The organism is Streptomyces melanosporofaciens (genome assembly GCF_900105695.1).
In the GTDB taxonomy this organism is placed as follows: Bacteria; Actinomycetota; Actinomycetes; order Streptomycetales; family Streptomycetaceae; genus Streptomyces; species Streptomyces antimycoticus.
The window spans coordinates 4,508,429-4,566,099 of the sequence record NZ_FNST01000002.1 but is presented as its reverse complement, the minus strand read 5'-3'; the positions used below and the strand labels follow the sequence as shown (position 1 = coordinate 4,566,099).

Here is a 57,671-nt window from a genome sequence, read left to right as displayed (position 1 = left end):
CTGTCGTCGGCGCCGCCGGCGTCGCGAGTGCGGCGGAGCCGGCCCAGCCGCAGTCCTCCAAGCTGGGGCTGTCCTCGTTGGATCCCGCCTCGGTCGGTGAGGTCGCCGACGTCGCCTCGCAGCAGGTCGGGAGCACGGCGGGTGACGTCAGCAGCAAGGCCGGCGGGACCGTCAAGGGGATCCTGCCGGCCAAGACCGCCCCGGCGACGGCGGCCCCGGCCAAGCCCGCGAAGCCCGCCAAGGGCGCGAAGACCACCAAGGCCGCCAAGGCCGGCCCGGCCAGGGCCGCCCACGCCAAGCCCGCCGGTAAGGGCGAGGGCAAGGGGAAGGGCAAGGGCGGCGCCCACGCCAAGGGCAAGGGCAAGGCCGCCAAGCCCGCTCGGGCCGCCGCCCCGCAGGCCGCCGCCCCGCAGGCCCCCGCGCCCGCCCCGCAGGGCCCGGACCTCCCGGTCAAGGACCTACCGATCAAGGGCCTGCCGCTGCTCGGCTGATCTCGCCGGACCAACACGGGGGCCCGGGGAGTCTCGTACTCCCCGGGCCCCTGCCGGACGTTCACCTGTTGAGCTGTTCAGCCCGCCAGCCGCCGCACCGCCGCCGCCACGCGCTCGTCGGTCGCCGTGAACGCGACCCGGACGTGCCGCTCCCCCGCCGCGCCGTAGAACTCGCCCGGGGCCACCAGGATGCCCAGCTCGGCGAGGGCGCCCACGGTGTCCCAGCACGGCTCGTCCCGCGTCGCCCACAGATACAGCGACGCCTCGCTGTGCTCGATGCGGAAGCCCCGGCCCTCCAGCGCCGACCGCAGCGCGGCCCGGCGCCGCTCATAGCGCTCGCGCTGCTCCGTCACGTGCTTCTCGTCGCCGAGCGCCGCGACCGTGGCCGCCTGCACCGGTGCGGGCACCATCATCCCGCCGTGCTTGCGGATCTTCAGCAGCTCGCCCAGCACCGCCTCGTCACCGGCGAGGAAGGCCGCCCGGTAGCCCGCCAGGTTGGACCGCTTGGACAGCGAGTGGACCGCCACCAGCCCCTCGAAGGACCCCCCGGAGATGTCCGGGTGGAGCACGGAGACCGGGTCGGCCTCCCAGCCCAGCTCCAGATAGCACTCGTCGCTGACCACCAGCACCCCGTGCTCGCGGGCCCAGGCGACCGCGGTGCGCAGCTCGTCCTCGGACAGCACCCGGCCGGTGGGGTTGGACGGGGAGTTGAGCCACAGCAGCTTCAGGCCCGCCGGGTCGAGATCGGTTGGCTCGTCGTATGGCACCGGCTCGGCGCCCGCCAGCCGCGCGCCCACCTCGTACGTCGGATAGGCGAGCCGCGGGAAGGCGACCCGGTCGCCGGGGCCGAGGCCAAGCTGCGCGGGCAGCGAGGCCACCAGTTCCTTCGAGCCGACCACCGGCAGCACCTGGGTGTGGGTCACCCCGGCCGCGCCCAGCCGCCGCTCCACCCAGCCGGTGAGCGCGTCGCGCAGCGCGGCCGTACCCCAGACGGTCGGATAGCCGGGGCTGTCCGAGGCGTCGGCGAGGGCCGCGCGGATCAGCTCGGGGACCGGGTCGACGGGGGTGCCCACCGAGAGGTCGACGATGCCGTCGCGGTGGGCCGCGGCGATCGCCTTGTACGGTTCGAGCCGGTCCCAGGGGAAGACCGGGAGGCGGGCGGATACGGGTGGCACGGGGTGGCTCACTTTCTTCGGAACTGCCCGGGTTCTTCGGAACGGCCCGGGCCGAGGGCCCGGGAACCCGGTGGATTCCGGCCGAACCGGTGGCCCCCGGGAGACCCGGGAGCCACCGGAACGCCGGGAGCGCCCGGGAAACAGCCCGGTCCCGCAGGCCACAGGCCATACGGGACCGCCGGCTGCTTCCGGGCGCTGACGCCGGGGGCAGGGTTACTCGTCGTGCTCCTGCGGCGGAAGCGCGGCGATGAAGGGGTGGTCCCGCTCGATCAGGCCGAGCTTGCTCGCGCCACCGGGCGAACCGAGCTCGTCGAAGAACTCGACGTTCGCCTTGTAGTAGTCCTTCCACTCCTCGGGAGTGTCGTCCTCGTAGAAGATCGCCTCGACCGGGCAAACCGGCTCACAGGCCCCGCAGTCGACGCATTCGTCCGGGTGGATGTACAAGGACCGCTGGCCCTCGTAGATACAGTCGACGGGGCACTCCTCGATGCACGCCTTGTCTTTCAGGTCGACACAAGGCTGCGCGATGACGTAGGTCACGCTGTCGTTCCTCCTCGTTAGGGCTGCTATCGCGCGGGAGCGCGGCGTCGTCGATGCCCGCACCTAGTATCTCCGTTCTTGGGCACCAGACGCACATGAGGGGCTGACTGAGCTGTGGATTTCACCACTGGCGGACGTCTTGAAGTCCGGATCACCCCGGATGACGTGGGAAAACGCGTCTCGGTCAGACTGATCACCGGGGAGCGTGAGCCCGCCCCCACCTTCACCGACGTGGTCGGCGTTCTCACATCGTGGACCGAGGGCTCGCTCTGCATCACGCGGCGCACCGGTGAGGCGGTACGGATCGCCGAGTCGTCCCTGGTGGCGGCGAAGGTGGTGCCCGCCGCTCCGGCCCGCCGCCGTGGCCCCGCCGCGACCGCGCCCGAGCTGGACCGGGTCTCCGCCCGGGCCTGGCCGCCCCTGGTCAGCGAGCCGCTGGGCGAGTGGACCCTGCGCGCCTCCGGCGGATTCACCCGGCGCGCCAATTCGGTGCTGCCCCTCGGCGACCCCGGGATGGCCCTCGACGAGGCGCTGCGCCGGGTGACCGACTGGTACGCGGCGCGGGAGCTGCCCGCGTACATCCAGGTCAGCACGGGCGCCGAGGGCACCCAGGAGCTGCTCGCGGCGGAGCTGGAGACCCGCGGCTGGACGCGGGAGGTCTCGGCGCGGATACGCATCGCGGCGCTCGCCCCGATCGGGGACCTGGACGCCGACACCTCGGCGGTGACGCTCTCCCGTCGGCTCGACGACGCCTGGCTGGCCCGCTACCAGCGGTCCTCCGGCGAGCCCTCCCCCGAGGCGCGCACGGTGCTGTCGGGCGGCCCTTCAGTGTGGTTCGCCACCGTGCCGGGGCGGGAGGGAGACGCCCCGGCCGCGATCGGGCGCTGTGTGGTGGACGGCCGCTGGGCCGGCTTCACCGCCGTGGAGGTCGCCCCGGAGCGGCGGCGCCAGGGCCTGGCCAAGGCCGTGATGACGGCGCTGGCCCGCAAGGCGCTCGACGAGGGCGCCTCGGCCGCGTATCTCCAGGTGGAGACGGACAATGACGGTGCGCACGCCCTCTACGAGGGTATGGGCTTCACGGTCCATCACACCTACCATCACTGGCGCGCATCTGGACACGATGTGCGCTGAGCAGGGTACGAGTCGGCTATGCCACGGATGAACGACACGTCCCGCCGCCGGCGGTTCGCCGACGCGGCCCGCGAAGAGCGCCCCGATCTGGCGCTGCTGTGCCTGCTGGTCGGCATGGAGGCCGATTCCGGACTGGACGAGACCGGAATCGACGAAGCACAGATCGAGCTCGACCGGCTGGCCGGTCAGCTCCCCTTCTCCCCCGGCGGCCCCGAGGACTGGGCCGCCGCGCTGGCCCGCCTGCTCGGCGAGCGCCATGGCTTCCGGGGCGGCCCGGCCGACTACCAGCGGCTGGGGTCCTCGCTCCTCCACACCGTGCTGCGGCGCCGCCGCGGACTGCCGATCCTGCTGTCCGTGGTGTGGATGGAGGTGGCGCGGCGGGCGGGCGCGCCGGTGTACGGGGTGGCGCTGCCGGGCCACTTCGTGGTCGGCTTCGGCGATCCTTACGGCAGCCACGTGCTGGCCGATCCGTTCGACGGCGGGCGGCCGCTGTCCGGTGAGGACGCGGCGACGCTGGTGTCGGGGGCCACGGGCGCCCCGCTCTCCGCGTCGATGCTGAGCCCGGCGGGGTCGCTGGACATCGTGCTGCGGATCCTCAACAACATCCGCGCCTGGGCGTCCGCCCGCCCCGAGCGCACCGATGTCCGGCTGTGGGCGGTCGAGCTGTCCCTGCTGCTGCCCAGCCACCCGGCCGAGCTGCGCTACGAACGGGCGCAACTCCTGGTGGAGCGCGGCGACTTCGTGACCGGGGCCAAGGAGCTGGAGGAGTACGCGGAGGTGATGGAGGCGGTGCGGCCCGACGCCGCCGAAACCGTACGCCACGAGGCCCGCGCCGCCCGCGCGATGCTGAACTAGCGGCTGCCGCTGCTTGGTAGGTCTTCGCGCATGTGGCCTCGGCGGCCGCTCGGCCCCGGGGCCCGCGGCGTCCGGTGCGGGGGGCATTGCACTCCCGGTGGTGGCCGGGGGCACAGTGGCGGGCGCTGGGGCGCCGTGCCGGGCGTCGTCGGCTCGGGGCGTCCGGTGCAGGGGGCACCTCCCGGTGGCCGGAGGCCGTGTGGGTGCCGGGGCCCGGGAAGAGCCACCGGGCAGGGCCTGGCGGCTGTCCGGTGGTGGCCAGGGGGCCAGTGGCGGACGCCGGGGGGCGTCGTACGGGCGTCGTGGGCCCGGGGGACATCCCGCCGGGCAGGACCTGGCGCCTCCGGCGGGCCGGCCGTCGCGGGGCGGCGGCCCGGCCTTCCAGCCCCTCCGGCGTTTGAGGAGCGGGGCCCGGGGGGCGGAGCCCCGGCGGGGCCCGGGGGCGGAGCCCCGGCGGGGTCCGGGGCCGGGCCCCGGTTGTGGGAAGGGGCGGGGAGGGGAAAGCCCCGCGCCGCCACGGCCGGCCCGCGCCGCTACAGCCAACCCTTTTCGCGGGCGATACGGACGGCCTCGGCCCGGTTCCGGGCGGCGGTCTTCTGGATGGCCGTGGAGAGGTAGTTGCGGACCGTGCCCGGCGACAAGTGCAGGGCGCGGGCCAGCTCGGCGTTGGTCGAGCCGTCCGCCGAGGCGTGCAGCACCTCGCGCTCCCGCGCGGTCAGCGGGCTGGCCCCGTCCACGAGCGCGGCGGCGGCCAGCGTGGGGTCGATCACCCGCTCCCCGCGCAGCACCCGCCGTATGGCGTCGGCGAGCTGGGCCGCCGGAGCGTCCTTGACCAGGAAGGCATCGGCGCCGGACTCCATGGCGCGGCGCAGATAGCCGGGGCGGCCGAAGGTGGTCAGGATCACGATCCGGATCCCGGGCGCGGCCCGGTGCAGCGCGGCGGCGGCCTCGATCCCGCTCAGTCCTGGCATCTCGATGTCCAGCAGCGCCACATCGGGGCGATGGGTCCGGGCGGCGTCCACGACCTCGTCGCCGCGGGCCACCTGCGCGATGACCTCGATCTCGTCCTCGAGCCCGAGGAGCGCGGCCAGCGCCTCCCGCACCATGGACTGGTCCTCGGCCAGCAGTACCCGGATCACGCCCCGCAGCGTATCCGCTCTTCGTAGGCCGCTCTTCGTAGACCGCTCTTCGTAGGCCGCTCTTCGTAGGCCGCTCTTCGTAGGCCGCTCTTCCGCACGCTCCCTTCTTCCGCACCCCCGTCTTCCGCGCGCTCCCTCCGTGCGCTCCTTACGGGGCGGCCCGCGCTATGGGGCGGCCGGTGAGGGCGCTTCGACGCGGACACCGCGAGAGAGCGGGACCAAGGCGCGGAGGGTGAAGCCACCGCGCTCACCGGGGCCGGTCTCCAGGCGGCCGTCGGCAAGCTGGAGCCGCTCGGCCAGCCCGGTGAGCCCGTTGCCGTGCGGACCGGTCCCGCCGCGGCCGTCGTCGGTGACGGTCAGGCACAGCTCGTCGCCGGTCTCGTCGAGCGTGACCGCGCAGCGGCGCGCCCCGCTGTGCCGCACCACATTGGTGACCGCCTCGCGCAGCGCCCAGGCCAGCGCCCCCTCCTGGTCGGGCGGAAGATCGGGGTGGTGGGTGGCGACCCGGCTCAGGTCGGCGGCGACGCCCGCGGCGGCGAGGGCGGTACGGGCCCCGGCGACCTCGGCCTCCAGGGTGGGGCGGCGGAAGCCGCTGACCGCCTCCCGGACGTCCACCAGCGCTTGCCTGCTGACCCGTTCGATATCGGCGACCTGCCGCGCCGCCTGCTCGGGCTTGTCGGGCAGCATCCGGCCCGCCAGCTCGCTCTTGAGCGTGATCAGCGAGAGCGAGTGCCCCAGCAGATCGTGCAGATCGCGGGCGAGCCGAAGCCGCTCCTCGTTGGCGGCGAGCTGGGCCACGGTGGCCCGGGCGGCGCGCAGCGCCCGGGTGGTACGGACCATCTGCCGCACCCCGCTCATCGCGAACCCGCCGAGCAGCGAGGGGATCACCAGGGCGGACATCAGCCCGTGCGAACCGCGCACCAGCACCCCGACGGCCACCATGAACGCGGTGTTCAGCGGAATCGCCCACCGCGCGAGCCGCAGCGGCAGCACCGCCCCGTAGGCGACGGACACATAGACGCACAGCACCAGCCAGGCGTCGCCCATGGTGAGCGTGAGCACGGCGGCGAGCACGCAGGACGTGCCCAGCGCCCCGAAGACCGCGGCCCGGCTCAGTGCCCGGCCGGTGTGCCGGAAGACCAGCACCAGATAGATGGCGACGAAGGCCAGCAGGCCGAGCGCACCGCACACCGTGGCGGGGACGGTGTGGTGCCCGTCGGCGAGATCGCTCACCGGCGCGCCCATGTAGGCCATCCAGATCCCGATCCACATCAGCTTGATCAGGGCCTGCCGGCCGTTCTCGGGGCTCTGGCCGATGGCGGCCGGCCGGTCGTTCTCGTCGTCGTACGCCATCGCGTCGGCCCACCAGGTCAGGCGGCGGAGCACGCCGGGGCGGCGCTCCGGATCGCCGTCGGTCCACTCGGCCCGGTCAGCCATGGTTCTTCTCTCCTCGGATCACGCCTCGGGTCACGCCCCCGGTCCTGCCTTACGGCTGTCCTTCATGCCTTACGGGTGTCCTTGCGGTACAGCCACGCCGCGCCCCCCGCGAAGAGCGCGAGATAGCCGATGAGCAGCGCGACGTCCTTGGCGTGCGGGGCGCCGCCCAGCTCGATCGCCTGGCCGAGGGCGGTGTAGGCGTGGGTGGGCAGATAGTCGCCGATGTTCCGCAGCCACTGCGGATACGACGTGGTCGGCATCCACAGCCCGCCGAGGATCGACAGACCGAAGTAGATGATCATGGTCAGCGGACGTACCGCGTCCCCGGTCGCCAGATAGCCGATGGCCACCCCCAGCGCGGCGAAGACCAGGGAGCCCGCCCAGATGGCGCCGGTCAGCGCCGCCCACTCCCAGGCTGCGTCCAGCCGCACGTTCTTGAGGGCGGCGGCCACCACGAAGACGATCACGATCGACGGCAGGGTGGCCACCGCACCCACCGCGATCTTGGCCGCCACATAGCCGCGCCCGGGCAGCCGGGTGAGCCGCAGTTGCCGGGTCCAGCCGCCCTCGCGCTCCTTGGCGATCCGCTCGCCGTTGCCCATCAGCCCGGCGGTCAGCGCCCCGAAGGAGGCCATCGCGACCATGTAGTAGAGCGGCATCGACAGCCGGGTGCCGGGCACCCGGTCGTCGGCGTCGGTGCTGCCCGCGATCAGCAGGAAGAGCACGGACGGATAGATGATCGTGAAGAACATGAACTTGCGATTGCGCAGGGTCCGCGCGATCTCCAGCTTGACCAGCGCCTTCATCGGGCGGACTCCTCAACTGTCGGCACGGCGCCGGTGGCCGTGTCGGTGGCGGCATCAGTGATGGCCAGGAACGCCTGCTCCAGGCCGAGCCCGGTGACCTCCAGGCCGCGCGGATAGAGCCCGAGCCCGTAGACCGCGTGCACGGTCGCGTCCGCGTCGGTGGACCGGATCCGTACGGTACGCCCCGAGATGTCGATCCCGGTCAGCGCGGGCATGGCGCGCAGCGCCGTCTCGTCGATCGGACCGTCCAGCTCGAAGGAGATCCGCCGGGCCCCGGCCATCGCCTTGATCTCGGCGGACGAGCCGTCGGCGAGCACCCGGCCACCGTGCAGCACGATCACCCGGTCGGCGATGGCGTCGGCCTCTTCGAGGTAGTGGGTGGCGAACAGGATGGTGCGGCCCTGCTTCGTCTGCTCCCGCATCGCGCCCCAGAAGGTCTGCCGGGACGCCACGTCCATACCGGTCGTGGGCTCGTCCAGCACGATCAGATCGGAGGCGCCGGCGGTGGCGAACGCGAAGCGCACCCGCTGCTCCTGACCGCCGGAGAGCTTGTTCACCTTGCGGGAGGCGATCTCGGCGATCCCCGCCCGCTCCAGCACCTCGTCCACCGGATGGCCCTTGGGGTGCAGATCGCAGGCCAGCCCCACCAGTTCGCGGACCGTCACGTCCTCCATCAGAGCGCCGCTCTGCAGCATCGCGCCGACCCGGCCGCGGACGATGGCCTGGCGCGGGGTGGTGCCGAAAACCTCCACCCGCCCGGAGTCCGGGTGGCGCAGGCCGAGCAGCAGATCGAGGCTGGAGGACTTGCCGGCGCCGTTGGGGCCCAGCAGGGCGACGGTCTCCCCCGGGTACAGCGCGAGATCCAGGTCGGCCACGGCACGCACGCTGCCGTAGCTCTTGTTCACCTGCTCGAAGCGGACCACGGGCGGGGCGCCCGTGGTGGCGACCCCGGTGCCGGGGGCGGAAACAGCGGTCGTTGCGGTCATGGCCACCAGCCTGGCCGAGGGCGGGCGGCGCCCGGCAGTGTCAGCGGTCGTGACCTGGGGATGACAGATGTCATGGGTCGGGGTATGACGTGGCAGGGCATGGGTCGGGGCATGACGTGCCGGGGAGACGTGCCGCGGCCCGGGAGACACGAGGCGGCCAGGAGAGACGACGCGGCCCGGGAGACATGACGCGGCCCCCGCCCGGTGCCGGGCGGGGGCCGCGTGGTGAACGAGCGGGCCCGCTCAGTTGTCCTTGCCGATGACGCCGATGCGCTCGCTGGGCGTCTTGCCGAGCAGCGCCTGCCGCAGCGCGGACTCCACGTCCTCCGGGGTGACGGGCTTCTTGCTGCCGTCGCCCCGTTCGAGCAGAACGCCGTCGAAGGTGCTGCCGTACAGCTGCTTCAGGACCGACAGGTCGTAGTGCTCCACCAGCTTGCCGTCGATCACCTTCATGGAAAGGATCTTCGGCAGCGACTTGTCCGGACCGAACGGAATCGAGTGCTGGGGGTCCGTCTGCACCGTGACCAGACCCGACATCGCGGGCTTGGCGAAGCTCTTCATCTTCCGGTCGACCTCGGCGTCGCTGACCGTGGGGCGGCGCGCGGCGACCGGCAGGGTGATGGCCTTGTTCCGGCCGGTCTCGGCGCGCAGGCGGAACCCGTCCGAGACGGCCTTGACCGCCTTGTCCACGTCCAGCCCCCTGCCCTCCTTGCCGTACACCGCGACGGGCTTGCCGGAGGTGAAGTCGATGCCGCCCTCGCGGGCCGTGCCGGAGTCGCCCGCGAGCCGCTCCAGGGCGTCCCGCAGCTTCTCCTCGTCGACCGTGACGGCGGGGTCGGCCTCATGGGTGCCGCCGAAGAGCGAGCCGATCACGGTGACCGGGTTGTAGTCCCGGCCCGCGACGTCCCGGACCGTGGCCTCGGTGTCGAGCGCCAGGCCCGCCACGGAGGGCTTGATCTCCTTCTGCTGGCCGTCGACCGACACCGTCAGCGGGGCGGTGGTGCGCTTGCCCAGGGCGGTGTCCAGCTTGTCGACGGCGACCTCCTTGGAGCTGCCGCCGATGTCGACGCCGAGGACGGTGGTGCCGTTCGGCACATCGGCGTGGTTCATGACCAGACCGGCGGCGTAGGCCCCGCCCGCGATCACGAACAGCAGGCCCGCGACCATGACGACCTTGGAGCGGCCCTTCTTCTTGGGCTTGCCGGCCTTCGGGGCGGACGGCGCCGGGGCGCTGTCGCCGCCGGGCGCCGGGGTCCCGAGGCCGCCCGGGGCGGGCGGCGCCGGCGGCCTGGACCGGCCCTCGCCCGACGGCACCACGGGCACCCCGCTGACCAGCGTGTCGCTGGAGATCTGGTCCGGCGGCACCCCGCCGCCCGGCGTGGGCTCGGGGTCGCGGAACAGCGAGGGGGACGGATCGCTCCCGAGGTCGCCCCTGAACCCCTCTCCGGGACCGTTCAGCGGGCCCGCGCCGGTGGTGGCGCCGAGGCTGCCGGACATCGGCGAGCCGCCCGGCGGGGTCGGCGGCTGGGCGGCGGGGCCGCCGGCCAGCGGCCCCACACCGCCCGGAGGCGCCTGCGGGTCGCCGCCGTACGGACCGCCGGCGGGGCCCGGTCCGGGCGGGGCCGACAACTCGCTGTCGTGCGGGCCCGCACCGGGGCCGGACGGCGGCATGAACATGTCGCCGGTCATCGGGCCGGTGGTGGGCCCGGTCGGCTCGGGGTGACCGGACGGGGCCTGGGCGTCGGTGAAGTACGGCAGATCGGCGACGGGGCCGCCGCCCTGCTGCGGGGCCGGGAACCCCTGGGTGGTGTCCGGCGCCGGGAATCCCTGAGTCGCCTCCGGGGAGGGGAATCCCTGCGTGGTGTCCGGAGCGGGGAACCCCTGCGTGGTGTCCGGTGCCGGGGGCATCGGCGGCGTCGGCGTGCTGCCGGTGGCCGACGAACCGCCCCTGGGCTTACGGGGCGAGAACCAGTCGCTGGTCCGCTGCTCGCCCTCGCCCTTCTTCTCGCGGTTCTCGGAAGGCTCGTTGGACCCGCCGGGCTCGGCCGGCACACCGCGCTCCGGCGTCGGCGTGTAGTCGACCCGGGGCAGCGCGCCGGTGGGCTCGGGGGCGCCGTCGTCCCCGCCGGAGCGCTGCGCGGGTACGCCGTCCTCCGCGACGGGCGTGCGCATGACCACCGGCGGGATGGGCCGCGACCCCGGAATGTTGATCTTGATCCGGGTCGTCAGCGTGGTTTCGGTCTTCGGCTCCTCCGGCTTGGCCGCGGCCCGCGCCTGCCCGTCGTCGGCGAACTCCTGCGGAGCCTCCTGCGTGGGGTTCGGCGAGGGGTACTGGCGGGATCCGTACGGCGGGGTGCCCGACGGGTAGGCGGCACCGCCGCTTCCCTCCCGGGGCCCGGAGGACGAACTGTCAGATTCACGGCTCAAAGCAGGTTCTCCCAGTTAGCTCCGCCGCCCGTCAGACCTCGCGCGGGCGGCTCGGCGGCGGCACCACCATACTGGGCGGTGCGGACGCGCACTTGACGGCCGCCGGATCACCGCATCCGGTACGCCCGAGGCGCACCCTTCGCCGCATGTCCGAAGGGCCTCCAAGTGCCGGGGACGTCGTGCCGAAAACGTCACGTCACTTACCAAGTCGGACCGGCGGGCCAGGAGGTTGCGGCACCAAAGGCAACGTGGCGCACATCACACCGATGAACATTCCGCCGAGGAGGAAAGCGTACGACCCCAGCCCGGCGCCGAAAAGGAAATCCCCTTCGGAGCGGGAGGAAGTGAGCAGCAACACGGCCACCGTCCAGGCCCCCGCGGGCACTCCGCCGCCCATCCGGGCACCCGCGGCCTTGACCCCGCCGTAGCACAGGCCCGCGATCGCGAGCAGCGCGAGCAGCAAACCGCCGGGGAACCACGCCGCTTGGACCAGCGCGCCCGCGGCGCCGACCAGCAGCCCGGCCACGGCGAGCAGGGCGTATCCGCCCAGGCGCAGAGCCGTCATGCCGCCACCCCCGCGAACAGGTCGTCCTCGCGGTCCGCCCCGGCCTCGCCCTTGACGAGCCGGTAGTGCTCATGGACGAACATGGGCTGGCCCAGGTCGTTGGAGAGCGCGAAGAAGGGGCCGTCCACCGCGATCTGGGTGGCGTGGGCGCGCATCGCCGCCGCCTTCGCCCCGGCGTGGGCGGTGCCGTCGACGAACGCGGTGACGTCCGAGTCCGGCACCACTCCGGGGATGTCGTCGACCGTGGCGACACCGGGGAAGAGGGAGTCGCGGCCCGCGGCCCGCAGCCGGGCGAAGCCCTCCTCGACGGCCGAGCGCGGCACGCAGTTCCAGTAGACCTTCGCGATGTCGTGCGGCTCGCCGAGCTCCGGGCGGAAGTCCGCGTCGGCGGCCAGCTCCACGGCGCGCATCGCCACGCGGTGCGCCTGGATGTGATCGGGGTGGCCGTACCCCCCATGGGTGTCGTACGCCACGAGAACCTGTGGCCGGATCTCGCGGACGACGGCCACCAGGTGCCCCGCGGCCTCGTCCAGGTCGGCCTGCCAGAAGCAGTCCGGCCGGTCGTTCTGCGGGGCGCCCATCATCCCGGAGTCGCGATAGCGGCCCGGACCACCCAGGAAGCGGTGGTCCTCGACCCCCAAGGCGGCCATGGCCGCGGCGAGTTCGCCGATCCGGTGCGGACCGAGCGCGTCGTCGCGGTCGGCGGCGAGATGCGCGAGGGCAGGCGGGATGACCTCGCCTTCCTCACCGAGGGTGCAGGTCACCAGGGTGACGTGTGCGCCCTCGGCGGCATACTTCGCCATGGTCGCGCCGTTATTGATCGACTCGTCGTCCGGATGTGCGTGCACCAGCAGCAGACGACGGGCGGGAAGAGCGGTCATGGGCACAGCCTACGATTCGCACACCAGTGCCCACGGGTCGCACGTCCCGGCCTCGCTCGGGGTCAGATCTTCACGCCGCCGATCATGTCCGCCACATTGGTGGTGAGGTCATCGATCGTCGGGGCTACCGAAGAACTCGCCAGGTAGAAGCCGAGGAGGACGCAGACGACCGCATGAACCGCCTTCAGCCCTGCCTTGTTTACGAGCATGAAGACGATGATCAGCAGCAGCACTGACATCGAGATCGAGAGCGCCACAGCGGCTCACCTCCAGATACACGCACTCGGACGGACAACATATTGATGCCACAGGGGGCCTACCCACTATGCGCAATCGATCATAACTATGGCGCTGTGCACACGACTCGGTGCACGGGAGCATGACAGGGGCGCATGCCTGATCGCACGAACTTCCGCGCCCCCCAGGCGGTTTCTCGGTGGTTATGCGCCATCTCGCCATCGTGCGGGGCCGGTTGACCCGCGCGCCGTTCCGGCCGAATCGTGCCAGGGGCAATGCCGCCCCGGCCTACCGATCCGTACTCTCCCTCGCGATGATCCAGAGCCGTACGCTCGCCCTATGACCGGACAGCTCTCGTTCCCACGGCAGCACGCGCGGACCCAACGCTTCACCCTCGGGGCACCGCGGGCCCTGACCGTGGCCCCCGACGATTCACGCGTCGTCTTCCTGCGCTCCCGCTCGGGCACCGACCGGACCGGCCTCCTGTGGGTGCACGACCTCGCCGGGCAGCGCGCGTACCCCGCCGCCGACCCGGCCGAGCTGCTCGGCGGCGCCGGCGAGGAGCTGTCCCCGAGGAGCGGGCACGGCGCGAGCGCAGCCGCGAGGGGTCGGCCGGGGTGGTCGGCTACGCGGTGGACGCCGCCGTCGAGCGGGCCGCGTTCGCCCTCTCCGGACGGCTCTTCACCACCGATCTGCCCGCGGGCACCACCCGTGAGCTGCGCGTCCCCGGCCCGGTCGTGGACCCGCGCCCCTCGCCCGACGGCCGCCACATCGCCTATGCGGCGGGCGGGGCGCTGCGGATCACGGGCACGGACGGCGAGGACGACCGGGCGCTCGCGGAGCCGGAGGAGGACACCGTCACCTACGGCCTCGCGGAGTTCATCGCGGCCGAGGAGATGGACCGCTCACGCGGCTTCTGGTGGTCGCCGCGGAGCGACGCCCTGCTGGCCGCCCGGGCCGACGACGCCCCCGTACAGCGCTGGTGGACCGCCGACCCGGCCCACCCTGGCCGGAAGCCCGCGGAGGCCGCCTATCCCGCCGCGGGCACCGCCAACGCCGAGGTGCGGCTGGTTCTGCTCGGTCTGGACGGCTCCCGTACGGAGATCGAGTGGGACCGGGAGCGCTATCCGTACCTCGCGCGGGTGCACTGGTCGGCCTACGGTCCGCCCCTGCTTCTGGTCCAGGCCAGGGACCAGCGCAGCCAGCTCTATCTGGCCGTGGACACCGACACCGGACGGACCAGCACGGTCCATGTGGACGAGGACGCGGTTTGGCTGGATCTTTTCCCCGGGGTCCCGGCCTGGACGGAGGACGGACGACTGGTCCGCATCGCGGACGAGGGCGGCGCCCGGGTGCTGATGGTCGGCGACCGCAAGTTGACGTCCGGCGCCCTCCAGGTGCGCGCGGTCCTCGACATCGGCACGGACGACGTGCTGTTCTCCGCCTCTCCCGGGGCCGGTGCCCCGCTGCCCGAGCAGCCGGGCGAGATCGACGTCTATCGCGCCTGGTTCCGGGGCAGCGGCGACCAGGGCGGCTGGGAGCCGGTCGGCAAGCGGCCCTTCCCGGCGGTCCACTCCGCCGTGCGCGGCGGTGAGGTGCTCGCACTGGCGTACACGGGGCTGGAGCGGCCCGGGGTGAGCGTGGAGATCCTCCGGCCCGCCGACCACGGCGCGGCCGAGCGCCTCGCCGAGATCGCCTCGTACGCGGAGCGGCCCGTCATCACCGCCCGCCCCGAGCTCCTCTTCGCGGGCAAGCGGGACATCCCCTGTGCCGTTCTGCTGCCCGGCGGCCACCGGGAGGGCGACGGACCGCTGCCGGTCCTGATGGATCCTTACGGCGGGCCGCACGGCCAGCGGGTGGTCGCCTCGCACAACGCCCACCTCACCTCGCAGTGGTTCGCCGACCAGGGCTTCGCGGTGATCGTCGCCGACGGCCGCGGCACCCCCGGCCGCTCCCCCGCCTGGGAGAAGGCGGTGCGCGACGAGCTGGCCGCGGTCACCCTGGAGGACCAGGTCGAGGCCGTGACAGCGCTCGCCGAGCGCTATCCGCTGGACCTCGACCGAGTCGCCATCCGCGGCTGGTCCTACGGCGGCTATCTGGCCGCGCTGGCGGTGCTGCGCCGCCCCGATGTCTTCCACGCGGGCGTGGTGGGCGCGCCGGTGACGGACTGGCGGCTGTACGACACCCACTACACCGAGCGGTATCTGGGCCTGCCGGACGAGCAGCCCGAGGTCTACGCCGCCAACGCGCTGATGACCGACGAGGGGCTGTCCGGCGCGGCGGAGACCCTCCGGCCGATGATGATCATCCACGGTCTGGCGGACGACAATGTGGTGGCCGCGCACACCCTGCGGCTCTCCTCGGCGCTGCTGGCCGAGGGCCGTCCGCACGAGGTGCTGCCGCTGTCCGGGGTGACCCATATGACCCCGCAGGAGCAGGTCGCGGAGAATCTGCTCCTGCTGCAGGTGGACTTCCTCAAGCGATCCCTCGGGATGCGGTAGCTCCGCGGGAAGAGCCGCAAGCCGCCGTCCTTTGTCTGCGGCTGCGTCGTGGCTGGTCGCCCACGCGGCGGAGCCGCATGTCGACACAGCCGCGGCGGAGCCGCACATCGACACAGCCCCGCACCCCTTGGGGGCGCACCCGAACCGCACCGCACCTGGCCGGTGGATCTTCGCGCCTGGGACATCAGCGGCTGCCGCCGCGGGCCCCGCGAAGATCCACCGGACAGGGCCTGGGCCTCGGGGCCGCGCTGATCCGCCGTCACCAGCCCGGCGTCACCAGCCCGGCGGTGGTGCGGGAGGCGCGGGCGGTGCGGACGGCGGCGGGGGCGCGGCGGGCGGGGCCCCGGGCGGAGGGGGCACCAGCGGCGGGGTGCTGGGCGGCGGCGGGCCGTATCCCCCGCCGCCGTAACCACCCCCGCCGTAGCCACCGCTCCCGGGTCCGCCACTCCCGTAGCCACCGCTCCCGGGTCCGCCGCCGTAGCCTCCGGCCTCGGAGCCGCCGCCGTAGCCGCCGGGCCCATAGCCGTCATAGCCGCCGGACCCATAGCCGTCGTAGCCGCCGTGCGCCGGGGCGCCCGGCCCCGGCTCCCCGGTGAACCCGGCGCCCTCCTCAAGGCCCCGCCGGGCCAGGGCCAGAAGGGCGATCAGCCCCGCGATCGCCTCGAAGAAGCCGCTGAGCACGCTCAGCACGCCCACCGTCGGCAGATCGCCGAGGTGGTCCACATAGTCGAGCTTGATGTAGAGCGATGCCTCGCTGATCCCCGTCGCCATGACCAGCGCCGCCGCCGTCATCCCCAGCGGGCGCGCCAGCGGGGCACGCGCGAGCGCGGCCGCCGCGGCGGCCAGGCACAGCGCGACCGCCGCCCACGCCGTCCAGGCACCGGGCGGCGAGAGCAGGGTGGGCAGCGAGTGCTTGCCGGTGAGCAGGTACTTGTAGATCTCCCAGCCCCGCTCCTGGGCCCAGTAGATCTGCCAGGCGGCGAGCACGACCCCGACGGCGCCCAGGAACAGCGCTCCGGTGACCGCCGCCCCGGGCGAGGGGCGGCCCGGCGGCCGGTCGGCGGGCGAGGCCAGATGTCCGGGCGGGGCGAGGTCGGCGGGGCGGCGGGCGGCGGCCACCACGGCCAGCAGCAGCCCGCCGAGCACCACCTGCGCCCAGGCGCTGAGGTTTCCCCGCGTCTTCAGATCGCCGGGGATGCCCTGCAGCCAGTCGGAGTTCAGGTTCCACAGGCTGGGCAGGCGCACCACGACGGTCACCACCGCGACCGTGCCGAGCGCGCCCGCGGCGGCCGGTGAGCGCAGGGCGGTGATCCCGACGACCGCGTAGACCAGCAGCAGCACGAGGTCGAGCAGGGAGGAACCGAAGATCCCCCCGGTGGCCCGGAACGGCAGCCCCGCCCACGTCCACCACAGATGGTTCGCCTCGTCGGCCTTGTCCAGGTCGTGGATGATCCACGCCAGCGAGATCAGCCCGAGGACCGCGCAGACGAGCGCCCCGAAAAGGCGCCCTCCGCTGTTGAGTATCCGTCCCTGCCCCATAGCCGTAGGTTTCCCCCGCCTCGTACCCCGGGCAACCGTCGCGGGGCGAAGAAAAATACGGATCGTGACCGTCCGGCGGCCGCCGGGGGGTGCGACCGGCCGGGGCCACATGGCGCGCCCCGGCCGGTCCACGGCACCCGCACGGCCGTACGCAGTTCAGCCTGACGCGTCCGTATATCGGTGTTGCGACGGATGAGTTGCCGGTGTGTTAACGCGCTTCCTGCCCATAGAACATGCTTTGTCCCTCATGGCGGATCCCTGTCAAGCACGCCCGGACCTCGATCTGCCAAATCTTCGCTCAAGACTCGAATGAGCGGCACATCCACCCTCCCCGGCCCCTTGACTGGGCCGTTCCCCGATTGCGAAAGTCCGCTCAACCCGGTACGCACGCACCACCCTGGCGAGCGGGCGGCGACATGACGCGCATAGATGACGCGAGTTGACGGTGTGACACCAGTGCGGGGGGACGCTACGCGATGACGAGTCCATCCCAGTCCGGCGTGGTCGAGAAGACCGCACCGGGCGCGGAGGGCGAGGCGCCGGCCGGTCTGGCGCCCCGCCAGCTCATGTGGCGGCGGTTCAAACGCGACCGCACGGGCGTCATCTCCGCGTGTGTGGTGATCTTCTTCTTCGCCGTCGCCGTGCTGGCTCCGGTGATCTCCTGGCTGTACGGCAAGGATCCGTACACCACCTACGGCCTGGACCGGCCCGAGCTGCTGGACCCCCTCACCAGCTATCCGATGAAGCCCAACGGGGGCATCGACGGCGAGTTCTGGTTCGGCGTCGAGCCCAAGCTGGGCCGCGATGTGCTGACCCAGCTCGTCTACGGCATCCGCACCTCGCTGCTGATCGGGCTGGCCGCGACCGTGCTGTCCACGATCACCGGCATCGTGATCGGCGTGGTGGCGGGCTATCTGGGCGGCCGCACCGACTACTTCCTCGGCCGGCTCATCGATCTGCTGCTGTCCTTTCCGCAGCAGCTCTTCTTCGTCGCCTTCATGCCGGTGGTCACCGCGCTGTTCGTCAGCCCGCAGAAGGAGACGCCCACCTATTTCCGGGTGACGGCCCTGGTGATGGTGTTGTGGCTGCTGGGCTGGATGCAGCTCGCCCGACTGCTGCGCGGCCAGGTGCTGTCCCTGAGGGAGCGGGAGTTCGTCGAGGCGGCCCGGGTGACCGGCGCCTCGCCGTGGCGGATCGTCCGCAAGGAGCTGCTGCCCAACCTCGTCACGCCCATCCTGGTGCAGTCCACGCTGATGCTGCCGAACTTCGTGACGACGGAAGCGGCGCTGTCCTTCCTCGGCGTCGGCGTGGTGGAACCGACCCCCGACTGGGGCCGGATGTTCGCCAAGGGCGCGAACTTCTACGAGGGCGACATCACCTACATGTTCTTCCCCGGCATCGCCATGGTGGTCTTCGTGGTCGCCTTCAACCTGCTCGGGGACTCGGTCCGGGACGCGATGGACCCGAAGACCACGCGGTGACCGGGGGGCCGGAGGGCCCAAGGCAGAGAACGGCAAGTCTTCCGTCCGATGAGACAGGTGCAGTGACCACGATGACGCCGAAGAAGAACAGTCGCAGAGCCCGTACCTACGCCGTCGCCCTGACCGCGGGCGCCCTGGCGCTCGCGGGGTGCAGCAGCGGAGGCGGCGGCTCGGACCCCAAGGGGTCGAACGAGCCCAAGATGGAGTCCCAGGACGTCACCCTCGGCACCGCGGCCGACTCCACCGGACCGGCCAAGGAGCTGCCGGGCGCCAAGAAGGGCGGCACCGTCACGGTGCTGCAGCGGGACGCCTTCGAGCATCTGGACCCGGGGCAGATCTACGTCAGCGACGAGCTGATCGCGCAGACCCTCTACAACCGGACGCTGACGAACTACCAGTTCGACGACAAGACGGGCAAGGCCAAGCTGGTCGGCGACCTCGCCACCGACACCGGCAAGTCCTCCGACGGCGGCCGCACCTGGACGTACACCCTCAAGGACGGGCTGAAGTACGAGGACGGCTCGCCCATCACCTCCAAGGACGTCCGGCAGGCCGTCGAGCGGCTCTACGCGCCGTATCAGACGAACGGGCCGACCTATCTGCAGCAGTGGCTCTCCGGTGAGGGCCAGAAGTACCGCAAGGCCCTTCCGGACGGCCCCTACAAGGGCAAGCATCTGCCCTCGTCGGTGCTGGACACCCCGGACGACAAGACCATCGTCTTCCACTTCGACCAGCCGCGCGCCGAGGTGCCGTTCGCGGTCGCCATGCCCAATATCACCGCGGTGCCGCCGGGCAAGGACACCAAGGAGAAGTACGACAAGGCGCCGCTGGCCTCGGGCCCGTACAAGGTCCGGAACTTCAAGTCGGGCAAGGGCGTCGAGTTCGTCAAGAACGACCAGTGGGACCCCAAGACCGACTCGATACGCCATCAGTACGTCGACGGGTTCAACGTCTCCTTCGGCCACCAGTGGGTGGACTCCACCCGCCGGCTCCAGGCCAGCAAGGGCGCCGACCGGAACGGGATGACGCTCACCAACGCGGTCGACCCCTCGCAGATCTCCACGGTCCTCAAGGACAAGGAGGCCATGGCACGGTCGCTGACCGAGACGCAGCCCTATGTGGACGTCGTCTCGATCAACACCGATCGGGTCAAGGACAAGAAGGTGCGCGAGGCGATCGCCTGGGCCTTCCCCAGCGGGCAGTACCTCCAGCAGTTCGGCGGTCCCAAGGGCGGTGAGGTCGGCGGCGGGCTGGTCGGCCCCACGCTCAAGGGCTACGACCCCTCCTTCGACCCGTTCCAGAAGAAGAAGTACCCCGGCGGCAACGCCAAGAAGGCCAGGGCGCTGCTGAAGGAGGCGGGCAAGGAGAACTACGAGCTCGTCTACGCCTACGGCAACGGCGACACCCACCAGGACGCCTCGGTGGTCGTCCAGCAGGCCCTGGAGCGGGCCGGGTTCAAGGTGCAGAAGAAGGAGATCGACCAGTCGACCTATTACACGCAGATCGGAAAGGTCAAGAACAAGTTCGACCTGTACCGGTCCTCGTGGGGTGCCGACTGGCCGTCCGCCTCGACCGTGGTCCCGCCGGTGTACGGCGGCGAGAACGTCTACGACGACTCCTCGAACTACTCGCACCTCAACGTCCCGTCGGTCAACGAGGAGATCGGCAAGGTCACCAAGGTCGGCGACCTCGGCCGGGCCACCTCGGAGTGGATCAAGCTCAGCGAGAAGATCCTCACCGATGAGGTCCCCGCGGTCCCGACCTTCTACAACCGGCTGTTCACCCTCTGGGGCTCGGGCATCGGCGGAGTGAAGTTCAACTCGGTCTACGGGGCCGTGGACCCGACGGCCATCTTCATCAAGTAGCCGCGGCCGTACCCAGGCAGCGCAGACCCCGGCCGCACCCGTATCGGCGGGTGCGGCCGGGACCCGCCTCTAGCGGAAGATCACCGACGTCATGTTGAGATTCCTCGCCCGCCGGTCCCTCGGCGCGATCGTGATCCTGATCCTGATCAGCGCGATCACGTTCTTCCTCTTCTTCGCCCTGCCCGCCGAACCGGCCCGGCTCGCCTGCGGCAAGAACTGCGACCCCGTCTCGCTCGCCATGATCAACAAGAACCTGGGCCTGGACCAGCCGGTGCCGGTCCAGTACGCGAAGTTCATGGTGGGGATCGTCGCCGGGCGGGACTTCGCCGTGGGGCACTGCAGCGCCCCCTGCTTCGGCTACTCCTTCGTCAGCCAGGAGCCCGTCTGGGGCACCATCGCCGACCGCTTCCCCACCACCCTCTCGCTCGCCCTCGGCGGTGCCGCCGTGTTCCTGGTCTGCGGGATCGGCATCGGCATGATCGCGGCCTGGCGGCGCGGCACCTGGATCGACAAGTTCTTCAGCTCGCTGTCGCTGCTCGGCGCCTCGATGCAGATCTACTTCGTCGGGGTGCTCGCCCTGGCCTGGTTCGTCAGCGGTCTGGGGATCATGGATCAGCCGGCCTACTACCCCTTCACCGACAATCCGGCGAAGTGGTTCAGCGGGATGCTGCTGCCCTGGGTGGTGCTGTCACTGATCTTCCTGGCCAACTACAGCCGGATGACCCGCTCCCAGATGGTCGAGCAACTGCAGGAGGACCATGTCCGCACGGCGAGAGCCAAGGGGCTCTCCAGCCGTACGGTCTTCTTCCGCTACGCCTGGCGCGGCGCCATCGCCCCCATCGTCACCATCTTCGGCATCGACCTCGGATCGCTCTTCGGCGGGGCCATGGTCACCGAGTACACCTTCACCCTGCACGGCATCGGGCGGCTGGCGGTGGAATCCGTCCAGCTCACCGATCTGCCCATGCTGATGGGCGTGATGCTGGTCAGCTCCGCGGCCATCGTGGTGTTCAACATCCTGGTCGACGCCGCCTACGCCTTCATCGACCCGCGCGTGCGCCTCGCCTGACAGACCCGGAGCTGCCGAGATGACCACACTCACCAAGCCCGACGACGGCGCGACGCCCCCACCGGCCGGCCCCGGCGACGGCGCCTTCCTGTCCGTACGCGATCTGTACGTCCGCTTCTCGACCGAGGACGGCGTCGTCAAGGCCGTCGACGGCCTCTCCTTCGACCTCGAACGCGGCCGGACGCTCGGCATCGTCGGCGAGTCCGGCTCCGGCAAGTCCGTCACCAACCTCACCGTGCTGGGGCTGCACGACCCGCGCACCACCACCGTCAGCGGCGAGATCCTGCTGAACGGACAGGAGCTGACCGGGGCGCCCGAGCGCACCCTGGAGCGGCTGCGCGGCAACACCATGGCGATGATCTTCCAGGATCCGCTGACCGCCCTGTCGCCGTACTACACGGTGGGGCGCCAGATAGCCGAGCCGTACCGCAAGCACACCGGCGCCTCCAAGAGCGAGGCCCGCTCCCGCGCGATCGAGATGCTGGAGAAGGTCGGCATCCCCAACCCCCGGCTGCGGGTGGACGACTATCCGCACCAGTTCTCCGGCGGGATGCGGCAGCGCGCGATGATCGCGATGTCGCTGGTCTGCGACCCCGATCTGCTGATCGCCGACGAGCCGACCACCGCGCTCGACGTCACCGTCCAGGCCCAGATCCTGGATCTGCTCAAGGACCTCCAGCAGGAGTTCGGCTCCGCGATCATCCTCATCACCCATGACCTGGGCGTGGTCGCCAACACCGCCGACGATCTGCTGGTGATGTACGCGGGCCGGGCCGTGGAGCGCGGTACGGTCCGCGAGGTGCTGCGCGCGCCCCAGCACCCGTACACCTGGGGGCTGCTGGGCTCCATGCCGCGGCTGTCCTCCGCCGTGGACGAGCCGCTGAACCCCATCCCCGGCTCCCCGCCGAGCCTGCTCAGCCCCCCGCCGGGCTGTCCCTTCCATCCGCGGTGCCACTACACCGACCAGGTGGAGGGCGACCGCTGCGCCACCGAGCGGCCCGTGCTGCCGGACGGCCGCGGCGCCGCCTGCCACCTGAGCGCCGAGCGGAAACAGACCCTCTTCACCGAGCAGATCAAGCCCCGGCTGGGCTAGGGCCTAGGAGCGCTGACGCATGAGCATCGAGTCGGGCACACCCGAACCCCTCCTGGTCACCGAGAAGCTGACCAAACACTTCCCGATCATGGGCGGCTTTCCGTTCAAGCGGAAGGTCGGGGCCGTGCAGGCGGTGGACGGGATCGATCTGACCGTGCACGCCGGGGAGAGCTTCGGGCTGGTCGGCGAGTCCGGCTGCGGCAAGTCCACCACGGGCCGGCTGCTGACCCGGCTGCTGGAGCCCACCGCCGGGAAGATCACCTACCGGGGTCAGGACATCACCCACGCGGGCCGCAAGGAGCTGGCCCCGATCCGCTCCGAGATCCAGATGATCTTCCAGGATCCGTACTCCTCGCTGAACCCCCGGCAGACCGTCGGCACCATCATCTCCGGCCCCATGGAGATCAACGGCATCAATCCGCCGGGCGGCCGCGAGGCCCGGGTGCGCGAACTGCTGGAGATCGTGGGCCTCAACCCCGAGCACTACAACCGCTTCCCGCACGAGTTCTCCGGCGGCCAGCGCCAGCGCATCGGCGTGGCCCGCGCACTCGCCCTGGAACCCAAGCTGATCGTCGCCGACGAGCCGGTCTCGGCGCTGGACGTCTCCATCCAGGCGCAGGTCGTCAATCTGCTCCAGAAGCTCCAGCGGGAACTGGGCATCGCCTTCCTGTTCATCGCCCACGACCTGGCCGTCGTACGCCACTTCTCGCAGCGTGTCGCCGTGATGTACCTGGGCAAGGTGGTCGAGGTGGGCGACCGCGACTCGATCTACCGCCGCCCCCGCCACCCGTACACCCACGCCCTGCTGTCCGCGGTGCCGGACGCGGCGGTGGTGATGGCCGAGAACGTCAAGGACGCAGCGGACACAGCGAACACAGCGGACACCTCGGATACCGAAGAGGCCGCCCGCCGGACGCGCATCCGGCTCGCCGGGGACGTCCCCTCCCCCATCAACCCGCCCTCCGGCTGCCGCTTCCGCACCCGCTGCTGGAAGGCCCAGGACAAGTGCGCGCGGGAGGAGCCGCCGCTTCTGCGCCTGGACGGCAACCGCGAGGGCCATCTGTCCGCCTGCCACTTCCCCGAGGACCCGACCCTCGAGGCCCGCGAGGAGGACGTCGTCCTCGACCCGGCGCTGATCGCGGCGGAGTCGGGGACGGGAGCGCCACCGCGCAAGGAGCCGTAAGGAGCCGTAAGGGACTGGCCGCTCGGGCTCAGAAGCGCGAGAAGGCATGCGCCCGGCCGATCGCGGTGAACCCGCGGCGGCCGTACCAGTGCAGCGGCCAGTCGTCCTGGTCGGCGACGAGGAACCGCAGCCCGCACTCCGCGGCGGCCGCGCGGCGCAGCGCCGCGGTCAGGACGGCGTCGGCGTGGCCGCGGCGCAGATACGGCTCGGCGGTCGCCACCTCCTCGATCTGGGCGATCCCGGCGGCGGGCTCCAGATACAGATCGGCCCAGGAGGCGACCTCGCCGCTGTCGTCGTGGGCGGCGAGGAAGAGCACCTCCTCGGCCCCGGCCCGCCGCGCGGTACGCCGCTCCACGAGGTCGTGCACGGTCCGCTCGTCCGCGTCCGGCATCCACCGCCGCTGCTGCGCCGTCACCGCCCGCCGCAGCGGCCCGTGCGGATCCGGCCCCAGCTCCCGCTCCACCACATCGGCCGCCGTGGCCTCCGGCACCGGCCCGGTGTGGACCATCAGCACCTCGGTCATATGGCTGTACCCGGCCCGTTCGAGCGCGGGCACACAGAGAAGTCCCAGCGCCTCGTCATGGACCGTGATCCGGCGGTGCGGAAGGAAGGCCATGACCTCGTCGGCGAGCGCGGGCAGCCCCTCGGGGTCGGCGGGCCCGACGATATGCAGCTGATTGTGCTCATGGGAGCGCGCGTAACCCCCGTGCAGCACCAGGAATCCCCCCGGCACCTCCCGCACCTCACCGGCCTGACGACGGGCGAAGGAGATCCGGAAGTCCTGGACGCGCTCAAGGTCGTTCTGCGGCACCTCGCGATCATAGGCGAACCCGCACATCGGGGCCGGCGTCCGGGACGGGGCCGTAGACGGCGTTGGGGGCAGTCGTGTCGCCCCGTAATCTGCCCACCCCCTCGTTCGGATGAACCGCCGTCCACGGGCGCCCGGAATGGGCAGTCCGCCCGTATGATCGCCGGTATGAGCCTCGAACGTGTCACGATCACGATCCCGAGCGAGACCCTGAGCGCGGCCAAGGACGCGGCGGACCGCGAGGGAATGAGCGTCTCGGCCTGGCTCTCGCGCGCGGCCGAGCGCGCGGCCAAGATCGAGGCAGGGCTGATCGCGGCGGAAGAGGTACTGGCGGAGATCGGTCCACCCACTCCGGACGAGCAGGCCTGGGTGGACGAATTCATGGACACGATCACGAGGCCGGCAGCGGGCGACAGCTCAGGCGCTGACGATCACGCGGCTTGATGTCGTCAGTGCCGGGGGGATAACCGATGACCGCATTGCGTCCTGTTGTCTACGACGCGGGCATGTTGATCGCTGCCGAGCGTTCCCAGACCAAGGTCTGGAGAGCGCACCGGGCCTATCTCACGGCGGGCGGCGTGCCCCTGGTGCCCGCGGCCGTGGTCGCCCAGGTGTGGCGGGACGGAGCGCGGCAGGCGCGCCTGGCGCAATTGCTCAAGGGCTGCGATGTGGCGGTCATGGACGAGACAGCGGCTCGGGAGATCGGGGAATTGCTGGCTCTGGCAGGAACGTCGGATCCGGTGGACGGAGCCGTCGCCGTGCTCGCCGTGCGGCAGGGGGCGGCCATCGCCACCTCCGACCCCGACGACATCCGGCATCTGCTCGACCGCCTCGGCAGCCGAGGCAAGCTGGTGGCCGTGCAGCAGGTCTGAAGGTCGGCTGCCCCCGGGAGTAGCGGTCGCCGTAGGTCCAGTGCCACCACTCCTCACGTACCCCACGCCATGTTGACGAGGGCCACGCACATCACGAGGACCATCCCCACACCTTGCACGGCCGTGCCCCAGGCAGGCATGGACTCGCCCCTCCGGGTCGCCGAGCGCCGCGCGAAGAAGGAGGTCACCAGCGCGATGACGCCGATGGGAGCGAACACGATGGACAGCCAGTCGGCTTGCACAGGGGTCATGGCGGACTTCCTCGGTTCTCACCTCGACGACAGGGCGGCCATCATCCGCCGGAATGCCCGGGACCCCTCCCGAGCAGGGCTCACCGGGACGGGCGGCGGTACGGGCCCCGGTCAGCGCAGGGCGCGGAAGAACGTCCGGACGTCATCCACCAGCGGTTCCGGGACCTCCATCGCCGCGAAGTGGCCGCCCGCCTCGAACTCCGACCAGTGGGTGATCGTGTGGTGCGGCTCGGCGAGGCGGCGGATCGCGGTGTCGCCCCGGAAGACCGCGACGCCGGTGGGGACGCCGGAGCGTTCGGGGGGCGTGCCTCAGGCCGAGGCGGCCTCCTTGTAGAGGCGGGCGGAGGGGCCCGCGGTGTTGGTGAACCAGTAGAGGGAGACGTTTGTCAGGACCGCGTCGCGGTCGAGGGCGTCCGGTTTGTGGCTGTGGGCGGCGAACCAGTCGAGGTTCCAGGCCAGTTGGCCGGAGGGTCAGTCGGCGAGGCCGTAGGACAGGGTCTGGGGGCGGGTGCCCTGGATGGCGGCGTAGCCGGACAGGTCGCGGTGCCGGCGTTCCCGCCCGGCGAGGCGGGAGCGCTCCGCCGGGGTCAGCTCCTCCGGCCCGGCCGGGTCGGCCGGGGCCCGCGGTGCCCGGAGCCCTGCGGCGGCCGGGGCCGGGGGCGCGCGACCCTCGGGGGCTCGGGGCGGCCGGGGCCCGCGGTGCCCGGAGCCCTGCGGCGCCGGATATGAAACGCTTGCGCGTCTCCTCTCACCCCAGGCGGGAATGGATCGCTCCAACTCCGGTAACAGCACTTGAAATATGGGATGTTCTTACGGGACAGTGCTCCAGAAAGCGCTTGCCGAGCGAGGGACGTACCGCTCGGCTCGCGCTTCCCCAATCGCGCCTCACCCGCGTCGCTCCACCCACCGCCTCACCCACCGCGCGCCACCCCGGACAGCGGTCATCGACGTGCGCCGTCGCCGCAGGGGATGTCAGATGGGGCCAAAGGCGGATCTTGGACCGGATCCTCGGGAGGCGCCATGCGCGGAGCCCCGTATTCCCTGCGTGCCAGGCGTGCGCTGTCCGCGCTCTGCGTGTCCGCCGTCGCCCTGCCCCTGACGGCCTGCGGCGGCGGGGACGGCGGCGCCGAGGACGGTGTCGTCCGCTCGTCCTGGGGCGATCCGCCCAATCCGCTGGAGCCGGCCAACATCAACGACGTCCAGGGCGGCAAGGTCCTCGACATGATCTTCCGTGGGCTCAAGCGCTACGACCCCAGGACCGGCGAGGCCAAGAACGCGCTCGCGGACCGGATCGAGAGCTCCGACCAGCGGAACTACACCATCACCCTCAAGAAGGACCGGCGGTTCGCCAACGGGGAGAAGGTCACCGCCGCGTCCTTCGTGAACGCCTGGAACTACGGCGCCCGGATCGACCACAAGCAGCGCAACGCCTACTTCTTCGAGTACATCGAGGGCTACGACAAGGTCCATCCCGCCTCCGGCGGCGCCCCCACCGCCAAGGCCCTCTCCGGGCTGCGGGTCAAGGACGAGCGGACCTTCACCGTCCGGCTCACCCAGAAGTTCTCCACCTGGCCCAAGACGCTGGGCTACAACGCCTATGCGCCGCTGCCCCGGGCGTTCTTCGAGGACCATGCCGCCTGGCTGAGGAAGCCCGTCGGCAACGGCCCGTACCAGGTGCGGTCGTACACCAAGGGCTCGGTGATGAAGCTGCGCGCCTGGGACGGTTACCGCGGCCCGGACAAGGCCCGTAACAAGGGCGTCGATCTGCGCGTCTACACCGACAACAACACCGCCTACACCGATCTCCAGGCGGGCAATCTCGATCTGGTCGACGATGTCCCGGCGCAGCAGCTCAAGTTCGTCCGCTCCGACCTCGGCGACCGCTACATCAACCAGCCCGCCGGGATCATCCAGACCCTCACCTTCCCGATGTACGACCGCGCCTGGAGCGGCCCGGCCAAGGCCAAGGTCCGCCGGGGGATCTCGATGGCGATCAACCGCGCGCAGATCACCGAGCGGATCTTCCACGGCACCCGCACCCCCGCGACCGACTGGACCTCGCCGGTCCTGCGTCGCCAGGGCGGCTATCAGCCGGGGCTGTGCGGGGACGCCTGCCGCTACGACCCGGCCAGGGCGCGCACGCTGATCAAGGCGGGCGGCGGGCTGCCCGGCGGCCGGATGACGATCACGTACAACGCCGACAGCGGCTCCCACAAGGACTGGGTGGACGCGGTCTGCAACAGCGTCAATACCGTGCTGAGAAGCGACCGGGCCTGTGTCGGCAAACCGATCGGCACCTTCGCCGACTACCGCAACAAGATGGCGGGCAAGGAGATGACCGGGCCCTTCCGGGCCGGCTGGCAGATGGACTATCCGCTGATCCAGAACTTTCTGCAGCCCCTGTACTACACCGGCGCCTCCTCCAACGACGGCCACTTCAGCGACACCGGCTTCGACCGGATGGTGAACCAGGCCAACGCCGCCTCCGCGGACGGCCGGGCCATCGCCGACTTCCGGGACGCGGAGAAGGTCCTCGCCGAGCAGATGCCCGCCATTCCGCTGTGGTACCAGAACGGCAGCGCGGGCTATTCGCAGCGGCTCAGCGAGGTGGCGCTCAACCAGTTCAGCGTCCCGGTCTACGCACAGATCAGGGTCGGCTGAGCCATGGGCCGCTATGCGCTGCGCCGACTGCTGCAGATGATCCCGGTGTTCATCGGCTCCACCTTCCTGATCTTCTTCATGGTGTACGCGCTCGGCGATCCGGTCGCCGCGCTCTTCGGCGACAAGGCCCCCGACCCCGCCACCGCCGCCCGGATTCGCCAGGACCTCTCTCTGGACGAGCCGCTGTGGCGTCAGTACGTGCACTACATGGGGCAGGTCTTCAGCGGGCACTTCGGTACGGCCTTCAACGGGCAGCCGGTGACCGAGCTGATGGCGAGCGCGTTCCCCGTCACCCTCCGGCTCACCGTGGTCGCGGTCGTCTTCGAGATGGCGCTGGGCATCACCCTGGGCGTCCTCAGCGGGCTGCGCCGCGGCCGGGGTCTTGACACCTCGGTGCTGCTGCTCACCCTGGTCGTGGTCGCCGTCCCGACCTTCGTCAGCGGCACGGTGCTGCAGTATCTGTTCGGCGTGACCTGGGGCTGGGCCAGACCCTCGGTCTCCCCGGAGGCGCCGCTGAACGAACTGCTGCTGCCCGGGGTGGTGCTGGGGCTGGTGTCGCTCGCGTACACCACCCGCCTCACCCGCACCTCCATCGTGGAGAACGCCCGCGCCGACTACGTCCGTACCGCCGTCGCCAAGGGGCTGCCGCGCCACCGCATCGTCACCCGCCATCTGCTGCGCAACTCGCTGATCCCGGTGGTGACGTTCATCGGCACGGACATCGGCGCGCTCATGGGCGGGGCCATCGTCACCGAGCGGATCTTCAACATCCACGGCGTGGGCTACCAGCTCTACCAGGGCATCCTGCGCCAGAACTCGCCGACCGTCGTCGGCTTCGTGACCATCCTGGTGATCGTCTTCCTGCTCGCCAATCTGCTCGTCGACCTCCTCTACGCCGTGCTCGACCCGAGGATCCGGTATGCCTGAGCCCTTTGACCCGCGCTACGACATGACCGAGGCGATCGCACCGGCCGGCAGCGGCGGCGGTCCCATGGACCTCACCACCTCCGGCCCCCAGACCCTGAAGGGCGGACCACGGCGCGGCCCCTGGCGGCTCCCCCTCCCGTGGCGCAAGGAGCCCGGCCGCCGCTCCGGCGGACCGGCCGCGCCCACCGGCCGGGGGCTGTGGTCGGATGCCTGGCACGATCTGCGCCGCAACCCCGTCTTCATCGTCTCCGCGCTGACCATCCTCTTCCTCGTCCTCATCGCGATCTGGCCGCAGCTGATCGCGAGCGGCAACCCGTACCACGGCGACCTCGCCAGGGCGCAGGACGGCCCGGCCCCCGGCCACCCCTTCGGCTACGACCTCCAGGGCCGCGACGTCTACACCCGCACGGTCTACGGCGCCCGCGCCTCCATCACCGTCGGCATCTGCGCCACCCTCGGCGCGGCCCTGCTGGGCAGCGCGCTGGGCGGGCTCGCCGGGTACTTCGGCGGCTGGTGGGACGCGCTGCTCTCACGGATCGCCGATGTCTTCTTCGGCATCCCGATCCTGCTGGGCGGCCTGGTCTTCCTGTCGGTGGTCACCAGCGGCTCGGTGTGGCCGGTCGTCGGCTTCATCGTGCTGCTGGGCTGGCCGCAGATCTCCCGGATCGCGCGCGGCTCGGTGGTGACCGTCAAGGAGCACGACTACGTCCAGGCGGCGCGGGCGCTGGGCGCCGGCAGCGGCCGGACGCTGCTGCGCCATATCGCGCCCAACGCCGTGGCCCCCGTGATCGTCGTCGCGACCATCGCGCTGGGCACCTACATCTCGCTGGAGGCCACGCTGTCGTTCCTCGGCGTGGGGCTGAAGCCGCCCACCGTCTCCTGGGGGATCGACATCTCCTCCGCCGCCACCCAGATCCGCAACGCGCCGCACATGCTGCTGTGGCCCGCCGGAGCGCTGTCGGTCACGGTGCTCGCGTTCATCATGCTCGGCGACGCGGTGCGCGACGCCCTCGACCCCAGGCTGCGGTAGGTCCGGCGATGACCCGCCTGCTGGAGGTCCGGGACCTCCGCGTCGAATTCCGCACCCGGGACGGGGTCGCCGAGGCCGTCGGCGGGGTGAGCTACGGCCTGGACGCGGGCCGCACCCTCGCCGTACTGGGCGAGTCGGGGTCCGGCAAGTCCGTGACCGCCCAGGCCGTCATGGGCATCCTCGACTCGCCGCCCGGCCGGGTCACCGGCGGCCAAGTGCTGTTCCGGGGACGGGATCTGCTGACGATGGGCGCGCAGGAGCGCCGCCGGATCCGGGGCGCCGCGATGGCGATGATCTTCCAGGACGCGCTCTCCGCCCTCAACTCGGTGATCCCCGTGGGCGCCCAGCTCGCCGAGATGTACGAGGTGCACCGGGGGATGTCCCGCAAGGACGCCCGGCGGCGGGCGATCGAGCTGATGGACCGGGTCCGCATCCCGGCGGCGGGGCAGCGGGCCGGGGACTATCCGCATCAGTTCTCCGGGGGATGCGCCAGCGCATCATGATCGCCATGGCGATGGCGCTGGAGCCGGAGCTGATCATCGCCGACGAGCCGACCACGGCCCTGGACGTCACCGTCCAGGCCCAGGTCATGGACCTGCTCGCGGAGTTGCGCCGGGAGTACGCCATGGGGCTCGTCCTCATCACCCATGACCTGGGCGTGGTCGCGGACGTGGCCGACACCATCGCGGTGATGTACGCGGGCCGGATCGTGGAGACCGCGCCGGTGCGCGACCTCTACCGCCGCCCCGCCCACCCCTACACCCGCGGACTGCTGGACTCCGTGCCGCGCGTGGACCAGCGGGGCCGGCGGCTCTACGCCATCAAGGGCGCGCCGCCCAGCCCCCTCGCCATGCCCCCCGGCTGCCCCTTCCATCCCCGCTGCCCGCGCGCCCAGGACGTCTGCCGCCTGGAGCGGCCGCCGCTGTACGAGGTGGCGGCCGACGCCGGGGCGGACAGCCGGACCAGCGCCTGCCACTTCTGGAAGGAGGAACTGCATGGCTGAGCCCGATGGGCCGGTCCTGGAGGTCCGCGACCTGGCCAAGCTCTATCCCCTGACCCAGGGCGTGGTGGTCAAGCGGCGGATCGGCGCCGTCCGGGCGGTCGACACGGTCTCCTTCGCCCTGCGGCGCGGGGAGACGCTCGGCATCGTCGGCGAGTCCGGCTGCGGCAAGTCCACCGTGGCCAAGCTGCTGGTCGGCCTGGAGCGGCCGACCGCCGGGACGATCCACTACCGGGGCGAGGACATCACCCGGCTCTCGGGCCGCGCGCTGCGGGCCGTCCGCCGCAACATCCAGATGGTCTTCCAGGACCCGTACACCTCGCTCAACCCGCGCATGACGGTGGGCGACATCATCGGGGAGCCCTTCGAGATCCATCCCGAGGCGGCCCCCAAGGGCGACCGGCGGCGGGCGGTCCAGGAGCTGCTGGAGGTGGTGGGGCTCAGCCCGGAGCACCTCAACCGCTATCCCCACCAGTTCTCCGGCGGCCAGCGCCAGCGCATCGGCATCGCCCGGGGCCTGGCGCTACGGCCGGAGGTCATCGTCGCGGACGAGCCGGTCTCGGCGCTGGACGTCTCGGTGCAGGCACAGGTGGTCAATCTGATGGAGCGGCTGCAGGACGAGTTCGGCCTGGCGTACGTCTTCATCGCCCACGATCTGTCGGTGGTCCGGCACATCGCCGACCGGGTCGCCGTGATGTACCTGGGCCGTATCGCCGAAATGGGCACCGGCCCCGAGATCTACGACCACCCCACGCATCCGTACACCCAGGCCCTGCTCTCCGCCGTCCCGGTCCCCGACCCGGAGCCGCGTGGGGCCCGGACCCGCATCCTGCTCCCCGGAGACGTCCCCTCCCCGGCCAACCCGCCCTCCGGCTGCCGCTTCCGCACCCGCTGCTGGAAGGCGCGGGAGCGCTGCGCGGCGGAGGTGCCGGTGCTGGCGGTGCCGACGGGCCTGGCGGGCCCCGCCGCCCACGCCTCGGCCTGCCACTTCGCGGAGGAGCGCGCGGGGGTCAGGGCATGATGTCGAATATGCTCGCGCCGGACCCGCGCCCCACCCCGCCGCCCTGCCCTGGTGGCTCCCGGTGCACCGGGTGGACACGCAGCTGGACTTGGGGCGCGAACGCCTGGACTGCGGCGGTGAGCCGGGCCTGATCGACCTTCCGGAGGACGATGCGCCGACTGTTCCTGACGACCTCGTACTCGAGGTGCGGTGCGAAACCCGCGGCGAACTGCGGGGTGAGCTTCCGGTTCGGGCCGGGAGGCGCAGGAACGCCCGGCCGCAGCTTCAGACCTATGTACCGTACCGGCTTCTCGCTGGGGGTTTGCGTGGCCCACACCACGACGGCTTCGATGTCCCGCCACGGCACGACGGCGAGGAACCGGTGGTATCGCAATACTGCGCCGCCCAGGGTGACGCCGGACTCATCGGCCCGGAAGGCCACCAGCCGCTTCCACCCGGCGCCGGAGAAGAGCTGGAAAGGGGTGCGGGTGTAGTACTCCTGATAGACCGGTGAGTGAGGGGGAGTCATGCCACGACCCTACGAGGCGCGGCGCGGCGCCGTCTCGCGCCTTCGGCGCAATTGAGCATGGGTCGGGGGGTGGGGGGCGGGGCGCCGTCGCCGGGCACCGACCGCCGGGGGTGGGCGCCGGTGGCGGCGCCCGTGCTCGGGGGCCGAGACCGTTGCCGGACTGCCGGATCGCCTCCGGATTGCCGGGGGGGTGGGGTACCCCTCTGGAAAACGTTTGACAAATTAGTTGCGCGAGATCAAACACTTTCGGGAGGGGTGCCGGGAGGGGCGCGGCTCACCCTTCGAGGCGGTCGAATCTCCCCGCCTTCGCTGCCCGCAGGAACGCGCGGAGCGCGGCAGGGGTCATGGCTATGACGGCCTCCGGATCGTCGCTCTCGCGGAGGTGAGGGGTGCCGACGGAGTCGGCGGCGAGTTCGACGCACGTATCGGAATGACCTTCGCTGAAGCTCGACTTGCGCCACCTGAGGTGAGACATCAGCGCCCTCCTAGAGCAGGGGATACAGGAGTCGCTGGATGAGGCCCAACGAGTCCTTGGCGTCATGCGCCTCCGGTGAAACCGTTGCGTCCACGGGAGGCAACGCCACTTCGCACACCTTAGCGAAGGCGTCGCCGTACCGAACGAGATCACTACGGTCACCCAGGTAGAGCGACTTCTCCACGTGTCCCACGACCACTGTGCTCAGTTCCCATACCTCGGGCTGGATCAGCGTGAAGGACGTGCCGAACGCCACCGGCCCGTCGAACGGCATGACCTGCAGGGTGACGTTCGGCAGACGCGACAGCTCGATCAGTCGCAGCAACTGACCCCGCATGAGGCGAGGGCTGCCCAACGTCGCACGAAGGGCCGCTTCGTGGACGACCGCGTGGAGCCGGGGAGCGTACTCGCCGAGCAGTACCTGCTGGCGCTTCAGCCGGAATTCGATGGCCAGGTCATCCTCTTGCCGGGACGTGCGGACGTATCCGGCACGGTGGATGGCCGTCGCGTACTCGGGAGTCTGTAGCAACCCGGGCACGAACATGGGCTCGTAGCAGTGGAGCGCACGGGCACCAGCCTCCAACTCGGCGACGTCCAGCAGTGACGGCCGCGCCCGCTCCCGGTACTCCGTCCACCACCCCTTGCCCGATGCCTGCCCCATCTCGACCAGGGCGTCAACGTAGGTCGAGTCTTCACTACCACCGGCCGCCGCGAGGGAGCGCAACCGCTCCGGTGACAGACCCGTCCGGCCGGACTCGACGTTACTGATGTGCGACTGGCGCATCCCCATGACCGCCGCGCTCTCCCCCACGGTCAGGCCCGCAGTCTCGCGCAACTTGCGCACCTCCGAGCCGAACCGGCGCTGACGATACGTGGGATTTGCCCTCAGCCCCATACGCCCCTCCTCGACATCGCTCAGCAGTATGCCCCAGCCAACGAGGTTGTGGATTCACAACCCCATTGGCTACCTTACGTATGGCGCCAGTCACAGTAGGCACTCAACCGGAGGCTGCCCCATGCGCATGCCCGAAGAGCCCTGGTCCTACGGCTTGTTCATCCCCCACGACCCACGCGCCGTGGCCGTCGTACGGGCCACCATCCGCCACGTCCTCAAGGCGGCGCGGCTCGACTGCATCATCGACAGGGCCGAACTGCTCGTGTCGGAGCTGGTCACCAACGCGTACCGGAACACCACCACCGATGCGTACGTCAGCATGGACTGGGAGCCGATGCCGCCCGACTTCCGGGTCACCGTATGGGACTCCGGCTGCGGGCTGCCGCAACCGGTGACGGCGAACGCCGAGGACGAGAGCGGGCGCGGGCTCACGCTCGTCGAGTCGTGCTCCGACACCTGGGGCGTGCACGACTACACCGACAAGGACGCGGGCGTCACCGGCAAGGCCGTATGGTTCACGCTGAACCCGCCCACCGTACTCCCCCACCAGCCTGGATGACCGTTGACCGAAGCCGAAGCGTTGCGGGCGTACCGGCGGGACGTGTTCGTCGCGCTACGGCGTGATCCCGAACGGGCCCGACGACTCCATGAGTTGGATGCGTCCGTCGCCGACCCACCCAGCATCGAGGACGCCCGGCGGGCCTCTGCCGAGATCGGGAGACTGTTGGACGCGGCCTGCCGCGAGGTGGACAGGGGGGCCTGAACGACGACGAGGGCCGCCCGGGACGTGGATCACGTGCCGGGCGGCCCTCGTCGTTCAACAGCGGGCCCGCGCGGAAGCGCTAGGCGTGGACCACGTCCTTCTCCTCCGCGAAGTGGCACGCCGACTCGTGTGCCGCGGGCGAGTCCGATCCGGCGAAGCGCTCCGGGATGGCCAGGAGCGGGATCTCCTTGGCGCACTTGTCCTCGGCCTTCCAGCAGCGGGTGCGGAAGCGGCAGCCGGAGGGCGGGTTGGCCGGGGAGGGGACGTCGCCGGTGAGGATGATGCGTTCGCGGCCCTCGCGCGACTCCGGGTCCGGGACCGGGACGGCCGACAGCAGCGCCTGGGTGTAGGGGTGCGTCGGGTGGTCGTAGATCTCGGTGTCGGAGCCGATCTCGGCCATCTTGCCCAGGTACATCACGCCGACGCGGTCGGAGATGTGCCGGACGATGGACAGGTCGTGGGCGATGAAGATGTAGGACAGGTTGAACTCGTCCTGCAGACCCTCCATCAGGTTGATGACCTGTGCCTGGACGGAGACGTCGAGCGCGGAGACCGGCTCGTCGCAGATGATGATCTCCGGGTTGAGGGCGAGCCCCCGCGCGATGCCGATGCGCTGGCGCTGGCCGCCGGAGAACTGGTGGGGGTAGCGGTTGATGTACTCGGGGTTGAGGCCCACGACGTCCAGGAGTTCCTGGACCTTGCGGCGCCGGTCGCCCTTGGGAGCCACCTCGGGGTGGATCTCGAAGGGCTCCCCGATGATGTCGCCCACCGTCATACGCGGGTTGAGCGAGGTGTACGGGTCCTGGAACACCATCTGGATGTTGCGGCGGACGGCCCGCAGCGCGCGGCCCGACAGCCGGGTGATGTCCTGGCCCTTGTAGAAGACCTCGCCCGCGGTGGCGGTCTCCAGGGTCATCAGCAGCTTGGCGACCGTGGACTTGCCACAGCCGGACTCGCCGACGATGCCGAGGGTCTCGCCCTGGTAGAGGTCGAAGGAGATGCCGTCGACCGCCTTGACCGCGCCGATCTGCCGCTTGAAGAGGATGCCCTGGGTCAGCGGGAAGTGCTTGACCAGATTGCGCACCTGGAGGATCGGCTCGCCGCGGTCGACCTTGGCCTCGATGGCCGCGACCGCCTCGTCCTCGGTGGCGGCGTCGACCGTCTCCACCTCCGTGACGTTGGGGGTGGCGTCCACGGCGGGGTCCATGGCCGCCTCGTTCTTCTCGGTGTCAGCCATGGAGGGTCTCCTTCCAGAAGTGGCACGCGCTGCCGCGGCCCGGCAGCTCCGTGCCGTCCTGCTCGGTGACCGGCACCAGCGCGGGGACGTCCGTACGGCAGATGTCCTCCGCCTTGGGGCAGCGCGGGTTGAAGGCGCAGCCCGAGGGGATCTTGAGCAGATTGGGCGGCAGCCCCTTGATCGCGTAGAGCTCCTGCCCCTTGCGGTCCAGGCGCGGGATGGAGTCCAGCAGGCCCCGGGTGTAGGGGTGGGCCGGGCGCTTGTAGAGCTCGTGCACGGGGGCGGTCTCGACGATTCGGCCCGCGTACATCACGGCGATCTTGTCGGCGACGTCCGCGACCACGCCCAGGTCATGGGTGATCAGGATCAGACCCATGTTGTACTCACGCTGAAGCTCCGCGAGCAGGTCCATCACCTGGGCCTGGACGGTGACGTCGAGGGCCGTGGTCGGCTCGTCGGCGATGATCAGGTCCGGCTCCAGCGCGAGCGCCATGGCGATCATGATGCGCTGGCGCATACCGCCGGAGAACTGGTGCGGGTAGTCGCTCACCCGCTCCTTGGCCGCCGGGATGCGGACCCGGTCCATCAGCTCGATGGCCTTGGCCTTGGCCTCCTTCTTGGACAGGCCCTGGTGGACCCGGAACATCTCGCCGAGCTGATAGCCGACGGAGAGCACCGGGTTCAGCGAGGAGAGCGCGTCCTGGAAGATCATGGCGATCCTCCGGCCGCGGATCTTCCGGCGATCCTCCCCCGACATGGTGAGCATGTCCTCGCCGCGGAAGAGGATCTGGCCCTGCGGGATCTTCCCGGGCGGCATGTCGAGGATGCCCATGATCGCCTGGGCGGTCACCGACTTGCCGGAGCCGGACTCGCCGAGGACGGCGAGCGTCTCACCGGCGTCGACGCTGTAGTTCACGCCGTTGACGGCCTTGGCGACACCGTCCCGGGTGTGGAACTCCACATGCAGATCGCGGACTTCCAGCAGGGGGGTGCCATCGTCGCCGGCACCCTCGCGGACGGCGTCGTCCGCGGTCTTCTCGATGGTGGTCACGTACGCCCTCCTCAGCGCAGCTTGGGGTCGAGGGCGTCGCGCACCGCGTCGCCGAGCGTGATGAATGCGAAGACCGTGAGGCTCAGCATTCCGGCCGGGAACAGCATCACATGCGGGTTGTCCCGGATGGCGTCCTTGGCCGACGAGATGTCGATGCCCCACGAGATCGTCGGGTCGGCGAGGCCGAGACCCAGGTACGACAGCGTGGCCTCGGCGGAGATATAGGCACCGAGCGAGATCGTCGCGACCACGATGGTGGGCGCGAGCGCGTTGGGCAGGACGTGCCGGAACAGGATCCGGTTGGTGCCCGCGCCGAGGGCGCGCGCCGCGGTGACGTAGTCCGCCTGCTTGGCCGTGATCACCGAGCTGCGCATCACCCGGGCGATGGTGGTCCAGCCCAGGAAGGCCAGCGCCGCGATCACCACGTACACCTTGCGCTCGGTGAACGCGTTCAGCACGACCATCGAGCCGAGCAGGAACGGCAGACCGAAGAAGATGTCGACGATGCGGGAGACGATCGAGTCGATCCAGCCGCCGAAGTACCCGGCCAGCATGCCCAGCAGACCGCCGAAGAGGGTGACCACGACCGTCACCCCGACGCCGACCATGATGGAGGCGCGGGTGCCGTAGATGACCCGGGCGTAGATGGAGCGGCCCTGCCCGTCGTAGCCGAACCAGTCGGCCTGGAAGAAGTGCGTCAGCTCCGGCTTGGTCAGGAAGTGGTTGGTCAGGTCGCCGTCCTTGGGGTCGGCGCCGCTGAACAGACCGGGGAACATCGCGATGCTGAGCAGCAGCACCAGCAGCACCGCCGAGACCCAGAACAGCGGCCGGTGGCGCAGCTCGAACCAGGCGTCGCCCCACAGCGAGCGCGGCTTGCCCTGGGAGACGGGGCCGGCGGCGGGGGCGGTGTCCACCTCGGTCGGCGGGGCCACGGCGTCGACCGCCGTGTCGACCGCCGTACCGGACTGGGATTTGGTCATGTCAGGCATACCGGATCCTCGGGTCCAGGACCGCGTACAGCAGGTCGACGACTAGGTTGATCAGCAGGATGACGAGGACGAAGACGGTCACGACCCCGACGATCGTGGAGCCCTCCCGCCGTCCGAGCGCGTTGAACAGCAGATTGCCGACACCCTGGACGTTGAAGATGCCCTCGGTGACCACCGCGCCGCCGACCAGCGCGCCGACATCGGTGCCGAGGAAGGTGATCACGGGGATCAGCGAGTTGCGCAGCAGGTGGACGCCGATGATGCGGCGGCGCGGCAGGCCCTTGGCGAGCGCGGTGCGCATATAGTCGGCGCGCAGGTTCTCGGCGAACGTGGTCCGGGTCAGCCGGGCCACATACGCCATGGAGAGCATCGCGAGGACGAAGCCGGGCAGCAGTAGCTGCTCCACGTCCATCGAGTTCTGCACGTTCGGTGGCAGCCAGCCGAGCTCGTCGGCGAAGATGAACCGGGCCAGATAGCCGAGCACGAAGACCGGCATCGAGATGACGATCAGAGTGAAGATCAGGACGCCGGTGTCCACGGCGCGGCCGGCCTTGAGACCGGCCCAGGCACCGAGCCCGATGCCGACGATGATCTCGATGGTGAGGGCCACCGCCGCGAGGCGGAGGGTCACCGGGAAGGCCATCCCCATCTCCTCGGAGACCGGGCGACCGCCGAAGGTCTTGCCGAAGTCTCCCTGGAAGAGGTTGACCATGTAGTCGATGTACTGCCTCCACAGAGGCTGGTCCAGCCCGAACTCATGGCGCAGCGACGCGACCTGCGCGGGGTCCGCGGCCTTGTCTCCCCACATCGCCCGGATAGGGTCACCGGGCAGTACGTGGACCATGAGGAAAATAATCAGAGTAGTCCCGATGAACACCGGGATCATCTGGAGCAGTCGCCTGGCGACATAGCGCCCCATCATGCCTCCATGCCGTTGGGGGGCGGCGGAGGCCACGTCTCGTCTGCGCCACGCGGGTGGGGGGATGAGCTGCGGGCCTCACGCCTGCGGGCCGGTGCCGCCGCTCCCCGGTGGGAGGAGCGGCGGCACCGGCCGGCGGTCCCGATGATTACTTCTTCTTCACCTGAACGTCGGTGAAGATGGGGTCACCGTCCTGGCCGTAGGGGATCTTCCCCAGGACCTTGTTGGACTGGCCGCTGTTGACCTTGTAGAACCACAGCGGGATCGCCGGCATGTCCTTGGCGAGAACCTGCTCCGCCTGCTGGTAGAGCTTGACGGTCTCGTCCAGGGTGGCGGCCTTGTCGGCCTTGTTGGCGAGCTCGTCGAACTCCTTGTTGGCGTAGCCGCTGGTGTTACCGGCCGCCTTGGAGCCGTACAGGTCCCTCATGAAGTTCGAGTTGACCGGGTAGTCGAGCACCCAGCCACCGCGGTACATCGACTTGACCTGGTGCTTGTCACGCGCGTTCAGGTCGGCCTGGAAGTCGGGCTTGGAGTCGCCGACGCAGTCGACGCCGGTGGCCTTGCGGATGCTGTTGCAGACCGCGTCCACCCAGGGCTTGTGGTCCTGGTCGGCGTTGAACTGGATCGAGATCTTGTTGCCCGGGACACCGCCACCCTCCTTGATGAGGGCCTTGGCCTTGGCCGGGTCGTAGGAGACCTGCTCCTTGAGCGCACCGGCCTTGTAGCCGATCACGCCGCGGGCGACGAAGCTGTCGGCCGGGGTGCGGGAGCCGTGCAGCACGGTCTTGGTGATCGTGTCACGGTCGATCGCCATAGACAGACCCTGGATGACCTTGGGGTCGATGTCCTTGAACTGGCTGGTGTAGAAGGCCGGGACGATCGACTGGACCGCCGAGTACTCCTCGTCGATCGCGCGCTTGCCGAGGTCCGACTTGTAGTTGGTCAGCGCGGTGGTCGGGACCTGCTCGATCCAGTCGAGGTTGTTCGAGCGAATGTCCGAGTAGGCGGCGTCGGCGGTGGTGTAGTTCTTGAAGTCGATGCCGCCGTTCTTGGCCTTGTTCGGGCCCTGGTAGCCGTCGAACTTCCGGACCTTGATCATCTTCTTGTGGTCCCAGGAGACGAACTTGTAGGGACCGTTGCCGACCGGCTTCTCACCGAAGCCCTTGGGGTCCTTGAAGAACCCGGTGGGCAGCGGGGTCCACACGTCGTAGCCCAGCTTGTAGGCGAAGTACGAGACCGAGCTGTTGAGCTCGATCTTGAACTCGTTGTCGTTGACGACCTTGAGGCCGGACATCTTGTCGGCCTTGGGCTTGCCCTTCTCCGGGTGGACGTCCTCGTAGCCCTTGATGTCCTGGAACCAACTGGAGTTGGTCTGGTTGTTCGACACGTTGGCCGACCAGTTCCACGAGTCCACGTAGGACTTTGCGGTCACGGTCTCGCCGTTGTGGAACTTCCAGCCCGGCTTGAGCTTGACGGTCCAGACGGAGGAGTCCTTGTTGGGGGTGACCGACTCCGCGTTGACGTACACCAGCTTGCCGGTGCCCGGCTCGTAGTCCACCAGACCGGCGAAGATCGTCCGCAGCACGCGGCTGCCCTGGCTCTCCTTCGCGTTCGCCGGCTGCAGCGGGTTCTGCGGCTCGCTCAGCTGGGCGGTGAGTATCCCGTTCGGGTCCGCCGTCCCCTTGTTCATATCGTTGCTGCCGCTGTCGCTGTCGTTACCACCGCAGGCGGTCGCGGCCAGCGCCACGACCGCTGCCAACGCGACCCACTTGGCGCTCTTGGCACCGCGCATGGGTTTGCCTCCTCAGGAGTCCACTGTCACTACGAGAGGGGGCGCCCGGAGACACGCTGACACCCCTGACAGCGAAAGGGACCGGAACCCCCCAGATGCGCTCGTAGGTCCGCGCTCCCCACAGCGTGTGACCCATTGACCCGAGCTCAATGGACCCCATGATTGAGCACGCCCGGCCCTTAAACCACACCTTATGGGTCTCGCTTTGGTCACAGCATCTACGCGCGGAGCTTCGAAATCCGGACAAAACTGCCCCAGACAGACACACGCGAAACGGACTGTTAACACATCATGCGGAGCCCGGGATCCGATACTCGGACGCTCGGATCCGGATAACCGCTTGACTGGCACCTTCCTGACATGACAACAGCCCGGACCCCCACTGTGGAAGCGGGGGATCCGGGCCGTGTGCAGCTCACTGACGCACAGGGGGGCGCCTACGCTCCGTGAGCGGCTCCGGAGTGCGCATCGGCGCCCCGAGCGGGCCCCGGCTCCCGGGCGTGAGCGTCAGCGCTTGGCGCGGGCCGCGCTGCGGGCGCGCTCCTTCTGGTCCAGCACCACCTTGCGGATCCGGACCGTCTCCGGCGTCACCTCGACGCACTCGTCGTCGCGGCAGAACTCCAGGGACTGCTCGAGCGAGAGCAGCCGCGGCGGGACCAGGGACTCGGTCACATCCGCGGTGGAGGACCGCATGTTGGTGAGCTTCTTCTCCTTGGTGATGTTGACGTCCATGTCGTCGGAGCGGGAGTTCTCACCGACGATCATGCCCTCGTACACCTCGGTGCCAGGCGAGGTGAACAGCACGCCGCGCTCCTGGAGGTTGGTCATCGCGAAGGCGGTCACCGCGCCGGAACGGTCGGCCACCAGCGACCCGTTGTTACGGGTCTTCAGCTCGCCGAACCACGGCTCGTGGCCCTCGTGGATGGAGTGCGCGATACCGGTGCCGCGGGTCGCGGTCAGGAACTCGGTACGGAAGCCGATCAGACCGCGGGAGGGGACGATGAACTCCATGCGGACCCAGCCGGAGCCGTGGTTGGACATGTTGTCCATCCGGCCCTTGCGGGTGCCCATGAGCTGGGTGACCGCGCCCATGTGCTCCTCGGGCACATCGATGGTGATGCGCTCGATCGGCTCGTGGAGCTTGCCCTCGATCTCCCGGGTGACCACCTGCGGCTTGCCGACGGTCAGCTCGAAGCCCTCCCGGCGCATGGTCTCCACCAGGATCGCCAGCGCCAGCTCGCCCCGGCCCTGCACCTCCCAGGCGTCCGGGCGGTCGGTGGGCAGCACGCGCAGCGAGACGTTACCGATCAGCTCGCGCTCGAGCCGGTCCTTGACCAGCCGCGCGGTGACCTTGCGGTCCTTCACGGCCGACTTGTCGGCGCCCTTGCCGCCGGGGCCGCGGCCGACCAGCGGGGAGGTGTTGGTGCCGATGGTCATCGAGATCGCGGGCTCGTCGACGGTGATCAGCGGCAGTGCGATCGGGTTCTCCGGGTCGGCCAGGGTCTCGCCGATCATGATGTCCGGGATGCCCGCGACCGCGCAGATGTCACCGGGGCCGGCCACCTCGGCGGGCTTGCGGGTGAGCGCCTCGGTCATCATCAGTTCGGTGATCCGGACGTTGGAGATGGTGCCGTCGCGCTTGATCCACGCGACCGTCTGCCCCTTCTTCAGCTCGCCCTGCTCGACCCGGAGCAGCGCGATCCGGCCGAGGAAGTTGTCCGCGTCCAGGTTGGTGACATGGGCCTGCAGCGGCGCGGCGGCGTCGTACTCCGGCGCCGGGACGGTCTCCAGCAGGGCGGAGAAGAACGGCTGGAGGCTGTCGCTGTCGGCCGGGACGGTGCCGTCCTCCGGCTTGGTCAGCGAGGCCACACCGTCACGGGCGCAGGCGTAGACGATCGGGAACTCGATCTGCTCCTCGGTCGCGTCCAGGTCCAGGAAGAGGTCGTACGCCTCGTTGACGACCTCGTCGATCCGGGAGTCCGGGCGGTCCGTCTTGTTGATGCACAGGATCACCGGCAGCTTGGCCTGGAGCGCCTTGCGCAGCACGAAGCGGGTCTGCGGCAGCGGCCCCTCGGAGGCGTCCACCAGCAGGACCACGGCGTCGACCATGGACAGGCCGCGCTCGACCTCACCGCCGAAGTCGGCGTGGCCGGGGGTGTCGATGATGTTGATGGTGACGGGGTCGCCGCCGTCCGCCGGGTGGTACTTCACGGCGGTGTTCTTCGCGAGAATGGTGATGCCCTTCTCGCGCTCCAGGTCGTTGGAGTCCATGACCCGGTCGTCCACCTGCTGGTGGGCGGCGAACGCACCCGCCTGCTTGAGCATGGCGTCGACGAGGGTCGTCTTGCCGTGGTCGACGTGGGCGACGATGGCGACGTTACGAATGTCGTGGCGCGTGGGCATAGAAGCGCGCTTCTCCCGGTTTCGTGGGTGGCGGCGCGCTCCTTGTGCGACGCGCCTTCCGCCGGGCTGATCACGCCTCGGCCTCACCCCCATGGTACGGGGACGGCGCGGAGACGGATGCCGCAGCCCGTTCCCGCCGGGTCTTTCCCCTCCCCGCCCCTTCCCGTTACCAGGGGCTTCGCCCCTGGATCCCCGCCGGGCCCCGCCCCGGACCCCGCTCCTCGAACGCCGGAGGGGCTGGGTCGGAAGGGGCGGGGAGGGGGAGAGCCCGCCGCAGGCGTCACGATCCGTCGGCCACCCCCCTAGCGGCGGAAGCCGATGTCCTGGTAGCGGGGGGTGGCGAAGCCGAAGGCGCCCGCGTTGACCAGGCCCTTGCGCATGGCGATCAGCTGGGGGCGCTGATAGAGCGGAATCGATCCGGCGGCCGCCCAGATCCGGGAGTCGGCGCGGCTGACCAGGGAGCGGGAGGCGCCGCTGTCCAGCTCGGAGAGCGCCTGGTCGAAGAACTGGTCGATCTGGTCGGTGCCCACCCGGGTGTAGTTCTGCTCGACGACCAGGGAGCCGTCGGCGGCGGGCTGCGGCTTGGCGTAGATGGGGCGGCCGTCGGTGGCCGGGTAGGCGGAGGCGGGCCAGGAGTAGAGGGCCAGGTCGTAGTCGCCGGTGGCGATGTGGTCCCGGAAGTAGCTCTCACTCGGAACCTTGGTGATCTCGGTCCGGACGCCGATCTTCTCCAGCATCCGCGCGATGCGCTCGCCGACCGTGCTCAGCGGGGCGGCGGTCCGGTCGTCGGGGAGGACGAAGCGCAGCACCAGCGGCCGTCCCTTCTTCCGTACGACGGCCGCCTCGCCGAGCCGTCCGGACCGCCCGGCGTCACCGGCCGCGGGGGCGGCGCCGGAGGGGCGCTCGGAGTTCGTGGCGGAGGCGGTGCCGGAGGCGCTCTGGGACGCTGTGCCGGAGGCGGCGCCGGTGGCCGGGTCCGTGGCGGCGTCCGTGCCGGTGGTGCTGTCCGTGGCGCCACCGGTGGCCTGGTCCGTGGCGGTGGCGGTCGGGGCGCTGTGCCGCCTGCCCCGGTCGTCCGTCTTGCCGTCGACCGCCTTCTGCCTATTGGCGTCGCCCGCCCGCCAGCCCGCGTCGGCGAGCAGCGACTGCGCGGCGTTGGTGTCCGGGTCGCCGAGGGCGCCGCTGTGGTCCTTGTAGCCCGGCTGGCCCGCCATGAGCAGGTGGTTGCCGAGCGGCTCGGACGGCAGCCCCATCGGCTTGAGCACCAGCTTCGCCAGGGCCTTCCGGTCGATCGCGCGGGCCACCGCGCGGCGCACCCGCTCATCGGCGAGCGGGCCCTTGGTGCCGTTGAGGGCGAGCTGGGTGTAGGCGGAGTCCAGGGCCTTGCGCAGGGTGAACCTGCTCAGCGCCCGGGTCCGCGACCGGTTCTTGTCGGTGTCGCCGGTGGCCCCTCCCTCGGCTCCGGCCGCCTCCCGGCCGCCGGTGGACGGCTCCGGCGCGCCCGCCTTGCCCGGGGCCGAGGAGCCCTGCCCGGTGCCCGCGGCCCGCTTGTCCGGGGCGGTGGCCCGGATGCGCCGGGCGGTGGCCCGGTCCACCTCGGCCAAATCGAGCTGCCCGGCGATCAGGGCCTCGGCCCGCTTCTCGGCCGGCACCGCCTGGAAGACCAGCCGGCTCAGCCGCGCCCGGTCGCCCCACCAGCGGGGGTTGCGGACCAGGGTGACCGAGCCGTCCGAGACCTCGCGCACCATGAAGGGCCCGGCGCCGACCGCGAGCCCCTTGGTGGCCGGTGCGGTGAAGACCGCCGGGTTGCCCATCACGCTCTTCGGGTACAGCGGGGTGAACAGCGAGCGCCAGTCGGTGTACGGCTTGGCGAAGGTGACCTTGACCTCGTGTTCCTTGTCGCCGGGCTCGATCTTGGCGATCCGGTCGTATCCGGCGTTGCGCGCCGTCCCGTACGCCTCGTCGGTGCCGCGCAGCGCCCGCCACTGGGCCTGGAAGTCCTCCGCGCCGATCGGGCGGCCGTCGCTCCACACCGCCTTGGGGTTGAGCTTGTAGACCACGACCTGCTTGGGGTCGGAGGAGGTGACGTCGGCGGCCGTCAGATAGTCGCCGTTGCGCTGGGGCCTGCCCCGGGCGTCGAGGGTGTAGAGGGAGGGCAGCACGGCGCCCGCGATTCGCTGGGTGCCCGTGTCCGCGGTCTTCTGAAACGCGTTGAGGGTGGTGGGTGCCGTGTCCAGGGCCCAGCGCAGGGTGCCGGTGCCGGAGGTCGCGGTGCGCGGCGCGGAGGCGATGTCCCAGGCGGCGGGCGGCGGCGTGCCGTCGTCCTCCGAGCTGCAGCCGGCCAGTACGGGCAGCGGCAGCATCACCCCCGTGGCGAGCAGCATGGCGCGGCGGCGCTTGGTGAGGGGCATGGCTCGTACCTCCGCAGGGTGACGGATATATGCGCATTTGGCATAGTGTGACGCTGATCGCATATACTCCTCACTCAAAGCGACGGTTCATGGGACAGCACGCCGAGAAGGCCATGGAGACGGCCATGAGGGGAAAGGTTCACCCGACCGGATCAATGCGGCGGGCGCGCACTCCGGCGCGCGACGGCGGAATCGCGCCGGTGGCGCCGCCAATCGCGACAGATCCCTTCACAACCACGACCGTGGCGCGTAACACTCGCTGTCGCATGAGCGTCGCCAACCGCAACCGCGGAAGTGAGGGCAAGTCATGTCCTTGAACGACGACTTGACGGCCGTCCAGCGCTGTCTCGATGACCTGGTCCGTTCCGTCTCCCGGCTCGAGCAGCGGGTGGGCGCCGGCGGGCTGGAGATACGCCGTGTCCGCACCGACGCGGACCACCTCCGCGAGAGTCTCGCCCTCCTGCGCGAGACCGCTCCCGAGGAGCGACCACGCCCCGAGATGGTTCCGGTCCCCGACGGGCCGTACAACAGTGCGCTGTGGTCGGACGTCGACGACGAGGGCCTCGGCGCGCGCGATCGCCACGCGCCCTAGGGACGGCCCGGCGCGCCTCCCGTCGTCGGGGCGCCCCCCATCGTCCCCCCATACCACTCCACCGCGGAGTTCCCCTTGGCCACAGGCACCGACCCCCAAGCCACCACACCCGCGCCCGCAGGCGGCGGGACGGCCCCGCACGGCGTGCACGGCGCCTCACGCGCCGCCATCCCCGCACGCCATCTGCGCAGCGACCGCTGGTGGCTCTCCCCGGCGATCACCGCCGCCGGGCTGTTCGCGTTCATCGTCTATTCCACCTGGCGCGCCTTCGCCGGGGACGACTACTACGCAGAGCCGTATGTCTCCCCCTTCTACTCGCCCTGCGTCGCCCAGAACTGCGTGCCCATGAAGGGCGGCGCCAACTGGGAGGTCTTCGGCGCGTGGTGGGGGCTGTCCCCCGCGCTGCTGATCCTGATCTTCCCGCTGGGGTTCCGGCTCACCTGCTACTACTACCGCAAGGCGTATTACCGGGGCTTCTGGGCCTCGCCGCCCGCCTGCGCCGTCGCCGAGCCGCGCGCCAAGTACACCGGCGAGACCCGCTTCCCGCTGGTCCTGCAGAACATCCACCGCTATTTCTTCTACTTCGCGGTGATCGTCGCGGGGATCCTCACCTATGACACCGTGCTCGGCTTCCGGGACGAGCACGGCCGCTGGGGCCATATGGGCCTGGGCACCCTGGTGCTGCTCGCCAACATCGCGCTGATCTGGGCGTACACCCTCTCCTGCCACTCCTGCCGCCATATCGTCGGCGGCCGGATGAAGCACTTCTCCCGGCACCCGGTGCGCTATCGGCTCTGGGGCTGGGTGAGCGGGCTCAACGCCCGCCATATGCAGCTGGCCTGGGCCTCTCTCATCAGCGTCGCCGTCGCGGACTTCTACGTCTATCTGGTGGCGAGCGGTGCCTTCGACGATCCCCGCTTTTTCTAGGAGAGGTGCTCATCGATGACGCAAGTCGAGCGGCAGGCGTGGGACGTGGTCGTGATCGGCGCGGGCGGCGCCGGGCTGCGTGCCGCGATCGAGGCCCGCGAGCAGGGCATGCGCTGCGCCGTCATCTGCAAGTCGCTGTTCGGCAAGGCCCATACGGTGATGGCCGAGGGCGGCATCGCCGCCAGCATGGGCAATGTCAACGAGCGCGACAACTGGCAGGTGCACTTCCGCGACACCATGCGCGGGGGCAAGTTCCTCAACCACTGGCGGATGGCCGAGCTGCACGCCCAGGAGGCCCCGGACCGGGTCTGGGAGCTGGAGACCTGGGGCGCGCTCTTCGACCGCACCCCCGAGGGCAAGATCTCCCAGCGGAACTTCGGCGGCCATGAGTACCCCCGCCTCGCCCATGTCGGGGACCGCACCGGCCTGGAGCTGATCCGCACCCTCCAGCAGAAGATCGTCTCCCTGCAGCAGGAGGACAAGGCCGCCACCGGCGACTACGAGTCCCGGCTGAAGGTCTTCCAGGAGTGCACGGTCACCCGGATCGTCAAGGACGGCGACCGGGTCGCCGGTGTCTTCGGCTACGAGCGCGAGTCGGGGCGTTTTTTCGCGCTTCAGGCCCCGGCCGTGGTGCTGGCCACCGGCGGTATCGGCAAGTCCTTCAAGGTGACCTCCAACTCCTGGGAGTACACCGGCGACGGCCACGCGCTGGCGCTGCTCGCGGGCGCCCCGCTGATCAACATGGAGTTCGTGCAGTTCCATCCGACCGGTATGGTCTGGCCGCCCTCGGTGAAGGGGATCCTGGTCACCGAGTCGGTGCGCGGCGACGGCGGGGTGCTGCGCAACAGCGAGGGCAAGCGGTTCATGTTCGACTACATCCCGGACGTCTTCAAGGAGAAGTACGCCCAGTCCGAGGGTGAGGCCGACCGCTGGTACGAGGATCCGGACAACAACCGCCGCCCGCCCGAGCTGCTCCCCCGCGACGAGGTGGCCCGCGCCATCAACGCCGAGGTGAAGGCGGGCCGGGGCTCCCCGCACGGCGGCGTCTTCCTCGATGTGTCCACCCGGATGCCCGCCGAGGTCATCAAGCGGCGGCTGCCCTCGATGCACCACCAGTTCAAGGAGCTCGCGGACGTCGACATCACCGCCGAGCCCATGGAGGTGGGCCCGACCTGTCACTACGTGATGGGCGGGGTGGACGTCGACCCGGACACCGCGGCCGCGACCGGGGTGCCCGGTCTGTTCGCCGCCGGCGAGGTCGCGGGCGGGATGCACGGCTCCAACCGGCTCGGCGGCAACTCCCTCTCCGACCTGCTGGTCTTCGGGCGCCGCGCCGGGCTCCACGCGGCCCGCTACGCCCAGGAGACCGCGGCCTCGGGCACCCGTCCGGTGCCGGACGAGACCCAGCTCGACCTGGCGGCGGCCGAGGCGCTGCGCCCGTTCAGCGCCGAGGCCGGTGAACCGGACGAGAGCGCGGGTCCTGCCGGGCCGCCGGAGAATCCGTACACCCTCCACCAGGAGCTCCAGCAGTCGATGAACGACCTGGTGGGGATCATCCGGAAGGCCGGGGAGATGGAGGAGGCGCTGCACCGGCTGGCCAGTCTGCGGGTCCGGGCGCGCCGCGCCGGGGTCGAGGGCCACCGGCAGTTCAACCCCGGCTGGCATCTGGCGATCGATCTGCGCAACATGCTGCTGGTCAGCGAGTGCGTGGCCCGTGCCGCGCTGGAGCGGACCGAGAGCCGCGGCGGGCACACCCGCGACGACTGCCCGGAGATGGACCGCCAATGGCGGCGGCTCAATCTGGTCTGCCGGCTCTCCGACCCCTCGGGCGGGCTGGCGGCACCCGACACCGGACACGGCCAGATCCGGCTGGAGCGGCGCGAGATGCCGCCCATCCGGCCCGATCTGCTGAACCTGTTCGAGAAGGACGAGCTGGTGAAGTACCTGACGGACGAGGAGCTGACCCAGTGAGCGCGTACGAGGCCCACTTCCGGGTGTGGCGGGGCGACCAGGACGGCGGCGGTCTGAAGGACTTCCACGTCGAGGTCAACGAGGGCGAGGTCGTCCTCGACATCGTCCACCGGCTGCAGGCGACCCAGGCCCCCGATCTGGCGGTCCGCTGGAACTGCAAGGCGGGCAAATGCGGTTCGTGCAGCGCCGAGGTCAACGGCCGCCCCCGGCTGCTGTGCATGACCCGGATGTCGGTGTTCGACCGGGCCGAGACGATCACCATCACCCCGCTGCGGGCCTTCCCGGTGGTGCGGGATCTGGTGACGGACGTGTCGTTCAACTACACCAAGGCCCGCGAGGTGCCGTCCTTCGTCCCCCCGGAGGGGGTGGCGCCGGGCGAGTACCGGATGTGGCAGGAGGACGTGGGCCGGTCGCAGGAGTTCCGCAAGTGCATCGAATGCTTCCTGTGCCAGGACACCTGCCATGTGGTGCGGGACTTCGAGGAGAACAAGGAGGCGTTCGCCGGACCGCGGTTCCTGATGCGGGTCGCGGAGCTGGACATGCATCCGCTGGACGCGGCGGCCGAGACCGGGCTGGACCGCAAGCGCACCGCCCAGGAGGAGCACGGACTGGGCTACTGCAACATCACCAAGTGCTGTACGGAGGTCTGCCCCGAGCAGATCAAGATCACCGACAATGCGCTGATCCCGCTCAAGGAGCGGGCGGTGGACCGTAAGTACGATCCGCTGGTCTGGCTCGGCAACAAGATCCGGCGCCGGGGGCAGTAGCTTCCCCTCCCCGCCCCTTCCCGTTACCAGGGGCTTCGCCCCTGGACCCCCCGGGGTCTGGGGCGGATCCCCAGTTTCGGGAAGGGGCGGGGAGGGGAAAGACCGCCGGGGCCGGTGCTCGCCCTCCGCTTCGTGTGCGGGCCCGCCATCGGCGGGCCCGCAGCCGTGGGGCCCGCTGCCGTTAGGGCCACCCGCCGCCGTAGCGCCCGCCGCCGTACCGGCCGTGGCCCGTCACCAGAGGCTGAGCAGCGCCTCCACCGAGTCCGGCCCCGAGGACTGGCCGTCCGGCAGGGCCAGCTCGAACCAGACGGTCTTGCCGAGCGGGGTCCGCCGACTGCCCCAGCCCGCGCTGAGCAGGCCGACGAGCTGCAGCCCGCGGCCGCCCTCGTCGGTGTCCCGGGCGCGCCGCCGCCGGGGCTGCACCAGACCGCCGTCCCAGACCTCGCAGACCAGCGTGCGGTCCAGCAGCAGCCGCAGCCTGATCTCGCCCTCGCCGTACCGCAGGGCGTTGGTCACCAGCTCGCTGACCAGCAGCTCGGTGGTGTCCACCAGACCGTCCAGACCCCAGGACTCGAGCTGCTCCCGGGCCAGTTCGCGGGCCCGGCCCACGGACTGCGGGGCGCTGGGCAGGTGCCAGTCGCCGACCGACTCGGCCGACAGGCCCTGCACCCGGGCCATCAGCAGGGCGATGTCGTCCTCGCCGTGGTGGGTGTCGAGGGTGCTCAGGACGTGGTCGCAGACGTCCTCGAGGGATCCGGCCGCGGCGTTCCCGCCGTCGGCGCCGTCCGGGGTGTCGAGGGCCGCGCGCAGGGCCTGGAGCCCCTCGTCGAGGGTGTGGTCGCGGGACTCGACCAGACCGTCCGTGTAGAGGGCCAGCAGTGCGCCGTCGGGCAACTCGACCTCGATCTCCTCGAACGGCTCGCCGCCGACGCCGAGCGGCATGCCGGGCGGGACCTCCATCAGCAGGGCGTTCTCACCCGGTTCCACCAGGACGGGGGGTGGATGCCCGGCGTTGGCGAAGGTACAGCGGCGGGTGACCGGGTCGTAGACGGCGTAGACGCAGGTGGCGAGGTAGACCTCGGTCAGGTCGGAGGAGTCCTCGGCGGCCTGGCCGCCGCGGGCGAGGGCGCGCGATCCCGGCCGCGCGCCGGCGTGCGAGCCGCCCGGTGTGCCGAGACCGAGGGCGATCTCGTCCAGCGCGGAGAGCACCTCGGCGGGCTCCAGGTCGAGCAGGGCGAGGGTGCGTACGGCGGTGCGCAGCTCGCCCATGGCCACGGCGGCGCGCAGCCCCCGCCCCATGACGTCGCCGACCACCAGCGCGGTGCGGTGCCCGGGCAGCTCGATCACGTCGAACCAGTCGCCGCCCACCTCGGTCGCGGCGTTTCCCGGCAGATAGCGGCAGGCGATGTCGAGCCCGGCGGCCTCCGGGTCGCCGGGCGGAAGCAGGCTGCGCTGGAGTATCAGCGCGCGTTCATGTTCTCTGCGGTACAACCGGGCGTTGTCGATGCTGACGGCGGCGCGGGCGGCCAGCTCGACGGCGAGCGCGCGGTCCCGTTCGCCGAAGGGCTCGCTGCCCTTGGTACGGGAGAACTGGGCGAGGCCGACGACGGTGTCACGGGCGACCATCGGCACCACGAGGGTGGACTGCAGCATGGCGCCGAGCTCCAGGCTCTCGCTGCCGTCCCGGCCGGGGACGACCCGGACCTGGGCGGTGCGCAGGGCGTGGGCGCACAGCGAGTTGAAGGGGTAGCGGTGGACCTCGCCGACCTGGATGGGCTTGGGGTCCTCGGCGGTGTTGACACGGCAGATGTCGCCGAAGGCGACCGGGCCGTCGGAGACCGCGCTGGCGAACGCGACGCGGCGCAACTCGGCGCTGCCGTCGGCGAGTCCGGGCGGGGTCTCATCGCCGGAGAGCAGCCCCTGGTAGAGGTCGACGGAGGCCAGGTCGCAGAACTGCGGCACGGCCACGTCCAGCAGCTCCCGGGCGGTGGTCTCCAGATCGAGCGAGGTGCCTATTCGGGCCCCGGCCTCGTTCAGCAGCGCCAGATTGCGCCGTACGCCCGCGGCCTCCTGTTCGGCGCGGCGGCGGCCGGTGACGTCCGTGGCCAGGCCGGCGATGCCGATGGGGCGCCCGGAGCCGCTGTGCAGCCGGTAGAGCGAGACCGACCAGCGGCGGCGGTCGGTGCTGCCCGGAGTCTGGCCCATGAGCGGCATATCGGTCAGTGCCTGCCCGGAGTCCAGGACCTGGCGCAGGGCGGCGGCCAGCCGGTCGGCCTCGCCGCGCGGCAGCAGATCGTGCGGGGACACCCCGCGGTATTCCTCGGTGGGGCGGCCGAAAACCTTCGCAAAACGCTCATTGACCCGGAGCATCCGCAGGTCGGTCCCGAAGAGAAAGAAACCGAGCGGAGATTGACCGAAAACGGCCTGCGAGGAAGCAAGATCCGTTTCCAGCCCGCGCAACGCACTGACGTCCACCGCGATACAGAGCGCGGACCGCTTCCCGTCCTCATCCTGAGCGGGCATCACATAGACCTCGGCGATGCCGTGTCCGCTCGGCGACTGGGGGCTACGGTAGGGGACCAGCCCGGTCCACTCCCGGCCGTCCAGGATGTCGGCGACCGCGCGATGACCGGTCTCCTGGTACTCGGTCGGTACGAACGCCTCCACCGGGTCCTTGCCGATGGCCTGGCGCGCCGTCAGCCCCAGCAACTCCGCGGCCCGTTCGCTCCACTGCGCGATCCGGCCGTCGGGCCCCAGTGCGAAGGAAGCCACCTGGATGTAGTCATAGATCGAGCCAGGCGGGCTGCTCTGCCATACTGCCGACATAGAGGACATGGGCGACATGTCCGGCAGCGAAGACCCTTGTGACGCCGGCGACACCTGCGAACCAACCGTCTCCTCGGGCATATCAGCCCCCGCTGGCTTCTCGCTCATGCGCCCGTCCCCTCCGGCTCAGGTGCTCCGACCGGCTCCAGATAGCCGAGTATCCAGCACTTCGGCCATCCCGAGTACGGTCTTCACGATCACAGCACTATCTCAGCCCGCCATCGGTTTCCGTCCCGGCTTTTGGTGAAGCGCTCATGATCAGCACTCCCCCTCACTCCTAACCAGGTGGAGGCGGCTCGAACCCCATGGATTCTCCCTGTACGAGACCTCGAACGGGCCCCGCGCGGGACGGTCTCAGGGGGTGCGCGGAGGGACACCCTCGGTGCCCTGCCCGGTACTCCGCTCGGCGCCTTGCCCGGCGCCCCGCTTGGCGCCCTGCTCGGCCCCTTGCTCAGCACCCCGCCCGGCGCCCTCCGCCGCGCGCAGTCGGCGGACCGCCTCGGCCACCGCGGGACGGTCCTCGTCCAGCCAGTCGACCTCGTCCACGCAGTCCGGGGAGAGCCAGCGCAGCTCGTCGTGGTCCTCCAGCGCGCGCGGCTCACCGGAGCGCAGGGCCGCGGTCCACACCCGCAGCACATAGCCGGGCTTCAAGGGCCACTCCCCCGGCAGCGGTTCGAGCGGCTCGACCTCGACCCCGAGCTCCTCGCGCAGCTCGCGGACGAGCGTCTGCGGCGGTGTCTCCCCGGGCTCGGCCTTGCCGCCGGGCAGCTCCCAGCGGCCCGCGAGCTCGGGCGGGGCGCTGCGCCGCGCGGCCAGCAGCCGCCCCCCGTCGAACACCGCTCCACCCACCACCACACGCACGCTCATGCGCCGCACCTTAGCCTGCCTGGCCTGCGCCGATACACACCAGGGCCCCGGGGCGGACGCCCCGGGGCCTGGGAAGATATAGGTATTTCCGCGGGCGGGCCCGCTTCTTGTCGGCCCAGCCGATTCCCGCGGCCCAGCCGATTCCCGCGGCCTGGCCGCTTCCTGCGCCCCAGCCGCTTCCTGCGGTCTAGCCGGACTGACGGGACGCGGCGGTCCGCTCGACCACGTACAACTGCTCCTGGCCCTGGCCCTCCAGGCGGTCGGCCACCTCCTGGGCCTCCGTCCTCGTGGCGTAGCGCCCGACGCGGTAGCGGTTGCCATTGGTGTCCTGGCGGATCACGAGCCAGGGCAGCACAGCGTTCCCGTCACTCATCTCCCCGCCCTCTCCGCTGTGGCACGCCCGGGCGTACGCCCCCGCGACACCATGAAGGAAATCCCGATCCGCATATGCCCGAGCCTACGCCCTACCTTCACGCAGCGGATACGAGTTCTTACAACGAGGCACTCATCCGGCCATGTCGCAGACGTATCTCTCAGACGCGCGCGTCGGCCTTCGCCCGCTCGTCGTCCGCGCTGTCCGCATCGGCCGGGGCGGTGCCCAGCTCGCGCTCGGCCTCCAGCAGCGTCGGATTGCGCCATGCGCTGCGTACGCCCCAGACGTAGAAGGCCAGCCCGATCAGGGCGACGACCAGGATGTCCCAGCCGCCCGGAAGATAGCCGCGGCCGCCGAACTCCTTGCCGCCTGCCCACGACACCGCCGCCATGACCAGCAGATACGTGACCATCCAGGCACCGGCGGCCAGATGCGGCCGAAGCTGCGCCCACGGCTTGCGCAGCTCGTACCAGGCCCAGATCGGCAGCCCGATCGCCATGATGAAGATGACCTTGCCGGTGAGCGGCCAGCGGGCCCAGTACAGCACCAGCGAGCCGAAGACCATCGCGATCGGCGCGATCACCGGCATCGCGCGCAGTTGCACCGGGCGCGGCAGGTCCGGGGAGAGGCGGCGCAGCGACATCACGGCGACCGGGCCGGTGATGTACGAGATCACGGTCGCGACCGAGACGATCTCGGCCAGCGAGCCCCAGCCGCGGAAGACCGCGAGGAAGATGAAGGCGATCACCAGGTTGAGCAGCAGCGCGGGGCGCGGAATGCCGGTCTTGGGGTCGACCTTGCCGAAGATCCCCGGCAGATGGCCGTTCTCCTGGACGCCCTGGATCATGCGGGAGGTGGTGGCCGCGTAGATCATGCCGGTGCCGGACGGGGAGACGAAGGCGTCGGCGTACAGCAGCATTGCCAGCCAGTTCAGGCCCCAGGCCAGGGACAGATCGGCGAGCGGGGAGTTGAAGGAGAGCCCGGACCAGCCGCCGTGCGCCAGATCGGCGGCGGGGACGGCGGTCAGGAAGGCGATCTGCAGCGCGACGTAGATCACCAGCGAGATGAGGATCGAGCTGATGACGGCCTTGGGCAGCGACTTCCCGGGGTTACGGGCCTCACCGGCCATGTTGAGCGGCGACTGGAAGCCGTTGTAGGCCCAGACGATGCCGGAGACGGCGACCGCGGTGAACACGGAGCTCCAGCCATTGGGGGTGAAGCCGCCGTGGTCGGTGACATTGCCGGTGTCGAAGTGCGACAGCAGCAGGGCCCCGGCCGTCAGGGTCGGCACGACCACCTTGAAGACGGTGATCGCGGTGTTGGTCTTCGCGAAGAGGGTGATCGCGAACCAGTTGAGGAAGAAGTAGAAGAGCAGCAGCACGGACGCGAGCGCGACACCGCTGCCGGTCAGCTCCTTCCCGTCGTACAGCGCCTTGGCCCAGCCGAAGTCCCAGGAGCTCATGTACTGCACGGAGGCGGTGGCCTCACCGGGGATCACGGAGACGATGGCGATCCAGTTGGCCCAGGCGGTCAGATATCCGGCCAGTGAGCCGTGGGAGTACTGCCCGTACCGGACCATGCCGCCGGCCTTGGGGAACATCGAACCCAGCTCGGAGTAGGTCAGGGCGATGGTCAGGGCGACGGCGGCGCCGATCACCCAGGCCAGGATGGCGGCGGGCCCGGCCAGCGCGGCGGCGCGCTCGGCGCCGAAAAGCCAGCCGGAACCGATGATCGACCCAAGCCCCACGGCGGTGAGGGCCACCGGTCCGAGTGACCTTCGATAATGCGAGTGGGAACCCTGCTCCGTGCTCAACGTTCCTGGCACTCCCTTCGCCCCCGACGACCGGACACAAACCGGTCCATCGTAAGAGCGAAACGGATGATCGCCTTCCAGTAACCCCTTTCACCTGCGCTGATGTGAGTTTTACAACAGCGGACGGTGGAACCGGTGCCATGGGCGAGGCTCCGCCCTCAGGTGCCGGTGGTCGCGCCCGTCCGCACTCCGGGAAGCGGCATCAGCACCGGCTCGCCCGTGGGCGCCTTACGGCAGACATCCCCGCACTCGGCGTCCAGTGAGCAGCACAGCGAGCAGACGGCCCCCGCTCGCACCGGGCAGTCGGCGATGTCCGGCAGCTCGTACGCCGTCTCGCACGAGGCGCAGAGGTGGGTGGCGGTGATGTCCGGAACCTCGGCACCGGGCCCGTTCACCGGGTTCTGCCGGGCCAGGTAGTAGCGGCCCCCGGTGAGCCAGGCCAGCAGCGGGCAGAGCACCAGCGCCAGACCGCAGGCGATGAAGGTCGAGAACGCCTCGGCCACCTCCCCGAAGGCCCCGAAGAAGGCGACGATCGAGACCGTCGAGGCGATCACCATCGCACCGAATCCGGCGGGGTTCACCGGATGCAGATACGCCCGCTTGAACTCGATGTACTTCGGGCTCAGCCCGAGCGGCTTGTTGATGACCAGATCGGCGGCGACGGCGGCGATCCAGGCGATGCCGACGTTGGAGTAGAAGCCCAGCAGCTTGTTGAGCGCCGCGAACATGTCCATCTCCATCAGCGCCAGCGCGATGGCGAGGTTGAGGAAGATGTACCAGACCCGGCCGGGGTGGCGGTGGGTGACCCGGGAGAAGAAGTTGGACCAGGAGAGCGAGCCGCTGTAGGCGTTGGTCACATTGATCTTGATCTGGGAGACCACCACGAAGAGCGCGGCGGCGGGCAGCGCGACCGAGCCCAGCCAGGGCTTCAGCGCCTCGATCTGCGGGGCGATGGGCTCCAGCGCATGGGTCTTGCCGACCGCGTCGAGCGCCACGAACGCGAGGAAGGCACCGCCGACCTGCTTGGCCGCGCCGATGACCACCCAGCCGGGGCCGGCGGCCAGGACCGCCAGATTCCAGCGCCGCCGGTTCTCCTCCGTCTTCGCGGGCATGAACCGCAGATAGTCGGCCTGCTCACCGATCTGCGCGATCAGCGAGAGCGCGACACCCGTGCCCAGGCCGTATCCGATCCAGTCGAAACCGGAGCCCGCGCCCTCGGTCCCGCCGAAGGAGGCGAACGCGCCCCAGGAGTCCGGCGCTTCGAAGGCCAGCACCACGAACGGCAGGGCGAGCCCGATCAGCCAGATCGGCTGGGTCCACGCCTGCACCTTGGCGAGCGCGCCCATGCCCCTGAAGACGATCGGGATCACGATGAGGGTGGTCAGCAGATAGCCGACCGGCAGCGGGATATGGAGGGCCTGGTGCATGGCCTGCGCCATGATCGAGCCCTCCAGTGCGAAGAAGATGAAGGTGAAGCTGGCGTAGATCAGCGAGGTCAGCGTCGAGCCGAAGTAGCCGAATCCGGCACCGCGGGTGATCAGGTCCATGTCCAGGCCGTAGGTCGCACAGGCGCGGGCGATGGGGATGCCGGTCAGGAAGATGATCGTCGCCGCGGTGAGGATCGAGGCGATCCCGCTGGTGAAGCCGTAGGTGAAGACGATGGACGCGCCGATGGCGAAGTCCGCGAGATAGGCGATCCCGCCGAGCGCCGTGGAGGCGACCATGGTCGGCGACCAGCGGCGGTAGGAGTGGGGTGCGTACCGCAGCGAGTAGTCCTCGCGGCTCTCGTCCGCCGCGAGCCGGGCGTAGCCGCGCCGCGGGGCGGCTGCCGCGGACGCTCCCGCCTCGGGTGTGGCCGTATCGACCGTGCCGACCGCATCGACCGTATCCGTCATACCGGCTTCCTCTGTCGCTCGGGCCGTTCCGTTACGCCAAAGGAAGCTAGAAGCCGCAGGTGACGGGCGGCTGCGGTGCGGCATTGCCGGACCGTTACGGCGGCGGGGAGGGCGGTTAACTCGCGGTAAGACGCGCCGGGACGGGCCGCCCGACTATCGGTGAGCGCCGATGGGAACGGCGAACGGGACAGGGCCGTGAGCACCAACGCGGGCGATGGACACCGCC

General features: G+C 70.7%; 46 protein-coding genes and 3 pseudogenes (1 of these 49 cut by a window edge). 21 read left to right on the top strand and 28 right to left on the bottom strand.

Annotated elements, in window-relative coordinates:
- Positions 1-491, top strand: partial view of an ATP-binding protein gene (locus tag BLV72_RS50020; RefSeq protein WP_244320917.1) — the 3' portion only. It extends 64 nt beyond the left edge of the window; the window shows 491 of its 555 coding nt (coding positions 65-555); its start codon lies off the left edge, out of view; the stop codon is at positions 489-491.
- Between the two features lie 77 nt (positions 492-568).
- Here the strand turns inward: BLV72_RS50020 and dapC are convergent, their stop codons facing one another.
- Positions 569-1,666: a succinyldiaminopimelate transaminase gene (gene dapC / locus BLV72_RS22585; RefSeq protein WP_093464456.1), complete on the bottom strand. Its 1,098-nt coding sequence runs from the start codon at positions 1,664-1,666 to the stop codon at positions 569-571.
- A 213-nt stretch (positions 1,667-1,879) separates the two neighbouring features.
- Positions 1,880-2,206, bottom strand: coding sequence for a ferredoxin (gene fdxA, locus BLV72_RS22580; protein ID WP_014054705.1), 327 nt, complete (start codon positions 2,204-2,206; stop codon positions 1,880-1,882).
- A gap of 114 nt (positions 2,207-2,320) precedes the next feature.
- On the opposite strand from fdxA, the gene BLV72_RS22575 reads away from it, so the two are divergent.
- Positions 2,321-3,337, top strand: coding sequence for a GNAT family N-acetyltransferase (locus tag BLV72_RS22575; RefSeq protein WP_093464455.1), 1,017 nt, complete (start codon positions 2,321-2,323; stop codon positions 3,335-3,337).
- Positions 3,338-3,355: 18 nt separating this feature from the next.
- Entirely contained in the window at positions 3,356-4,192 is an 837-nt protein-coding gene (locus BLV72_RS22570) for a transglutaminase family protein (RefSeq protein ID WP_093464453.1), read from the top strand.
- 533 nt (positions 4,193-4,725) lie between these two features.
- On the opposite strand, the gene BLV72_RS22565 is transcribed toward BLV72_RS22570, so the two are convergent.
- From BLV72_RS22565 to BLV72_RS22525, 8 genes are all read right to left on the bottom strand, one after another.
- On the bottom strand, positions 4,726-5,331 hold the full coding sequence (locus tag BLV72_RS22565; protein ID WP_371864585.1) for a response regulator transcription factor: 606 nt from the start codon (positions 5,329-5,331) through the stop codon (positions 4,726-4,728).
- A 165-nt stretch (positions 5,332-5,496) separates the two neighbouring features.
- Positions 5,497-6,768 carry a sensor histidine kinase gene (locus tag BLV72_RS22560; RefSeq protein ID WP_093464450.1) on the bottom strand — a complete coding sequence of 424 codons (1,272 nt, stop codon included), beginning with the start codon at positions 6,766-6,768 and terminating at the stop codon, positions 5,497-5,499.
- Positions 6,769-6,830: 62 nt separating this feature from the next.
- On the bottom strand, positions 6,831-7,574 hold the full coding sequence (locus BLV72_RS22555; RefSeq protein WP_093464449.1) for an ABC transporter permease: 744 nt from the start codon (positions 7,572-7,574) through the stop codon (positions 6,831-6,833).
- A complete protein-coding gene (locus tag BLV72_RS22550; protein ID WP_093464447.1) occupies positions 7,571-8,560 on the bottom strand; it encodes an ABC transporter ATP-binding protein in 990 nt (329 codons plus the stop codon). The genes BLV72_RS22555 and BLV72_RS22550 overlap by 4 nt, the downstream gene beginning before the upstream one ends.
- A gap of 243 nt (positions 8,561-8,803) precedes the next feature.
- The gene (locus tag BLV72_RS22545) at positions 8,804-10,987 is read right to left on the bottom strand and encodes a peptidoglycan binding domain-containing protein (RefSeq protein ID WP_208905701.1); all 2,184 of its coding nucleotides are present in this window, start codon (positions 10,985-10,987) and stop codon (positions 8,804-8,806) included.
- A gap of 196 nt (positions 10,988-11,183) precedes the next feature.
- Positions 11,184-11,552 carry a DUF6113 family protein gene (locus BLV72_RS22535; protein ID WP_093464444.1) on the bottom strand — a complete coding sequence of 123 codons (369 nt, stop codon included), beginning with the start codon at positions 11,550-11,552 and terminating at the stop codon, positions 11,184-11,186.
- Positions 11,549-12,433 carry an N-acetyl-1-D-myo-inositol-2-amino-2-deoxy-alpha-D-glucopyranoside deacetylase gene (gene mshB, locus BLV72_RS22530; protein WP_093464443.1) on the bottom strand — a complete coding sequence of 295 codons (885 nt, stop codon included), beginning with the start codon at positions 12,431-12,433 and terminating at the stop codon, positions 11,549-11,551. The genes BLV72_RS22535 and mshB overlap by 4 nt, the downstream gene beginning before the upstream one ends.
- 62 nt (positions 12,434-12,495) lie before the next feature.
- On the bottom strand, positions 12,496-12,690 hold the full coding sequence (locus BLV72_RS22525) for a hypothetical protein (protein ID WP_069864354.1): 195 nt from the start codon (positions 12,688-12,690) through the stop codon (positions 12,496-12,498).
- Between the two features lie 319 nt (positions 12,691-13,009).
- On the opposite strand from BLV72_RS22525, the pseudogene BLV72_RS22520 reads away from it, so the two are divergent.
- Positions 13,010-15,171 (top strand): annotated as a pseudogene (locus tag BLV72_RS22520) (alpha/beta fold hydrolase).
- A 273-nt stretch (positions 15,172-15,444) separates the two neighbouring features.
- On the opposite strand, the gene BLV72_RS48010 reads toward BLV72_RS22520, so the two are convergent.
- Complete coding sequence (locus BLV72_RS48010) at positions 15,445-16,710, bottom strand: hypothetical protein (RefSeq protein ID WP_093464441.1); 1,266 nt, start codon at positions 16,708-16,710, stop codon at positions 15,445-15,447.
- 476 nt (positions 16,711-17,186) lie between these two features.
- On the opposite strand from BLV72_RS48010, the gene BLV72_RS22510 reads away from it, so the two are divergent.
- The 5 genes from BLV72_RS22510 to BLV72_RS22490 all read left to right on the top strand — a co-directional run bounded on the left by BLV72_RS22510 (position 17,187) and on the right by BLV72_RS22490 (position 23,401).
- Complete coding sequence (locus BLV72_RS22510; protein ID WP_093464440.1) at positions 17,187-18,191, top strand: ABC transporter permease; 1,005 nt, start codon at positions 17,187-17,189, stop codon at positions 18,189-18,191.
- Positions 18,192-18,262: 71 nt separating this feature from the next.
- On the top strand, positions 18,263-20,056 hold the full coding sequence (locus BLV72_RS22505) for an ABC transporter substrate-binding protein (protein WP_167746610.1): 1,794 nt from the start codon (positions 18,263-18,265) through the stop codon (positions 20,054-20,056).
- 91 nt (positions 20,057-20,147) lie between these two features.
- Entirely contained in the window at positions 20,148-21,125 is a 978-nt protein-coding gene (locus BLV72_RS22500) for an ABC transporter permease (RefSeq protein WP_093464438.1), read from the top strand.
- 19 nt (positions 21,126-21,144) lie between these two features.
- A complete protein-coding gene (locus BLV72_RS22495; protein ID WP_093464437.1) occupies positions 21,145-22,218 on the top strand; it encodes an ABC transporter ATP-binding protein in 1,074 nt (357 codons plus the stop codon).
- Positions 22,219-22,237: 19 nt separating this feature from the next.
- Entirely contained in the window at positions 22,238-23,401 is a 1,164-nt protein-coding gene (locus BLV72_RS22490) for an ABC transporter ATP-binding protein (RefSeq protein WP_093464435.1), read from the top strand.
- 28 nt (positions 23,402-23,429) lie between these two features.
- On the opposite strand, the gene BLV72_RS22485 is transcribed toward BLV72_RS22490, so the two are convergent.
- Entirely contained in the window at positions 23,430-24,212 is a 783-nt protein-coding gene (locus tag BLV72_RS22485; protein ID WP_244320916.1) for a GNAT family N-acetyltransferase, read from the bottom strand.
- Between the two features lie 165 nt (positions 24,213-24,377).
- Between BLV72_RS22485 and BLV72_RS22480 the strand changes: the two genes are divergently transcribed.
- Complete coding sequence (locus tag BLV72_RS22480; protein WP_143059797.1) at positions 24,378-24,653, top strand: hypothetical protein; 276 nt, start codon at positions 24,378-24,380, stop codon at positions 24,651-24,653.
- A gap of 26 nt (positions 24,654-24,679) precedes the next feature.
- Positions 24,680-25,081: a PIN domain-containing protein gene (locus BLV72_RS22475; protein WP_093464432.1), complete on the top strand. Its 402-nt coding sequence runs from the start codon at positions 24,680-24,682 to the stop codon at positions 25,079-25,081.
- 53 nt (positions 25,082-25,134) lie between these two features.
- Here BLV72_RS22475 and BLV72_RS22470 read toward each other — a convergent pair whose 3' ends face one another.
- Positions 25,135-25,332 carry a hypothetical protein gene (locus BLV72_RS22470; protein WP_093464431.1) on the bottom strand — a complete coding sequence of 66 codons (198 nt, stop codon included), beginning with the start codon at positions 25,330-25,332 and terminating at the stop codon, positions 25,135-25,137.
- 1,020 nt (positions 25,333-26,352) lie between these two features.
- On the opposite strand from BLV72_RS22470, the gene BLV72_RS22460 reads away from it, so the two are divergent.
- The 5 genes and pseudogenes from BLV72_RS22460 to BLV72_RS22440 all read left to right on the top strand — a co-directional run bounded on the left by BLV72_RS22460 (position 26,353) and on the right by BLV72_RS22440 (position 31,971).
- On the top strand, positions 26,353-27,993 hold the full coding sequence (locus tag BLV72_RS22460; RefSeq protein ID WP_093464429.1) for a peptide ABC transporter substrate-binding protein: 1,641 nt from the start codon (positions 26,353-26,355) through the stop codon (positions 27,991-27,993).
- Between the two features lie 3 nt (positions 27,994-27,996).
- Positions 27,997-28,920 carry an ABC transporter permease gene (locus BLV72_RS22455; RefSeq protein WP_093464428.1) on the top strand — a complete coding sequence of 308 codons (924 nt, stop codon included), beginning with the start codon at positions 27,997-27,999 and terminating at the stop codon, positions 28,918-28,920.
- Positions 28,913-29,950 (top strand): ABC transporter permease, encoded by a 1,038-nt coding sequence (locus tag BLV72_RS22450; RefSeq protein ID WP_093464426.1) that lies wholly within the window; start codon positions 28,913-28,915, stop codon positions 29,948-29,950. Before BLV72_RS22455 ends, BLV72_RS22450 begins: the two co-directional genes overlap by 8 nt.
- Positions 29,951-29,958: 8 nt before the next feature.
- A pseudogene (locus BLV72_RS22445) lies at positions 29,959-30,953 on the top strand (ABC transporter ATP-binding protein).
- Positions 30,946-31,971: an ABC transporter ATP-binding protein gene (locus tag BLV72_RS22440; protein ID WP_093464425.1), complete on the top strand. Its 1,026-nt coding sequence runs from the start codon at positions 30,946-30,948 to the stop codon at positions 31,969-31,971. Before BLV72_RS22445 ends, BLV72_RS22440 begins: the two are co-directional and overlap by 8 nt.
- On the opposite strand, the gene BLV72_RS22435 is transcribed toward BLV72_RS22440, so the two are convergent.
- The 3 genes from BLV72_RS22435 to BLV72_RS22425 form a co-directional block, all read right to left on the bottom strand.
- Positions 31,961-32,479 carry a hypothetical protein gene (locus tag BLV72_RS22435; RefSeq protein ID WP_208905700.1) on the bottom strand — a complete coding sequence of 173 codons (519 nt, stop codon included), beginning with the start codon at positions 32,477-32,479 and terminating at the stop codon, positions 31,961-31,963. The genes BLV72_RS22440 and BLV72_RS22435 overlap by 11 nt on opposite strands.
- Positions 32,480-32,753: 274 nt before the next feature.
- On the bottom strand, positions 32,754-32,954 hold the full coding sequence (locus tag BLV72_RS22430) for a DUF397 domain-containing protein (protein WP_093464424.1): 201 nt from the start codon (positions 32,952-32,954) through the stop codon (positions 32,754-32,756).
- A 10-nt stretch (positions 32,955-32,964) separates the two neighbouring features.
- The gene (locus BLV72_RS22425) at positions 32,965-33,849 is read right to left on the bottom strand and encodes a helix-turn-helix domain-containing protein (protein WP_093464422.1); all 885 of its coding nucleotides are present in this window, start codon (positions 33,847-33,849) and stop codon (positions 32,965-32,967) included.
- Positions 33,850-33,970: 121 nt separating this feature from the next.
- Between BLV72_RS22425 and BLV72_RS22420 the strand changes: the two genes are divergently transcribed.
- Positions 33,971-34,408: an ATP-binding protein gene (locus tag BLV72_RS22420; protein ID WP_093464421.1), complete on the top strand. Its 438-nt coding sequence runs from the start codon at positions 33,971-33,973 to the stop codon at positions 34,406-34,408.
- 283 nt (positions 34,409-34,691) lie between these two features.
- On the opposite strand, the gene BLV72_RS22410 is transcribed toward BLV72_RS22420, so the two are convergent.
- From BLV72_RS22410 to BLV72_RS22380, 7 genes are all read right to left on the bottom strand, one after another.
- The gene (locus tag BLV72_RS22410; protein WP_093464418.1) at positions 34,692-35,849 is read right to left on the bottom strand and encodes an ABC transporter ATP-binding protein; all 1,158 of its coding nucleotides are present in this window, start codon (positions 35,847-35,849) and stop codon (positions 34,692-34,694) included.
- Complete coding sequence (locus BLV72_RS22405; RefSeq protein ID WP_093464416.1) at positions 35,842-36,900, bottom strand: ABC transporter ATP-binding protein; 1,059 nt, start codon at positions 36,898-36,900, stop codon at positions 35,842-35,844. The genes BLV72_RS22410 and BLV72_RS22405 overlap by 8 nt, the downstream gene beginning before the upstream one ends.
- An 11-nt stretch (positions 36,901-36,911) precedes the next feature.
- A complete protein-coding gene (locus BLV72_RS22400) occupies positions 36,912-37,889 on the bottom strand; it encodes an ABC transporter permease (RefSeq protein WP_093464415.1) in 978 nt (325 codons plus the stop codon).
- Positions 37,882-38,808: an ABC transporter permease gene (locus tag BLV72_RS22395; RefSeq protein WP_059145286.1), complete on the bottom strand. Its 927-nt coding sequence runs from the start codon at positions 38,806-38,808 to the stop codon at positions 37,882-37,884. The genes BLV72_RS22400 and BLV72_RS22395 overlap by 8 nt, the downstream gene beginning before the upstream one ends.
- 148 nt (positions 38,809-38,956) lie before the next feature.
- Positions 38,957-40,600 carry a peptide ABC transporter substrate-binding protein gene (locus BLV72_RS22390; RefSeq protein ID WP_093464413.1) on the bottom strand — a complete coding sequence of 548 codons (1,644 nt, stop codon included), beginning with the start codon at positions 40,598-40,600 and terminating at the stop codon, positions 38,957-38,959.
- Between the two features lie 507 nt (positions 40,601-41,107).
- Entirely contained in the window at positions 41,108-43,003 is a 1,896-nt protein-coding gene (gene typA / locus BLV72_RS22385) for a translational GTPase TypA (protein WP_059145288.1), read from the bottom strand.
- Between the two features lie 302 nt (positions 43,004-43,305).
- Positions 43,306-45,414 carry an ABC transporter family substrate-binding protein gene (locus BLV72_RS22380; RefSeq protein WP_093464412.1) on the bottom strand — a complete coding sequence of 703 codons (2,109 nt, stop codon included), beginning with the start codon at positions 45,412-45,414 and terminating at the stop codon, positions 43,306-43,308.
- A gap of 307 nt (positions 45,415-45,721) precedes the next feature.
- Here BLV72_RS22380 and BLV72_RS22375 point away from each other — a divergent pair, with 307 nt between their 5' ends.
- From BLV72_RS22375 to BLV72_RS22360, 4 genes are all read left to right on the top strand, one after another.
- The gene (locus BLV72_RS22375; protein WP_093464410.1) at positions 45,722-46,006 is read left to right on the top strand and encodes a hypothetical protein; all 285 of its coding nucleotides are present in this window, start codon (positions 45,722-45,724) and stop codon (positions 46,004-46,006) included.
- Positions 46,007-46,081: 75 nt separating this feature from the next.
- On the top strand, positions 46,082-46,933 hold the full coding sequence (locus tag BLV72_RS22370) for a hypothetical protein (RefSeq protein WP_093464409.1): 852 nt from the start codon (positions 46,082-46,084) through the stop codon (positions 46,931-46,933).
- Between the two features lie 15 nt (positions 46,934-46,948).
- On the top strand, positions 46,949-48,904 hold the full coding sequence (locus BLV72_RS22365) for a fumarate reductase/succinate dehydrogenase flavoprotein subunit (protein ID WP_093464407.1): 1,956 nt from the start codon (positions 46,949-46,951) through the stop codon (positions 48,902-48,904).
- The gene (locus BLV72_RS22360; protein WP_093464406.1) at positions 48,901-49,671 is read left to right on the top strand and encodes a succinate dehydrogenase/fumarate reductase iron-sulfur subunit; all 771 of its coding nucleotides are present in this window, start codon (positions 48,901-48,903) and stop codon (positions 49,669-49,671) included. The genes BLV72_RS22365 and BLV72_RS22360 overlap by 4 nt, the downstream gene beginning before the upstream one ends.
- A 231-nt stretch (positions 49,672-49,902) precedes the next feature.
- On the opposite strand, the gene BLV72_RS22355 is transcribed toward BLV72_RS22360, so the two are convergent.
- From BLV72_RS22355 to BLV72_RS22335, 5 genes and pseudogenes are all read right to left on the bottom strand, one after another.
- Entirely contained in the window at positions 49,903-52,605 is a 2,703-nt protein-coding gene (locus BLV72_RS22355) for a SpoIIE family protein phosphatase (RefSeq protein ID WP_093464404.1), read from the bottom strand.
- A gap of 357 nt (positions 52,606-52,962) precedes the next feature.
- Positions 52,963-53,364, bottom strand: a pseudogene (locus BLV72_RS22350) ((deoxy)nucleoside triphosphate pyrophosphohydrolase); the annotation flags it as partial.
- 187 nt (positions 53,365-53,551) lie between these two features.
- Positions 53,552-53,737, bottom strand: a complete 186-nt coding sequence (locus BLV72_RS22345; protein ID WP_014054660.1) for an SPOR domain-containing protein — start codon at positions 53,735-53,737, stop codon at positions 53,552-53,554.
- 160 nt (positions 53,738-53,897) lie between these two features.
- Positions 53,898-55,550 carry an APC family permease gene (locus tag BLV72_RS22340; protein ID WP_093464401.1) on the bottom strand — a complete coding sequence of 551 codons (1,653 nt, stop codon included), beginning with the start codon at positions 55,548-55,550 and terminating at the stop codon, positions 53,898-53,900.
- A 158-nt stretch (positions 55,551-55,708) separates the two neighbouring features.
- The gene (locus tag BLV72_RS22335; protein ID WP_093464400.1) at positions 55,709-57,445 is read right to left on the bottom strand and encodes a purine-cytosine permease family protein; all 1,737 of its coding nucleotides are present in this window, start codon (positions 57,443-57,445) and stop codon (positions 55,709-55,711) included.
- Positions 57,446-57,671: the final 226 nt, after the last annotated feature.

What these genes read in the sequence shown, in the direction of transcription:
- BLV72_RS22535 (WP_093464444.1), bottom strand. Translation starts at nt 11,552, where the DNA reads ATGACGGCTCTGCGCCTGGGCGGATACGCCCTGCTCGCCGTGGCCGGG.
- BLV72_RS22455 (WP_093464428.1), top strand. Translation starts at nt 27,997, where the DNA reads ATGGGCCGCTATGCGCTGCGCCGACTGCTGCAGATGATCCCGGTGTTC.
- BLV72_RS22425 (WP_093464422.1), bottom strand. Translation starts at nt 33,849, where the DNA reads ATGGGGCTGAGGGCAAATCCCACGTATCGTCAGCGCCGGTTCGGCTCG.
- BLV72_RS22570 (WP_093464453.1), top strand. Translation starts at nt 3,356, where the DNA reads ATGCCACGGATGAACGACACGTCCCGCCGCCGGCGGTTCGCCGACGCG.
- BLV72_RS22495 (WP_093464437.1), top strand. Translation starts at nt 21,145, where the DNA reads ATGACCACACTCACCAAGCCCGACGACGGCGCGACGCCCCCACCGGCC.
- BLV72_RS22555 (WP_093464449.1), bottom strand. Translation starts at nt 7,574, where the DNA reads ATGAAGGCGCTGGTCAAGCTGGAGATCGCGCGGACCCTGCGCAATCGC.
- BLV72_RS22375 (WP_093464410.1), top strand. Translation starts at nt 45,722, where the DNA reads ATGTCCTTGAACGACGACTTGACGGCCGTCCAGCGCTGTCTCGATGAC.
- BLV72_RS22380 (WP_093464412.1), bottom strand. Translation starts at nt 45,414, where the DNA reads ATGCCCCTCACCAAGCGCCGCCGCGCCATGCTGCTCGCCACGGGGGTG.
- BLV72_RS22510 (WP_093464440.1), top strand. Translation starts at nt 17,187, where the DNA reads ATGACGAGTCCATCCCAGTCCGGCGTGGTCGAGAAGACCGCACCGGGC.
- BLV72_RS22435 (WP_208905700.1), bottom strand. Translation starts at nt 32,479, where the DNA reads ATGACTCCCCCTCACTCACCGGTCTATCAGGAGTACTACACCCGCACC.
- mshB (WP_093464443.1), bottom strand. Translation starts at nt 12,433, where the DNA reads ATGACCGCTCTTCCCGCCCGTCGTCTGCTGCTGGTGCACGCACATCCG.
- BLV72_RS22480 (WP_143059797.1), top strand. Translation starts at nt 24,378, where the DNA reads ATGAGCCTCGAACGTGTCACGATCACGATCCCGAGCGAGACCCTGAGC.
- BLV72_RS22335 (WP_093464400.1), bottom strand. Translation starts at nt 57,445, where the DNA reads ATGACGGATACGGTCGATGCGGTCGGCACGGTCGATACGGCCACACCC.
- BLV72_RS22420 (WP_093464421.1), top strand. Translation starts at nt 33,971, where the DNA reads ATGCGCATGCCCGAAGAGCCCTGGTCCTACGGCTTGTTCATCCCCCAC.
- BLV72_RS22475 (WP_093464432.1), top strand. Translation starts at nt 24,680, where the DNA reads ATGACCGCATTGCGTCCTGTTGTCTACGACGCGGGCATGTTGATCGCT.
- BLV72_RS22560 (WP_093464450.1), bottom strand. Translation starts at nt 6,768, where the DNA reads ATGGCTGACCGGGCCGAGTGGACCGACGGCGATCCGGAGCGCCGCCCC.
- BLV72_RS48010 (WP_093464441.1), bottom strand. Translation starts at nt 16,710, where the DNA reads ATGGGGCAGGGACGGATACTCAACAGCGGAGGGCGCCTTTTCGGGGCG.
- BLV72_RS22500 (WP_093464438.1), top strand. Translation starts at nt 20,148, where the DNA reads ATGTTGAGATTCCTCGCCCGCCGGTCCCTCGGCGCGATCGTGATCCTG.
- typA (WP_059145288.1), bottom strand. Translation starts at nt 43,003, where the DNA reads ATGCCCACGCGCCACGACATTCGTAACGTCGCCATCGTCGCCCACGTC.
- BLV72_RS22470 (WP_093464431.1), bottom strand. Translation starts at nt 25,332, where the DNA reads ATGACCCCTGTGCAAGCCGACTGGCTGTCCATCGTGTTCGCTCCCATC.
- BLV72_RS22460 (WP_093464429.1), top strand. Translation starts at nt 26,353, where the DNA reads ATGCGCGGAGCCCCGTATTCCCTGCGTGCCAGGCGTGCGCTGTCCGCG.
- BLV72_RS22390 (WP_093464413.1), bottom strand. Translation starts at nt 40,600, where the DNA reads ATGCGCGGTGCCAAGAGCGCCAAGTGGGTCGCGTTGGCAGCGGTCGTG.
- BLV72_RS22345 (WP_014054660.1), bottom strand. Translation starts at nt 53,737, where the DNA reads ATGAGTGACGGGAACGCTGTGCTGCCCTGGCTCGTGATCCGCCAGGAC.
- BLV72_RS22550 (WP_093464447.1), bottom strand. Translation starts at nt 8,560, where the DNA reads ATGACCGCAACGACCGCTGTTTCCGCCCCCGGCACCGGGGTCGCCACC.
- BLV72_RS22430 (WP_093464424.1), bottom strand. Translation starts at nt 32,954, where the DNA reads ATGTCTCACCTCAGGTGGCGCAAGTCGAGCTTCAGCGAAGGTCATTCC.
- BLV72_RS22410 (WP_093464418.1), bottom strand. Translation starts at nt 35,849, where the DNA reads ATGGCTGACACCGAGAAGAACGAGGCGGCCATGGACCCCGCCGTGGAC.
- BLV72_RS22440 (WP_093464425.1), top strand. Translation starts at nt 30,946, where the DNA reads ATGGCTGAGCCCGATGGGCCGGTCCTGGAGGTCCGCGACCTGGCCAAG.
- BLV72_RS22355 (WP_093464404.1), bottom strand. Translation starts at nt 52,605, where the DNA reads ATGAGCGAGAAGCCAGCGGGGGCTGATATGCCCGAGGAGACGGTTGGT.
- BLV72_RS22505 (WP_167746610.1), top strand. Translation starts at nt 18,263, where the DNA reads ATGACGCCGAAGAAGAACAGTCGCAGAGCCCGTACCTACGCCGTCGCC.
- BLV72_RS22365 (WP_093464407.1), top strand. Translation starts at nt 46,949, where the DNA reads ATGACGCAAGTCGAGCGGCAGGCGTGGGACGTGGTCGTGATCGGCGCG.
- BLV72_RS22450 (WP_093464426.1), top strand. Translation starts at nt 28,913, where the DNA reads ATGCCTGAGCCCTTTGACCCGCGCTACGACATGACCGAGGCGATCGCA.
- BLV72_RS22490 (WP_093464435.1), top strand. Translation starts at nt 22,238, where the DNA reads ATGAGCATCGAGTCGGGCACACCCGAACCCCTCCTGGTCACCGAGAAG.
- BLV72_RS22400 (WP_093464415.1), bottom strand. Translation starts at nt 37,889, where the DNA reads ATGCCTGACATGACCAAATCCCAGTCCGGTACGGCGGTCGACACGGCG.
- BLV72_RS22395 (WP_059145286.1), bottom strand. Translation starts at nt 38,808, where the DNA reads ATGGGGCGCTATGTCGCCAGGCGACTGCTCCAGATGATCCCGGTGTTC.